Source organism: Neobacillus niacini (assembly GCF_046591715.1).
GTDB classification, from domain to species: domain Bacteria; phylum Bacillota; class Bacilli; order Bacillales; family Cytobacillaceae; genus Neobacillus; species Neobacillus niacini_L.
Genome location: NZ_JAWVNQ010000008.1, coordinates 57,672 through 115,342 on the forward strand (window position 1 = coordinate 57,672; position 57,671 = coordinate 115,342).

At 39.1% G+C, this 57,671-nt stretch carries 58 protein-coding genes and 1 riboswitch (2 of these 59 cut by a window edge); of the genes, 14 read left to right on the forward strand and 44 right to left on the reverse strand.

The genetic code is table 11. The annotated features are described in order from the left end of the window. The 3 genes from SFC47_RS18150 to SFC47_RS18160 all read right to left on the reverse strand — a co-directional run. On the reverse strand, window positions 1-1,025 hold the 5' portion of the coding sequence (locus tag SFC47_RS18150) for a DEAD/DEAH box helicase (protein WP_411255732.1). It extends 112 nt beyond the left edge of the window; only the first 1,025 of its 1,137 coding nucleotides appear in the window; the start codon lies at window positions 1,023-1,025; the stop codon falls past the left edge of the window. 167 nt (window positions 1,026-1,192) lie between these two features. Beyond that, on the reverse strand, window positions 1,193-1,987 hold the full coding sequence (locus SFC47_RS18155) for an MBL fold metallo-hydrolase (RefSeq protein WP_411255859.1): 795 nt from the start codon (window positions 1,985-1,987) through the stop codon (window positions 1,193-1,195). Window positions 1,988-2,080: 93 nt separating this feature from the next. After that, window positions 2,081-2,290, reverse strand: a complete 210-nt coding sequence (locus tag SFC47_RS18160) for a cation transporter (protein WP_411255733.1) — start codon at window positions 2,288-2,290, stop codon at window positions 2,081-2,083. Between the two features lie 157 nt (window positions 2,291-2,447). On the opposite strand from SFC47_RS18160, the gene SFC47_RS18165 reads away from it, so the two are divergent. Continuing rightward, window positions 2,448-3,146 carry a Crp/Fnr family transcriptional regulator gene (locus SFC47_RS18165; protein WP_411255734.1) on the forward strand — a complete coding sequence of 233 codons (699 nt, stop codon included), beginning with the start codon at window positions 2,448-2,450 and terminating at the stop codon, window positions 3,144-3,146. On the opposite strand, the gene SFC47_RS18170 is transcribed toward SFC47_RS18165, so the two are convergent. After that, window positions 3,143-3,397 carry an amino acid decarboxylase gene (locus tag SFC47_RS18170; RefSeq protein ID WP_411255735.1) on the reverse strand — a complete coding sequence of 85 codons (255 nt, stop codon included), beginning with the start codon at window positions 3,395-3,397 and terminating at the stop codon, window positions 3,143-3,145. The genes SFC47_RS18165 and SFC47_RS18170 overlap by 4 nt on opposite strands. Window positions 3,398-3,744: 347 nt before the next feature. Here SFC47_RS18170 and SFC47_RS18175 point away from each other — a divergent pair, with 347 nt between their 5' ends. Both SFC47_RS18175 and SFC47_RS18180 read left to right on the forward strand, forming a co-directional pair. Further along, a complete protein-coding gene (locus SFC47_RS18175) occupies window positions 3,745-3,930 on the forward strand; it encodes a hypothetical protein (RefSeq protein ID WP_411255736.1) in 186 nt (61 codons plus the stop codon). Further along, window positions 3,931-5,022 carry a copper resistance D family protein gene (locus SFC47_RS18180; RefSeq protein ID WP_411255737.1) on the forward strand — a complete coding sequence of 364 codons (1,092 nt, stop codon included), beginning with the start codon at window positions 3,931-3,933 and terminating at the stop codon, window positions 5,020-5,022. It abuts the gene before it with no gap. A gap of 36 nt (window positions 5,023-5,058) precedes the next feature. On the opposite strand, the gene kynB is transcribed toward SFC47_RS18180, so the two are convergent. From kynB to SFC47_RS18225, 9 genes are all read right to left on the reverse strand, one after another. Beyond that, window positions 5,059-5,679: an arylformamidase gene (gene kynB / locus SFC47_RS18185; RefSeq protein ID WP_411255738.1), complete on the reverse strand. Its 621-nt coding sequence runs from the start codon at window positions 5,677-5,679 to the stop codon at window positions 5,059-5,061. A 68-nt stretch (window positions 5,680-5,747) separates the two neighbouring features. Continuing rightward, complete coding sequence (locus SFC47_RS18190) at window positions 5,748-7,493, reverse strand: WG repeat-containing protein (RefSeq protein ID WP_411255739.1); 1,746 nt, start codon at window positions 7,491-7,493, stop codon at window positions 5,748-5,750. 124 nt (window positions 7,494-7,617) lie between these two features. After that, entirely contained in the window at window positions 7,618-8,400 is a 783-nt protein-coding gene (locus SFC47_RS18195; RefSeq protein WP_411255740.1) for an IclR family transcriptional regulator, read from the reverse strand. 90 nt (window positions 8,401-8,490) lie between these two features. After that, window positions 8,491-9,273, reverse strand: coding sequence for a 2-dehydro-3-deoxy-D-gluconate 5-dehydrogenase KduD (gene kduD, locus SFC47_RS18200; RefSeq protein WP_411255741.1), 783 nt, complete (start codon window positions 9,271-9,273; stop codon window positions 8,491-8,493). 25 nt (window positions 9,274-9,298) lie between these two features. Beyond that, window positions 9,299-10,129: a 5-dehydro-4-deoxy-D-glucuronate isomerase gene (kduI, locus tag SFC47_RS18205; RefSeq protein ID WP_411255742.1), complete on the reverse strand. Its 831-nt coding sequence runs from the start codon at window positions 10,127-10,129 to the stop codon at window positions 9,299-9,301. Between the two features lie 14 nt (window positions 10,130-10,143). Next, window positions 10,144-11,148 carry a sugar kinase gene (locus SFC47_RS18210; RefSeq protein WP_411255743.1) on the reverse strand — a complete coding sequence of 335 codons (1,005 nt, stop codon included), beginning with the start codon at window positions 11,146-11,148 and terminating at the stop codon, window positions 10,144-10,146. Next, entirely contained in the window at window positions 11,145-11,798 is a 654-nt protein-coding gene (locus tag SFC47_RS18215) for a bifunctional 4-hydroxy-2-oxoglutarate aldolase/2-dehydro-3-deoxy-phosphogluconate aldolase (protein ID WP_411255744.1), read from the reverse strand. Before SFC47_RS18215 ends, SFC47_RS18210 begins: the two co-directional genes overlap by 4 nt. Before the next feature lie 173 nt (window positions 11,799-11,971). Beyond that, window positions 11,972-12,985, reverse strand: a complete 1,014-nt coding sequence (locus SFC47_RS18220) for a 4Fe-4S binding protein (RefSeq protein WP_411255745.1) — start codon at window positions 12,983-12,985, stop codon at window positions 11,972-11,974. A 133-nt stretch (window positions 12,986-13,118) separates the two neighbouring features. Then, complete coding sequence (locus tag SFC47_RS18225; protein WP_411255860.1) at window positions 13,119-14,102, reverse strand: Gfo/Idh/MocA family protein; 984 nt, start codon at window positions 14,100-14,102, stop codon at window positions 13,119-13,121. A gap of 118 nt (window positions 14,103-14,220) precedes the next feature. On the opposite strand from SFC47_RS18225, the gene SFC47_RS18230 reads away from it, so the two are divergent. Further along, on the forward strand, window positions 14,221-15,927 hold the full coding sequence (locus SFC47_RS18230; protein ID WP_411255746.1) for a glutamine--tRNA ligase/YqeY domain fusion protein: 1,707 nt from the start codon (window positions 14,221-14,223) through the stop codon (window positions 15,925-15,927). Between the two features lie 52 nt (window positions 15,928-15,979). Here the strand turns inward: SFC47_RS18230 and SFC47_RS18235 are convergent, their stop codons facing one another. The 15 genes from SFC47_RS18235 to SFC47_RS18305 all read right to left on the reverse strand — a co-directional run bounded on the left by SFC47_RS18235 (window position 15,980) and on the right by SFC47_RS18305 (window position 28,640). After that, window positions 15,980-17,020: a PAS domain-containing sensor histidine kinase gene (locus SFC47_RS18235; RefSeq protein ID WP_411255747.1), complete on the reverse strand. Its 1,041-nt coding sequence runs from the start codon at window positions 17,018-17,020 to the stop codon at window positions 15,980-15,982. A 12-nt stretch (window positions 17,021-17,032) separates the two neighbouring features. Next, the gene (locus tag SFC47_RS18240) at window positions 17,033-17,485 is read right to left on the reverse strand and encodes a GAF domain-containing protein (protein ID WP_411255748.1); all 453 of its coding nucleotides are present in this window, start codon (window positions 17,483-17,485) and stop codon (window positions 17,033-17,035) included. A 15-nt stretch (window positions 17,486-17,500) separates the two neighbouring features. Further along, window positions 17,501-18,154: a response regulator gene (locus SFC47_RS18245; RefSeq protein ID WP_411255749.1), complete on the reverse strand. Its 654-nt coding sequence runs from the start codon at window positions 18,152-18,154 to the stop codon at window positions 17,501-17,503. A 20-nt stretch (window positions 18,155-18,174) separates the two neighbouring features. Further along, entirely contained in the window at window positions 18,175-18,828 is a 654-nt protein-coding gene (locus tag SFC47_RS18250; RefSeq protein ID WP_411255750.1) for a sensor histidine kinase, read from the reverse strand. A 39-nt stretch (window positions 18,829-18,867) separates the two neighbouring features. Further along, window positions 18,868-19,140 carry a hypothetical protein gene (locus SFC47_RS18255; protein ID WP_411255751.1) on the reverse strand — a complete coding sequence of 91 codons (273 nt, stop codon included), beginning with the start codon at window positions 19,138-19,140 and terminating at the stop codon, window positions 18,868-18,870. Then, a complete protein-coding gene (locus SFC47_RS18260) occupies window positions 19,127-19,438 on the reverse strand; it encodes a hypothetical protein (protein WP_411255752.1) in 312 nt (103 codons plus the stop codon). Before SFC47_RS18260 ends, SFC47_RS18255 begins: the two co-directional genes overlap by 14 nt. Next, a complete protein-coding gene (locus tag SFC47_RS18265; protein ID WP_411255753.1) occupies window positions 19,431-19,622 on the reverse strand; it encodes a hypothetical protein in 192 nt (63 codons plus the stop codon). The genes SFC47_RS18260 and SFC47_RS18265 overlap by 8 nt, the downstream gene beginning before the upstream one ends. Further along, window positions 19,612-20,133, reverse strand: a complete 522-nt coding sequence (locus SFC47_RS18270) for a QcrA and Rieske domain-containing protein (RefSeq protein ID WP_411255754.1) — start codon at window positions 20,131-20,133, stop codon at window positions 19,612-19,614. The genes SFC47_RS18265 and SFC47_RS18270 overlap by 11 nt, the downstream gene beginning before the upstream one ends. A 12-nt stretch (window positions 20,134-20,145) precedes the next feature. Continuing rightward, complete coding sequence (locus SFC47_RS18275) at window positions 20,146-20,706, reverse strand: 4Fe-4S dicluster domain-containing protein (RefSeq protein WP_063253156.1); 561 nt, start codon at window positions 20,704-20,706, stop codon at window positions 20,146-20,148. Continuing rightward, complete coding sequence (locus SFC47_RS18280) at window positions 20,707-22,875, reverse strand: molybdopterin oxidoreductase family protein (RefSeq protein ID WP_411255755.1); 2,169 nt, start codon at window positions 22,873-22,875, stop codon at window positions 20,707-20,709. It abuts the gene before it with no gap. Beyond that, window positions 22,862-23,944, reverse strand: a complete 1,083-nt coding sequence (locus SFC47_RS18285; protein ID WP_411255756.1) for a hypothetical protein — start codon at window positions 23,942-23,944, stop codon at window positions 22,862-22,864. Before SFC47_RS18285 ends, SFC47_RS18280 begins: the two co-directional genes overlap by 14 nt. Before the next feature lie 148 nt (window positions 23,945-24,092). Beyond that, a complete protein-coding gene (locus SFC47_RS18290; protein ID WP_411255757.1) occupies window positions 24,093-25,274 on the reverse strand; it encodes a zinc metalloprotease in 1,182 nt (393 codons plus the stop codon). Window positions 25,275-25,422: 148 nt separating this feature from the next. Then, window positions 25,423-26,580, reverse strand: a complete 1,158-nt coding sequence (locus tag SFC47_RS18295) for an HD-GYP domain-containing protein (RefSeq protein WP_411255758.1) — start codon at window positions 26,578-26,580, stop codon at window positions 25,423-25,425. A 126-nt stretch (window positions 26,581-26,706) separates the two neighbouring features. Next, window positions 26,707-27,951, reverse strand: a complete 1,245-nt coding sequence (locus SFC47_RS18300) for an ATP-binding protein (RefSeq protein WP_411255759.1) — start codon at window positions 27,949-27,951, stop codon at window positions 26,707-26,709. Window positions 27,952-28,181: 230 nt separating this feature from the next. After that, window positions 28,182-28,640: a hypothetical protein gene (locus SFC47_RS18305; RefSeq protein WP_411255760.1), complete on the reverse strand. Its 459-nt coding sequence runs from the start codon at window positions 28,638-28,640 to the stop codon at window positions 28,182-28,184. A 141-nt stretch (window positions 28,641-28,781) separates the two neighbouring features. Here SFC47_RS18305 and SFC47_RS18310 point away from each other — a divergent pair, with 141 nt between their 5' ends. From SFC47_RS18310 to SFC47_RS18320, 3 genes are read left to right on the forward strand one after another with little or no spacing between them, the layout of a single operon-like run. Further along, window positions 28,782-29,057 carry a hypothetical protein gene (locus tag SFC47_RS18310; RefSeq protein ID WP_411255862.1) on the forward strand — a complete coding sequence of 92 codons (276 nt, stop codon included), beginning with the start codon at window positions 28,782-28,784 and terminating at the stop codon, window positions 29,055-29,057. Between the two features lie 3 nt (window positions 29,058-29,060). Next, a complete protein-coding gene (locus tag SFC47_RS18315; RefSeq protein ID WP_411255761.1) occupies window positions 29,061-30,296 on the forward strand; it encodes a glutathionylspermidine synthase family protein in 1,236 nt (411 codons plus the stop codon). Continuing rightward, window positions 30,290-30,679: a DUF350 domain-containing protein gene (locus SFC47_RS18320; RefSeq protein ID WP_411255762.1), complete on the forward strand. Its 390-nt coding sequence runs from the start codon at window positions 30,290-30,292 to the stop codon at window positions 30,677-30,679. Before SFC47_RS18315 ends, SFC47_RS18320 begins: the two co-directional genes overlap by 7 nt. Before the next feature lie 30 nt (window positions 30,680-30,709). Here the strand turns inward: SFC47_RS18320 and SFC47_RS18325 are convergent, their stop codons facing one another. From SFC47_RS18325 to SFC47_RS18345, 5 genes are all read right to left on the reverse strand, one after another. Beyond that, the gene (locus SFC47_RS18325) at window positions 30,710-31,738 is read right to left on the reverse strand and encodes a potassium channel family protein (protein ID WP_411255763.1); all 1,029 of its coding nucleotides are present in this window, start codon (window positions 31,736-31,738) and stop codon (window positions 30,710-30,712) included. Window positions 31,739-31,758: 20 nt separating this feature from the next. After that, on the reverse strand, window positions 31,759-33,258 hold the full coding sequence (locus SFC47_RS18330) for an amidase family protein (protein ID WP_411255863.1): 1,500 nt from the start codon (window positions 33,256-33,258) through the stop codon (window positions 31,759-31,761). 489 nt (window positions 33,259-33,747) lie between these two features. Further along, window positions 33,748-34,191, reverse strand: a complete 444-nt coding sequence (locus SFC47_RS18335) for a threonine/serine exporter family protein (protein WP_411255764.1) — start codon at window positions 34,189-34,191, stop codon at window positions 33,748-33,750. Window positions 34,192-34,204: 13 nt separating this feature from the next. After that, entirely contained in the window at window positions 34,205-34,966 is a 762-nt protein-coding gene (locus SFC47_RS18340) for a threonine/serine exporter family protein (RefSeq protein ID WP_411255765.1), read from the reverse strand. Window positions 34,967-35,081: 115 nt separating this feature from the next. Further along, window positions 35,082-36,191, reverse strand: coding sequence for a sugar ABC transporter substrate-binding protein (locus SFC47_RS18345; RefSeq protein WP_411255766.1), 1,110 nt, complete (start codon window positions 36,189-36,191; stop codon window positions 35,082-35,084). A 132-nt stretch (window positions 36,192-36,323) separates the two neighbouring features. Continuing rightward, window positions 36,324-36,431, reverse strand: a riboswitch (SAM riboswitch). 231 nt (window positions 36,432-36,662) lie between these two features. Between SFC47_RS18345 and SFC47_RS18350 the strand changes: the two genes are divergently transcribed. Further along, window positions 36,663-37,877: an MFS transporter gene (locus SFC47_RS18350; RefSeq protein WP_411255767.1), complete on the forward strand. Its 1,215-nt coding sequence runs from the start codon at window positions 36,663-36,665 to the stop codon at window positions 37,875-37,877. A 30-nt stretch (window positions 37,878-37,907) separates the two neighbouring features. On the opposite strand, the gene yfkAB is transcribed toward SFC47_RS18350, so the two are convergent. Beyond that, window positions 37,908-39,026, reverse strand: a complete 1,119-nt coding sequence (yfkAB, locus tag SFC47_RS18355) for a radical SAM/CxCxxxxC motif protein YfkAB (protein ID WP_411255768.1) — start codon at window positions 39,024-39,026, stop codon at window positions 37,908-37,910. A 184-nt stretch (window positions 39,027-39,210) separates the two neighbouring features. Between yfkAB and SFC47_RS18360 the strand changes: the two genes are divergently transcribed. Beyond that, window positions 39,211-39,999, forward strand: coding sequence for a formate/nitrite transporter family protein (locus SFC47_RS18360; RefSeq protein ID WP_411255865.1), 789 nt, complete (start codon window positions 39,211-39,213; stop codon window positions 39,997-39,999). Window positions 40,000-40,102: 103 nt separating this feature from the next. Here the strand turns inward: SFC47_RS18360 and recQ are convergent, their stop codons facing one another. The 5 genes from recQ to SFC47_RS18385 form a co-directional block, all read right to left on the reverse strand. After that, a complete protein-coding gene (recQ, locus tag SFC47_RS18365; RefSeq protein ID WP_411255769.1) occupies window positions 40,103-42,241 on the reverse strand; it encodes a DNA helicase RecQ in 2,139 nt (712 codons plus the stop codon). Window positions 42,242-42,500: 259 nt separating this feature from the next. After that, entirely contained in the window at window positions 42,501-42,809 is a 309-nt protein-coding gene (locus tag SFC47_RS18370) for a hypothetical protein (protein ID WP_411255770.1), read from the reverse strand. Continuing rightward, complete coding sequence (locus SFC47_RS18375; RefSeq protein WP_411255771.1) at window positions 42,809-44,371, reverse strand: fatty acid--CoA ligase; 1,563 nt, start codon at window positions 44,369-44,371, stop codon at window positions 42,809-42,811. Before SFC47_RS18375 ends, SFC47_RS18370 begins: the two co-directional genes overlap by 1 nt. Window positions 44,372-44,384: 13 nt before the next feature. After that, window positions 44,385-45,530, reverse strand: a complete 1,146-nt coding sequence (locus tag SFC47_RS18380; RefSeq protein ID WP_411255772.1) for an acyl-CoA dehydrogenase family protein — start codon at window positions 45,528-45,530, stop codon at window positions 44,385-44,387. A gap of 37 nt (window positions 45,531-45,567) precedes the next feature. Continuing rightward, window positions 45,568-47,091 carry a class I adenylate-forming enzyme family protein gene (locus SFC47_RS18385; RefSeq protein WP_411255774.1) on the reverse strand — a complete coding sequence of 508 codons (1,524 nt, stop codon included), beginning with the start codon at window positions 47,089-47,091 and terminating at the stop codon, window positions 45,568-45,570. A gap of 226 nt (window positions 47,092-47,317) precedes the next feature. Here SFC47_RS18385 and SFC47_RS18390 point away from each other — a divergent pair, with 226 nt between their 5' ends. Continuing rightward, entirely contained in the window at window positions 47,318-48,583 is a 1,266-nt protein-coding gene (locus SFC47_RS18390; protein WP_411255775.1) for a GDSL-type esterase/lipase family protein, read from the forward strand. A 52-nt stretch (window positions 48,584-48,635) separates the two neighbouring features. Here SFC47_RS18390 and SFC47_RS18395 read toward each other — a convergent pair whose 3' ends face one another. After that, entirely contained in the window at window positions 48,636-49,820 is a 1,185-nt protein-coding gene (locus SFC47_RS18395; protein ID WP_411255776.1) for an MFS transporter, read from the reverse strand. A gap of 200 nt (window positions 49,821-50,020) precedes the next feature. Here SFC47_RS18395 and SFC47_RS18400 point away from each other — a divergent pair, with 200 nt between their 5' ends. From SFC47_RS18400 to SFC47_RS18410, 3 genes are all read left to right on the forward strand, one after another. Next, the gene (locus SFC47_RS18400; RefSeq protein WP_411255778.1) at window positions 50,021-50,983 is read left to right on the forward strand and encodes a D-2-hydroxyacid dehydrogenase; all 963 of its coding nucleotides are present in this window, start codon (window positions 50,021-50,023) and stop codon (window positions 50,981-50,983) included. Window positions 50,984-50,999: 16 nt separating this feature from the next. Next, window positions 51,000-51,938 carry a glycerophosphodiester phosphodiesterase family protein gene (locus tag SFC47_RS18405; RefSeq protein ID WP_411255779.1) on the forward strand — a complete coding sequence of 313 codons (939 nt, stop codon included), beginning with the start codon at window positions 51,000-51,002 and terminating at the stop codon, window positions 51,936-51,938. Between the two features lie 73 nt (window positions 51,939-52,011). Next, a complete protein-coding gene (locus tag SFC47_RS18410; RefSeq protein ID WP_411255780.1) occupies window positions 52,012-52,419 on the forward strand; it encodes a DUF1761 domain-containing protein in 408 nt (135 codons plus the stop codon). Window positions 52,420-52,464: 45 nt separating this feature from the next. On the opposite strand, the gene SFC47_RS18415 is transcribed toward SFC47_RS18410, so the two are convergent. Further along, window positions 52,465-55,257 carry a dynamin family protein gene (locus tag SFC47_RS18415; protein WP_411255781.1) on the reverse strand — a complete coding sequence of 931 codons (2,793 nt, stop codon included), beginning with the start codon at window positions 55,255-55,257 and terminating at the stop codon, window positions 52,465-52,467. 209 nt (window positions 55,258-55,466) lie between these two features. Between SFC47_RS18415 and SFC47_RS18420 the strand changes: the two genes are divergently transcribed. Beyond that, window positions 55,467-55,976 carry a hypothetical protein gene (locus tag SFC47_RS18420; protein WP_411255782.1) on the forward strand — a complete coding sequence of 170 codons (510 nt, stop codon included), beginning with the start codon at window positions 55,467-55,469 and terminating at the stop codon, window positions 55,974-55,976. 39 nt (window positions 55,977-56,015) lie between these two features. Here the strand turns inward: SFC47_RS18420 and SFC47_RS18425 are convergent, their stop codons facing one another. The 3 genes from SFC47_RS18425 to SFC47_RS18435 form a co-directional block, all read right to left on the reverse strand. Beyond that, the gene (locus SFC47_RS18425) at window positions 56,016-56,738 is read right to left on the reverse strand and encodes an amino acid ABC transporter ATP-binding protein (RefSeq protein WP_411255783.1); all 723 of its coding nucleotides are present in this window, start codon (window positions 56,736-56,738) and stop codon (window positions 56,016-56,018) included. Next, window positions 56,735-57,391 carry an amino acid ABC transporter permease gene (locus tag SFC47_RS18430; protein ID WP_411255784.1) on the reverse strand — a complete coding sequence of 219 codons (657 nt, stop codon included), beginning with the start codon at window positions 57,389-57,391 and terminating at the stop codon, window positions 56,735-56,737. Before SFC47_RS18430 ends, SFC47_RS18425 begins: the two co-directional genes overlap by 4 nt. Before the next feature lie 109 nt (window positions 57,392-57,500). Then, window positions 57,501-57,671: the 3' end of a basic amino acid ABC transporter substrate-binding protein gene (locus tag SFC47_RS18435; protein ID WP_411255785.1), read on the reverse strand. Its footprint extends 651 nt past the window's final position; only the last 171 of its 822 coding nucleotides appear in the window; its start codon lies beyond the right edge, outside the window; it ends in the stop codon at window positions 57,501-57,503.

Sequence of the window (57,671 nt, forward strand, 5' to 3'; positions counted from 1 at the left end):
TCCGTCACTAAGGAAATGACGGTACCATCACTACCCATTCTTCCTGTCCTGCCAGCTCGATGTACATATTGAGCAATATCCCTAGGAAAGTCCACATGAACTACATGCGTGACACCTTGAATGTCCAATCCTCTCGCTGCCACGTCAGTCGCGATTAGCATCTTTGTTTTACCATCACGGAAAGCTTTTAACTCTGCCTGCCGTTCCAATTTCTTCATGTCACTATGTAGAATCCCAGTTGATAAATCTTTAAAATTGAATTTTTCTTTGAAGACTTGAATTTCACCAATATCATTAATAAAGGCAAGGGCTTTGATGTTTTCTAAGCGGGCGATTTTTTCCAGCAGCTTAATTTTGTCTCTAGGTTCAGCTAGAAAATAGATATGTTCTACATCTCCTGAAGAAGCCAGCTCATCTTTTTCTATCCGAAGAATTTCAGGATCATTTGTTATTTCCTTTGCTAATTTCTCCGTGCCAGCCTTCATGGTAGCGGAGAATAAAACAACTTGGCGATCGCCCATTGTTGATTTAACAATGTTTTGGACGGTGTTAATATGTTCTGGAATCAGAAGTTGATCGCCTTCATCCAACACGACTAACTTCACTTCGTGCATTTTTACTTTCTTCTGTTTAATTAGTTCCAATAATCGGCCAGGTGTAGCAAAGATAATATGGGGACGCTTTTTCAATTTTTCAAGCTGGCGTTTGACGTTTGCCCCGCCAATTATCGATGTTCCTCTTATACCACTGCCTTCTGACCATTTTTGAAATTCTCCATATACCTGCATAACCAATTCCTGCGAGGAAGCCAAAACAACACCTTGGAGTGATTGAGTACTTGATTCGATTCGGTTTAATAATGGCAGTAAATAAGCAAGCGTCTTGCCTGTACCAGTTGGTGATTCTGCGATTAAATCTTTTCCTTCAAGTATTAGAGGAATGGCCGTTTCCTGAATTGAAGTAGGCTGTTGAAATCCGGACTTTTCCCAGTTTTCTTGTAAAAAAGGGCTGAAGTTATTTATCATGTTTTACTCCTTTTTTTATCTCATTTCTACATATTATATCCATACATGCCTCTGATACTAACCTATTTACTAAATTGTGTCTATTAAAAACCCAATTCCGCCGGGTCTTGGGCGGGTCTTAAAATTGAAAAAGCACATGACAATGTCATGTACTTATTGATCTACGGTTAATTCGTATACCGGCTATTCTTCGGCATAGCAATTTCTCTGAAATTAGCCGCTAAATAGCTTAGGTTATCTCTTAATTCTTCTCCAGTCATTGGAATTCCATGACCGGTTACCGCTATTTCTGGCTTCAGAGCCTCAAGTTTTTTCACGGACTCGTTGGCAGCCTCCCAATCCGTTGTGTAATATCTTGGCGGTCCGCTTATTTCCTGCATTTGCGTTAATACCTTGTAAAGGGATTCTTGTTTTACTGTAACAAAGGCATCCCCAGCAATTAAGGCTCGATCTGCTTCCCGGAATAATGAGACGTGGCCTGGCGTATGCCCTGGGGTATGAATCCATTTCCATCCCTGCATATGAGGAATGGAACCATCTTGTGGGAAGGCCATTACTTGTTCCCCAATATTAATTCCATGATTCGGAAACATTGGGGACATTTTTGCCACCATTCCTGAGTCAACACCAGGATCCCCCGGCGGGTAATCTTTTTTGCCTGTTAAATAAGGAATTTCCAGCTCATGTGCATACACAGGGACCCGCCATTTTTCTATAAGTTCAACAAGTGATCCAACATGATCAAAGTGACCATGAGTCAAAATAATAGCACTTGGCCGGGCTTGTTCTCCGAAGTGCTCTGCAATCATTTCAATTATTTCATCTGCACTCTTTGGCATACCGGCATCGACAAGGACAAATTCATTCTCATTACCTACTAGAGCTAAATTAACAATTTGATTTGTGTAACAAAATACATCAGACAAAACAGCTACACCCATTCCGCTGCCAATAGATGTCATAGGAAGAAATGAACCTTCAAATTTGCTATCTTGATTTTGCTCCAAAAAGATCCCTCCTGTTCTTATTTATTATTAACAGAGAGGTAGAATATATTAATCAAATGTTCTGACCGCCAATTTATGAATGGCAGTGTTTATTTCTTCAGATTCAATAATTGCTTCATTATAGTTAATTTCAATTTTCCCACTGCCTGCTAAAATCTTTACCATCTCTATCCCGTCATACCTTTTGATTTTCTTTTTGATTTTCCCTATACACCCTGAACAGGCAACATCATTCAGAGACAACTGGATCATACTCATTTTGGATATCCCCTTTCAATCATGGATTTGACATTAGTATATAAGAAATAGCGCAAGTATTACCTTGACTTACATCAAGATTGATTTGAATCACTACAAACGCATTAAAAGAAAGATAAACTATTAGTAACGAATACTATTAGGGAGTGGTTGAATCATGTGTTGCGAACATTGCTCTCATGAATCTTCCTGCCTCGTTACTGTTCCTGTTTTTAAAGGGCTGAATGAGGAAGATATCCGGCATTTACGGAAGGTAACAAAGAGCCGGATGACACATAAGGGAGAATATATTTTTAGAGAAGGCGAAAGTTCTAGTACGCTATTTGTTGTTAAAGAAGGGCTGATTAAATTAACGAAAACATCTGCAGATGGAAAAGAACAAATTGTTCGGCTTCTGTTTCCTGGAGATTTTTTTGGTCTATATTCTCTTTTAAGAGATGAGAAGCATTATATTAATGCGGAAACCGTCCAACAAACAACGATTTGTTCAATAGAAAAAAAGGATTTTTTAAAAACCATGGAGGGTAATTCTGATATGGCATTCCGTTTTTTAGTGGCGATGAATGACCGTCTTTATGAAGCAGATGAATCCATGGGGAATCTAAGTTTAATGGAAGTAGAACAAAGACTGGCAAAGGCACTTCTACTCTTCCATGAAAAAATGAAGGTTAAGAATGAAGCATTTACACTGCCGATTACAAAGAAGGATTTAGCAAGTTTTATCGGTACAACCCCAGAATCTGTAAGCAGAAAACTTTTGGCTTTTATGTCTAAGAATATTATTCACATGGAAGGACAAAGGCAGTTACAGATTCTAGAGCTGGATCAACTAAAAAGGATCTCTGAATTTGGTTAAACTTCATTCAATTTTATTGCCATGAGACGAAAGTGTGAGGGTTCAATTTCATTTACAATTGCATTCATTCCTAAAGATTGAAAGGTTGCAACTAATGGCTCTCCACGATGCGGCAGATGAATTTCAAATAATGTCCCCACAGGTGCTGACTTTACAAAATTAATAATTTCCCGTCGTGGATGTTCGCCCTTTAAGACTCTTTCACGAATATCTATAATTGCTCTTTGATTTTCAATTTTGAAGCTGCTCATCTTATTTCATGTCCCCCCAAGTAAGATATCAGATATCGAAAGTGTAACACCCCTCTTAATATAAAAAATTGATTTACATCAAGTTCAATATTTCTTATCCTATTTAACCGCGGCAGAATAGGTATATTTAAATTTGAACGTATTGTGACAAATGTCCTTAAATTGATATTACAACCTATGATTGGTGGTAGAATGAAGAACATCACGATAACAATATATCGGAGTTGAAAATGATGTTAAATAAAACTACACTACTCTTAGGTTTATTGTTTTTTTTATTTAGTTCGCATATCTTTGCACATTCTCACATGGAAACAAATACAAATCCACCAGCACAAGTTGAACCGGTGAAAAAAATTGAAATTGCTGCTACAGATAGTGAAACGGTAATGAAAACAGAATCCACAGAAATAAATCAAATCACCTCTAGTAGACCCGCTGTAATAAATTATGTACTCCCCGTCATAATTGGATTGGTTATCGTTTTGGGCTTCGGAAGCTATTGGTTAATTTTTAGGAGGAAACAGTTCTAGATGTTTATTGCAGGTATTATAAGCGAGGCATTACTTTATAGTTGTTTTTCTTTTGTTTTAGGAAGCTTTATTCTTAATCTTGTACCCAAAACGGTACGTCCGGAAATAAGGATTCCCAAAGGTATCCTTTTAGGTGCAGCATTAGGAATTGCTATCTTTTCATTTTTACCGGTATTGAAAATTGTTCTATATTTATACGAGGACCTAGGATTAGGATATACTCTTAAGTCGGTGTTAACGAATTTCGAGGTCGGGAAAACATGGATTAGTACTGGAATGATTTCGTTGATTTTATTCATTTACCTGCTTCCCATTAAACTTGAACAAAAGCCCTTATTCTCATTAACAGGTCTCATTTTTACTTTGATCTTAATTGCTTCTCTTGGCTGGTCAAGCCATGCAGCATCTTTATCCAAATTAGCAGGTTTCGTCACCCACTCCTCCCACTTTTTGGCTGTTACAACATGGGTTGGAATTCTGATGGTGGTGAGCTGGTTTTCACAAAACCATGATCATTGGCTGAAATTCTTGAAGTGGTTTTCACCTGTTGCTTGTTTTTGTTTAGTGATTACGACCTTAACAGGTATATCCTTAATGACTTTCCACATGGAATTGACGGATTATGTTAGCGTTACAGCTATTACTTATGGGCAGACATTATTAATTAAACATATTGCAATTCTGCCATTGCTGGCATACGCCTTTATTAATAGTTTTTTAATTCGAAAAAGACTCCAAAAAGAACCATCTTTTAATCCGATTCCATGGGCGAGAATTGAAAGCGTAATAGTATTAATCATTTTTTCTGTAACTGGTGCACTTGGACAAGCTTCACCACCGCACGAGCTAAATTCGATGGTTAGAGCAGATGGTGCTGCAAAGCTATTTTCCTTTTTTCATCCGGGAGAAATAAGTTTCCCTATCCACTTTTCACCTGGAGCACCTTCAATCGCACTATTTCTTATCGCACTGCTTTTTCTAGTGTTAGTGATTGTAATGTTTATGAAAAAAGCGCCAAAAGCTTTGTCCTTTGTTTTGAGTTTACTATTTATTGTTACTGGTTATATCGGTTTTATGTTAAGTATTTCATGAAAAAAGCAGCGGAAACGGATTCCGCTGCTTCTTATTTTAAAGTGACCGCAGCACCGCTCTTACCGGACTGCCATCTCCTTCGACCAATGGCAGCGGCAGGGCAATTAACTCGTAATCACCAGGTTCTACGTGATCCAATACAACGGATTCAAGGATATGAATTCCGTTTGTATTTAAGCTATGGTGTGCATGCAGGTCTTTACTGTCAATGGGATCCACAGATGGAACATCAACCCCGATGAGCCTAATTCCCTTCTCCGCTAAGTATGGACCGAGGTCACTTTCTAGGAATGGAATCTTTTCGGGAAACAGAGCAGAATTCCCCCAAGATAAAGTCCGAAACAACACTCTTTTAAACGCGCCTAAATCGACATTTTCTAGATCCTTAGCTCCTATACTTTCTTTCCCAATCATATCAAGAACTCTTACAGGACCAATATATAACTCAAGGTCCAACTCAATAATTCTTTTTCCATTATCATCAAAATGAAATGGTGCGTCGACATGCGTCCCTGTATGTGTGCTCATTGTAACACTTCCTACATTTACAGATCCACTTTCTGCTTTGGACCACGAGACCTCATATTGAAAGGCTGTATCACCCGGCCAAACCGGCATGCCATTTTCAAGCCTTCTGGATATATCAATCAATTTCATTCATCCCACTCCCCTGACAGCATTTATTAGTCTATTTTAAAAATATATGGCAGCCAAGGTAATGTCAATTAATGAAACGACAGCCAGAATTCTCCACGATGATTAATGATACTACTTAACTCCTTAAACGGAATTGTAAAGGTTGGAAAGCCAGCTGCATAGGGGGCAATTTCGTAAGGCTCAAAATAAATATTCAGCGCTCCTTCACTTATAAAAAATGGCTGATCTGCTTTAATTCCTTTATAAGAATCCGGGAAGACATAGGAATATTGCTCATCATTTTTGATTTGTTCTTCAACAATTTGACTAATAACTTTCACATAATCACTTTTCGGCCTAAATAAGTCTTTTAATTGGTAGATCTTCCCCAGCTTTAGATCTATATGTGCATACTTTTTTACGGGCATACCATGCGCTGCACCAAAAGGGTAATCATAACCGTTTATTTCAATGACTACCAGATGATTCTTATAATAGCTTACATCGAAATCACCGGTGTAGCTGGATTCTAATTGTGTATGCTGAGGAATGGGCTTCACTCCAGCCAGGTCTTTCAATGTCTGATTGATCTTCTCCTGATCTTTGACACCCTTTATCTGAGGATAGTAGACTAAATAATCTTTATTAGGTTTAAATTTATTTTCGATAACAGAATAATCGTCGTTTAAGGGGATTTTGGTGTTTTGCTTCCAAACCAATTTGCCACCTTTATCAAAATAGAGAATGCGGAGATCAATATCACCCTTAATAAATGATTTATCAAAAGATAATGAACCACTGCCATTAACCTTTGGCAGATAATCTACTCTTCTGCCCCGCTTGTCAATAAAGAAGGTAGTTTCATCATTATAGGCTGAGGCAATTCCATCTTTATAAGAGGAAACACCATTTAAGGTAAAGCCCGTATAAATACGACCATCTGAATCTGCAATGGCGTATTTTGAGCCGATATAAGGCCTTTCTCTATCAATCGCTTTTCCTAAGGCATAACGTCCTTCTCCAAGGTTTAATAGTGTATTAAAATTCGGTTTGATGGTAAATTTTCCTTCCCGGTTAATAAGTCCATAAGTGTCAGAGGTCTGAACAACGGCCCTTCCATCCACAAATGGCTGTGTTCCTGTAAACTGCGGGTCAATGCGAACCTTCCCTGATTCGTCAATATATCCCCACTTTCCATCATTACTTTCCCGAAATGCCAGGGTTCCTTCACCATAATCGTCCACAAAAGGGTAAGGATAGGATTTCACAACTTTTCCTGTAAGGTCGATGAGAGCGTAATTTCCGCCTTTTATTTTGACCAATGCTTTTCCATCTTGAAAGTCACTGGCAGATTCATAGGATAATGGAATGACTTCCTTACCCCTTCTATTTAAATAACCATATAAATACCCGCCGTCGCTTGTCGTATCTGCTGCAACCGCCCTGCCTCCATGATATTCACCAATAAAGGAATAACTCTTAGAAGTAATTACCTTCCCGCTTTCATCGATTACTTTAAATCCCTCTTCATCTATGACAGCAGCCCTCCCTTCTTTAAAAGGACTGATTGAATCGTATTTGGGTTCCACAATAAAATAACCATCACTGTTGATGATTCCTGCAAGATTATTTACGCGAACTACAGCCAAACCATTTTCCTGAAAGTCACCTGCTCTTTCGTATTTTGGCGGCAGAACAAATTTCGCCTGTTCATTGATGTATCCCCACTTACTGCCGCCAATCCCTTTCACTGCTGCAGGAAAAAGATAGACCATTCTCGATAAGGAAAGCAGATAGGTAATCCAATTTTCCTGTTCTATATTTCTTTTAGACATCCGTACTACCCCATTTATTTTTTATTATATATATGAAAATATGGGCGGGATGAAGCTTATCTTCCATACAAACAAAAAAGAATCAATTTTGAACTAGGGACTTCAAAATTGACTCTTCTTTATTTTATATAAAAACATAATTCTGCTGTAACTCTCGCAGGATATTTTCTTTTGTCTTCAAAATAGCTTGGATGATTTCGTCCTTCACCTGAGGTGATATACGATAGACAGGTACACTCACACTAAAAGCACCGTATGTTTGGTTATTCATAACCAACGATACACCTAGACAATACACATCGTTTTCACCTTCGCTGTCATCCACAGCATAGCCATTTCTTTTTGCATCCTCTAACTGTTTTAAAAGAGACTCTGAATCTGTGATTGTAGTTTCAGTTATAGCCTTAAGTTCTACCCGGCTTAAATATGCTAATACTTCACTTTCTGACATTTCGGCCAATACGGCTTTTCCCATGGCAGAGCAGTATAGCGGTTTCGTTATGCCAATCCTTGAATTTAAACACACGATTGGTTTTTTCGTTTCCAATTTGTTAACGGTCAGGATCTCATCGCCTTCTAAGATTCCAAGGTGTATGGTTTCGTCTAACCTGCTTTGCAGTTCTTTTAAATACGGATAAGAAATTTTTGAAATGTCCAAATCGGCTAGATATTTGTTTGCGTATTTAATTAAGGCACTGCCTAGTTCGAATTTCTTTGTTTCTGGATGTTTTTTCACATATCCAATTAGAAGAAGGGTATCTAAAATCTTTAAGGCCGTAGAGCTTGTTAAACCCGTTTCCTGTGCAATCACAGCTAACGACTGCGGTTCTTTCTTTGCTGAAAGAACATCAAGGATGCTCGCAGCCTTTATTAAGACAGTACCATAAGGTTGTTTGGTAGTTTCCATAATATCTCTCCTCCTTCCGTAGATAAAAAGAATATAGCTATTTTATATAGCTATATTCTTACTAATTTTAATCTATAAATACTTTTTAATCTAGCGGACTAACCAGCCGCCATCCACTGGAATAATGGCTCCGTTCATATAATCAGAAGCTTTGCTTGCAAGGAAGACCACAACACTTTGCAAATCAGCTGGAGTTGCCCAGCGCCCTGCTGGAATACGTGAGGTAATTTCTGCATGACGCACTTCATCTGCACGAATTGGAGCTGTGTTTTTCGTTTCAACATAACCAGGAGCAATCGCATTAATTTGAATGCCTTTTATTGCTAATTCATTAGCAAATGCTTTTGTTAAACCAGCGACACCATGTTTGCTGGCTGTATAGGATGGCACAAATTTACCGCCTTGGAAAGAAAGCATCGAAGCAACATTAATGATCTTTCCGCTGCCTTGTTCTACCATTACTTTTGCAGCTTCTTGGCTTAGTAAGTATACAGCATTCAGATTAATGTCCATAACGGCATCCCAATCTTCTTCCTTATACTCAAGTATTGGCGAACGGCGGATAGTTCCTGCATTATTCACCAAAATATCCACTCTTCCAAATGTTTCTAAGCATTTAGAAACGATATCCTTTGAAACTTGTTTATCCGTTAAATCTCCCTGGAAAAACTCTACTCGGCGTCCTTCATTTTCAATGAGTTCCTTTGTTTCTCCCCAGTTATTGCCGTGCGTGACAACGAAAAGGTCCGCACCTGCTTTGGCAAGAGCAACCGCAAAGCCTTGTCCAAGGCCTGTATTACCGCCAGTGACGATGGCCACTTTACCGTCTAATTTAAAATAATCTAATGAAAACTGTTGTAAGTCATTCGTCATTTCTTAAACCTCCTCATAGGTTGGATTATTTTAAATCCTTCATTGGAACCATGTCCATATCGTTATATGTGATATTTTCGCCGCACATTGCCCAAATGAATGTATAATCACTTGAACCTACACCAGTATGAATAGACCAGCTTGGTGAGATCGCAGCTTGCTCATTAGCAATTACTAAATGTTTGGTTTCATCCGGTTTGCCCATGAAGTGGAAAACGCGGGTATCTTCTTTCATATCAAAATAAAGGTATGTTTCCATACGGCGCTCATGTGTATGACAAGGCATTGTGTTCCAAGCACTTCCTGGAGTCAGGATGGTATATCCCATTTGAAGCTGACAGCTTTCGCATACGTTTGGATGAATATATTGATAAATAGAACGATGATTTAACGTCGCTGAATCACCTGTTACCATTGGCTCGATTTTATCAATGCTAATTTTTACATTTGGATATTTGTGATGTGCCGGAACAGACACGGTATAGAATTTTGCTGGATTAGACGGATCATCTGATTTAAATTGCAGATCCTTTGTTTCTTTTCCAATGTAGAATCCGTCCTGCTTTTTCATAGGCTCTTCAGTACCTTCGATGACGATTGATCCTGGTCCGCCGATATTAATTACACCAAGTTCACGGCGTTCTAAGAAATAAGTAACACCTAATTCTTTAGAAAGTTCAATGGTCAAAGGCTGGTCAGTTGGGGTAACCCCGCCAAAGATCATACGGTCGTTATGAGTGTACGTTAATCTAACTTCTCCCGGAACAAAAATACTTTCTACTAAAAATTCCTTACGCAATTGTTCTGTTGAATAATGACGAATATCTTCTGGACTATGTGTATAACGAGTTTCCATTTTATTCACTCCTATTATCGATTAATTTTTGCGCTGCCATTTTCCATTAAATTTTCTACATCTCTTATTGCAAATGGATTACAATCACCATAAATGGTGTGTTTTAAGCCAGAGTATGCACTTGCAAAGGAGACCGTATAATTAAGGTCTGCACCTGTTACGAGGCCATGCAAAATCCCTGCTGAGAATGCGTCTCCGCCGCCTACCCGGTCAATGATTGGTTCTAACTTATGAACTTTAGATACATACGTTTTTCCATCCTTCCAAAGCGTACCTTGTAAGGAATTAGAAGTAGCCGAATGCACCTCGCGCTTGGTAGAATAAAAGACTTCAATATTGTTATATTTCTCATGCATTTTTTGATAGTAATAGTCGGTATCATCTTGCTCTGTCTGATTTTCAGGGATGCCTAACAAATAGATCGCATCCATTTTTCCTGCAGAACAATAATCCACATATGGCAGGATTTTTGCTAGTGTCCTTGATGCTTGGTCATGATTCCAAAGCTTTGACCTGAAATTAATGTCGAAGCTGACTTTTATATCACGCTTTTTTGCCTCTTTTACTAGTCTCAAAGAAATCTCAGCTAATTTTTCTGAAAGGGCTGGAGTAATACCTGATAGATGAAGAATGTCAACGTTTTCAAAAAGCTGTTCAAAATCCCATTCCATTTCTTGAACAGAAGCAAAGCTAGAATTAGCTCTGTCATAAATAACAGCTGAAGAACGCTCGCCAACACCGCTATCTAGATAATAGGTTCCTAGGCGATTACCCCCTAGCAGCAATGGTTTCGTATTAACACCATATTTTTGAAGATGCCTTTTTACGGAAAGGCCAAGAGCATTGTCTGGTACTTTACTTGCAAAAGCAACATCATAACCAAAATTAGCAAGATTTACAGCAACATTAGCTTCTGCTCCTCCATAATGAGCCTGGAAGCTTACTATATTGCTAAAATGAGTTCCCGGTGATGTTGAAAGCCTTAACATGATTTCACCAAAAGTTAAAACTTTGCTCATACGGTCACCATCTTAATTTCATGGTACTTGTCCATATATTGTTTTGCCAGCTTGGTAATCTGATCATAATCCCCTGTTTTTGCAGGAGCTAATAAATTCCCGCCTACACCGACTGCTACACAGCCTTTATTGATCCACTGCTCCATGTTTTCTATGTTCACTCCGCCAGTTGGCATGATATTTACTTGTGGAAGAGGTGCTTTCACAGCATCCACAAAACTTGGTTCATATGTACTTGCAGGGAATAGTTTAATAATATCTACACCTGATCGAAGGGCCGTTTTGATTTCGGTTATGGTCATACATCCAGGCAGATATGGTACTTGATAAAGATTGCAAATCTCTGCGATGTCAGCATCGAACATTGGACTAACAACAAATTCGGCTCCAGCCATAATCGCAATTCTAGCCGTCATTGCGTCAAGAACTGTTCCTGCGCCAACGACAATAGCAGAATCGTTTTTGTATTTGGATATGGTTTCTCGAATGACTTCGTCTGCTTGTGGAGTAGTGAAGGTTACTTCTAAGCCAGTAAGCCCGCCATTTACAAGTGCATCAATGGTTTTAAGTGCTTCTTCTTTTGTTTCTGATCTCAGTACTGCAATTACACCACTTTTTTCAAGCTTTAAGAGAATATTAGCCTTTTTCATGATGTTTTCCTCCTTTGATTTCCAAATAGGAAATGTGATTGTTTATTTGGAAATTTATATTTTTATTATATTGGATGACTTTAGGTTTATCAACCTTATATTTAAAATAGTTAAAAAATTTTAGAATAATAAAAAGAGTAACCTGTTTTGCAGCCTGGTTACTCTTTATTATACTAATCTATATATTTTGCTTCAGGAATCAATATTTTCCATTCTTCATAACTGATGATTGTTTCCCAGTGACCGGTAAGCTTTGCAAAGCCAATAATTAAGAAAAAGGCTGCAAAGAAAGCAGCGGGTATAAACCATTTACTTACCTTTTTATTAGCAACTGTCATGTTCAAGGTATCCTTTACAGGACAAGCCTCAACACATGCCATACATGCCGTACAATTTAAGTTGTTAACACTCTCGGCCTTATGTACCTTTACTCTTTGTGGACAAACCTTTGTACACATTTCACAATTGGTACATGTCTCTTCATTTCTTATGACCTTAGAAATTCTGAATATCGAACCAAGTCCAATGAACGCTCCATAGGGACATAGAAAGCGGCACCAGAAATTTCTATAGAATAATGATAGTAAAAACATCACAGTAAGAAAACCAATCCCAAAAGCACTGATGTCTAAGAAAAATGTCAGCATTTTAACATCAGATATTTTGTTATAGGGTTGATTTAAGAACGAAATCGCACCGTACGTCGGCATAACGACAACCATTCCCAAAAAGAAAAGCAATAATAAATACTTTATTGGTGTCAGGAGCCAAACGAGCCAAGTGGGTACTTCAAAATTTCTCTTAAACAGCTTCCTTCCCAATCCTGCTATCCATTCACTAATTGTTCCAATCGGACAGATCCAGCTGCAAAATGACCTTCGGAAAAGAATGGCACCAAAGACAAAAAAGCTAAGCAATACTAGTCCAGCAGGATGGATTAAATCAAAATCTCCAGTGGCCAGCCAAACTTTTAATGCCATTAAAGCACTAATGGGAAGGAATCCTTCAACAGAAGACGGCCTTTCTACAAAAGGTGTTTCTCCCATCGTTTCAAAATGCATATAGAATTGATAAAAACGGATACCAACATATAGTAAAAATAACAGGAATACAGCCTGAATGACGTACCTTGTTATTTGAACCGGCTTTCTCTTCAACTGTTTCTTGTACCAGTTCATTGACTTCATTACGATTCCCCCAATCTTCTTCACCTTAAATATAAGGAACGGATTGAAAGCGGGGATGTGATAAAAGTCAACAAGAAAGCCGTTTTCATAAAGAGTTCACAACACTATACGCAAAAAAGACATACTTATTTCCTTAGCGTTCGACTCCAAACACTATGCTGTTTTGTCTCCTTGCTTCTTCTGTTATCCGCAGAACTTTTTCACTCCAATCCTTGTGCTTCTCATATTCTTCTTGATTGTTTGTTTCAATAATTCCAGCAAGATTGATGCATTCATAGACCATGTCTTTGTCTTCTTGGGACACACTGAAAATTTCACTCTCTTTTGTATGAGAGTCAATAAATTTTATCTGGGAAATTGGAGCGGCATCTTCTAGGACAAAGGTTCCTTGTTCACCTTGGATTTCACATGGAAGCTCCGAGTCAGAAATCTTTGAACAAAGAATCGTACAAACGAAGTCTTGATACTCTAGGATAAGCGTACCGCTCCCATCGACACCGGTCCTAAGGATAACTGGATAATAAGTGACTTTATTCGGCTCCCCAAAAAGTCCGACCGCCAAGAATAGCGGATACACCCCTAAATCTACTAAAGCTCCACCGGAAAAGGAACTGGAGAAAATATTCGGTTCCTCGCCTTGTAAAAACAGATCGTAGCGTGAAGAATACTTCATATATGGAAGAATAGCGCTTCTGAGATTACCTGCCATATGGAGCTTTTCTTTTAAAATCTGAAAGTTGGGAGTATGGATATTTCGAATCGCTTCAAATAAATATACTCCATTCTCTTCAGCAATTTGATAAGCTGCTGTTAGTTCAGCAGTATTAGAGAAGATTGGTTTTTCACATATAACATGCTTTTTATTCCTTAAAAAGATAAGTGCCTGCTCAAAGTGAACTGAATTGGGAGAAGCAATGTAGACAGCCTGAATCTCTGGGCTTTTTGCCATTTCCTCCAAATCGGTAAAATAATGTGCTGCGTTATATGTATTGGCCAGCTCCTTTGCCTTATCTGCTGTTCTTGAATAAACAGCTTTCAAATTAAACTTCCCGCTTAACTTTGCTGCTTCAATAAAGGAAGCTGTAATCCATCCCGTTCCAACTGTACCTAAATTAATCATATTAGAACCCCTTCCATCCTTCTTAAGCATATATTGTAGCCTTTTTACTTTCTTTTTGCCAATTTGACTATTTTTCTTATTAATTGTTGGGTACAATGGAAAAATATCATAATTTATGTTATTTATATTTAGTATAGATGAGAGAAAGAGGTTGAATAGAGTGGACAATCTAAGTTCTAATTTTATAAAAGATGTTATGATTAAGGATTTGGAATCTGGCAAACACGATAAAATTATCACTCGTTTCCCTCCAGAGCCGAACGGATATTTACATATTGGCCATGCTAAATCCATCATCATTAACTTTGGGCTGGCGGATGAATTTAACGGAAAAACCAATTTGCGCTTTGACGATACTAATCCGTTAAAAGAAGATGTAGAATATGTAAATTCCATTAAAGAAGATGTAAAATGGCTTGGATTTGAATGGGATAACTTATTTTTTGCTTCAGATTACTTTGAAGAAATGTACAATCGGGCTGTGCTGTTAATTAAAAAAGGACTTGCTTACGTAGATGACCTGTCAGCTGACGAAATTCGTGAGTACCGCGGCACCCTGACCTCTCCTGGTAAAGAGAGCCCTTACCGTGATCGTTCAGTTGAAGAAAATCTAGATTTATTTGAACGGATGAAGAACGGGGAATTCGAAAATGGACAAAAGGTTCTTCGTGCAAAAATTGACATGAAATCTCCTAATATCAATTTACGTGATCCTGTCATTTATCGTATTGCCCATGCTTCACACCATAACACAGGTGATAAGTGGTGTATCTATCCGATGTACGCCTTCGCTCACCCTTTAGAGGATGCGATTGAGGACGTAACCCATTCCATTTGTACCGTTGAGTTTGAAGATCAGCGTCCACTGTATAACTGGGTAGTGGAACAATGCGAAATGGACTCGAAGCCGCAGCAAATTGAATTTGGCCGGTTGAATGTAACGAACACAGTAATGAGCAAGCGTAAACTAAAGCAGCTTGTGGATGAAGGGTTTGTGGATGGCTGGGATGACCCGCGGATGCCAACGATTTCAGGGATGAGACGTAAAGGCTTTACTCCTGAATCCATTCGGAACTTTGTCCGTGAAACAGGTGTCTCAAAAGGTTCCGGTGCAGTTGATTCCCAAATGCTAGAACACTTTGTTAGAGAAGACTTAAAGTTAAAAGCTCCTCGGACAATGGGAATTATAAATCCATTAAAAGTCGTCATCACGAATTATCCTGAAGGTCAAATCGAATTACTCGATGCCGAGATTAATCCAGAGGTTCCAGAAATGGGAATACGGAAGATCCCATTTTCACGTGAAATTTACATCGAAAAGGATGATTTCATGGAAAATCCTCCTGCGAAATATTTCCGCCTATTCCCTGGTAATGAAGTTCGATTAAAACATGCATATTTCATTAAGTGTGAAGAAGTTATCAAGGATGCTAACGGAGAGGTTATCGAGCTGCGTTGTACGTATGACCCGTTAACCAAAAGCGGCACCGGCTTTACTGGCCGAAAGGTAAAAGGAACGATTCACTGGGTGGAAGCAACCAATTCCGTTCCAGCGGAGTTTCGATTATACGAACCACTTATCCTAGATAAAGCAGAAGAGGAAACTGACGAAAATGAAGGAAAGACCTTCCTCGATAATGTAAATCCAGAATCACTTGTTGTTTTACAAGGTTTTGTTGAGCCTAATATGAGAGAGAGCAGACCGCATGATAAATTCCAGTTCTTCAGACATGGATATTTTAATGTGGATCCAAAGCATACAACTGTAGACAAGCTCGTCTTTAACCGGATTGTTTCATTAAAAAGTTCATTTAAGATATAAAAAAGTAGAACCTGGCATGAACGCCGCCAGGTTCTACTTTTTTAGTTTCAGATCATTTTGGGATTTCTAGGATAACTCTTGTCCCCTTACCTGGGGAAGTGTTAATGGCCAGTTCTCCCCCGACTGCCCTCGCTCTTTCGTCCATGCTAAAAAGCCCCACACCACGAGTTTGGGTCTCGATTTCAAAACCCTTACCCTTATCTTCGATCATGACCCGAACACTCTGGTCAAAATCCCTGATCGTAACAGCCGCCTGTGATACCTTCGCGTACTTTCGAATATTTGTTAAGGCTTCCTGAATAATCCGATAAATAGTTAATTCAATACTAATATCAAGACGCCGGTTTAACATACATTCAAAAAAAACATCGATATGATAGTTTTCTGAATAGCGGGCAAGGAATGAACGTATTGCAGGAACAAGACCAAGGTCATCTAATACAGATGGACGCAGTTCCCAAGATATATCGCGAATTTCCTCAATTAATTGGGTTGCTTCCTTTTGCATTTGATGCAGGAGAGGATGATCCATTTCAGAAAGCAAGCGATTGATAGTAATGAGATGACTATATAAATTTTGTCCGATTCCATCATGTAAATTTCGGGATAGCCGCTTTCGTTCTTCTTCCTGAACATCGATGATGGTGGTCATCATTTTCTGTAATTCTTGTTCAACCCGCTTTCTCTCCGTAATTTCATAACGGATGGCTAAATATTGATAAGGTTTCCCTATATCATTCATAAATGGAACAATGGTCGTATCAACCCAGTAAAAGGTGCCATCCTTTGCACGGTTACGAATTTCACCCTTCCATACCTTTCCCGAACCGATTGTTTTCCACATTTCCTTAAAAAAGCTGTCAGGGTGATACCCAGAATTCAATATTCGGTGGTCCTGACCGAGAAGTTCTTCCCTAGCATACTTGGATATTTGGCTAAATTGATCATTTATATATGTAATCGTCCCTCTTGAATCCGTTATTGCCACTATGGAAGATTCATCAAGGGCAAACTTAATATCTATTAATTCCTGCATTGATTTTTTTAATTCTAACTCAAGGTTTGCAAACTCACGCTGCTGGTCAATCTCCATCCATATCCCCCTTTAGCCTATTATCTGGTTTTGTAATAGCTGCTCTAATTCCAAGGCAGTATCCTGAACCAGTTCTTGGTCATCCTCGGAGTATGTATACAGAACCCTATTTCCAACAAGCAGCACACCTTTTGGCGAAGAATTAAAAAATAGAGGCACAGCATAGCAGGAAACAAGCTTCTCAGCAAGCATAATGGGATGATCTGTCACCTTCCCATAAATATCATTCGGGAAGTCAATTACCATCATAGGACTGCCGCTTGAAATAATTTTCCCAGCAATTCCTTTTCCAAACCGGACGGTGATTCTTTTATATTTTTCATTTAAATTACCTGTAGCATAATGCCACCTAACATCAGGTCCTACCTCATTTTGAAGGGCTAAAGCAACAAAATCACAGTGTAATCTCTGCTTTAATACTTTGCAAATATCATTTATCACTGGCATTTCTTTAAACTCAGTCATCCTCGAAAATACTCCTTATATACCATACCCTAATAACCCCTTTTTGACGGCAAATTCCACTAGTTCTGGCCTTGTTTTCATCTGAAGTTTTTCCATTAGGTTCCCTTTATGAGTTTCTACCGTTTTCACACTTATCACTAATTGTTCAGCAATTTCTTTATTGGAATATCCTTTTGCAATAAGTGTAAGGACTTCTTTTTCACGATCAGATAAAAGACTATAGGTATCATTACTGCCAGTTTTTAGGCTCCCGAGGTATTCTTCCATTAGCCGCTTTGTGGCAGCAGGATGGAGGTAGGCATTCCCATTGGCAACCGATTCAATTGCAGACATTAACTCATCATGTGGAGCACTTTTTAAAATACAGCCGGAAGCTCCAGCCTGTACAGCCCGGAATAAGTATTCCTCATCATCATGCATGGTTAGAATTAAAATATTCACTTCAGGCATTTGCTTTTTTAATTCTCCGGTCGCACTTAAACCATCTTTTCCATGCGGCATACTTAGATCCATTACCACAACATTTGGTTTTAGCTTTAATGCTTTTTTAATCCCTTCATTTCCTTCAGAAGCTTCTCCGATTACTTCCATTTCAGGATTCGTGTTTAACAGCATCTTTAAGCCGCTTCTTACCACTGCATGGTCATCAACTAATAAAATTTTGATCAATGGTAACTCCCCTTTACTTCCTAAATAGGAAGAGATAATTCAATAGACGTACCTTCTCCTATTTTAGAGGAAATTTCACACTGTCCGCCAGTTAGAAGCATTCTTTCTTTCATTGCAGCTATTCCGAGTGAATAAGAGTTCTTTTCTAGTTCCTCTTTACGAAAGCCTTTGCCAAAATCAAAGATAGATATTTTTAGTTCATTGCTGCTCCAAGTCAAATCCATCTTTACATTCGATGTATCCGCATATTTAGCAATGTTTGCGAGCGCCTCCTGACATACACGAAACACCGCAATACTATTTTGTTCTAGAATATGCTTTTCTTCTCCAGTGGAGGTCAAATCAACTAGTATTCCGAAAGTAGAAGTATAAACTTTAATATAACTCTTAATGGCCGGAAGTAATCCAAGAGTTGTAAGGGCAGGAGGGTACAGTTCTACGGAAAGTAACCGAATTTCCTGCATTGTTTTTTCGATTAGCTGCGTCATTTCATGTAAGTGATTTTTAAAATAAGCCTCATTTATACTGGATTCAACTAATTTTAGACCTGTTAAAATGCTGAATAAGTTTTGACCTACACCTTCATGAAGCTCTAAGGAGATTCTTTTAATCTCCTCCTCTTGGGCTTGAATGATATAGGAGCTAATTTGATTTTTTTGTGCAGAGTCTTCCATTACTTTCCCTCCTTTCCCTTCCCTATGTTTTCCAATAAACTATACTTTTCTAATTCTATAGGTTAATCCGCTTTCTGTGTCTGCGGCGGAGAATTGTGTTTCGGATTGTGCTAAATCGCTAGTTAGTGGAACCGCAATAAAGGTGAATGAATCGAAATAGAATCTGAGATGTGTCCGGTCGGGACAGTACTCGATTTTTTCAATTTTCTTCTTTATGGCTGGTGCTTGATCCCCGCCATGCTGGTCATTAACACTGACTTCGACCGACGTCCCCACAAATCTTCGCAGTTCTTCTGGATTAATGAGTTCCACAGCTATTACACCCTCTCTTAACGGGGTAAATGAACATTTTATAGCCTTGAAGATACTCCCAAAATTTTTCTCCTGCATGTTCTTCAATGAAAGAGATTGTTTCTTCTTCCGAGGTCCAATCACTCATCCCTTTAACCTCGGCAATCACCATCTCGGCACCCTCAAGGGACTTTTGCTCAAGATACCAGTTCAAACGTTTCTTCCCAAATGTTTCTTTTAATATTTCATCAATTTCATTGGAAAATCCACTTGATTGCCCTCTCATAAAACAAAAGTCTAGATACGTTTCACTAGTCATTAACATTCACACCTTTTTTATAGATGAGAAACGCGAGGGGAAATAATATGACATTCATGACCCCTGCTGCAATTGTATTTACATAATTTTGATAAAAATATTGGTGAACCATATATTGCGTAACAATGATATTCAGCATTAACACAGCTAGAAGGAGGGCAACAGGAAGGTAACTACGCTTCATATCGTTTCACCCCCACGGCATACACTGCACCGTTCTCAACCATTACATGGATTTCTGGCAATGGACGTCTTGGCGGCCCAGCTGTTGGTGCTCCTGTTTCAACATCAAATTTCCCGTGATGACAAGGGCAAAGCAGGTCGCCTGCTTCTTTTTGCCAGAATACAGGACAACGAAGATGTGTACAGGCATTTTGGTAAGCAACATATTTTTCTTCGGATAGCCTGATTAGAATGGCACTGTCATGCTCACCAGGAAAATGAAAATCCACTGCGTCCCCGACAGGAATTGATTTCACGTCAGTAATTTTTTGTTTCGGATATTTCTTATCACCTAATCCAATTAGTTCTTTTGCCGCTACTGCTCCCCACGGAAGCGAGGAAACTGCGAACACCCCGGCAGCACCGACAAGTGTTTTCATAAAACCGCGGCGGTCCAATTTTCTCTCATTATTGCGGTTTATATTATGTGTATAGTTATCTTCATTGAATGGGATTTTATTATTATCTCTCATGGTTAATCCCTCCTAAAACAATTTTGTGACACCCTGCAGGATACCAGGGAGATTCACTCGTACGTTTGTTTCGCCTTCTAAATAAGGCATGCTTGTAACCCATTTACCATTATCTAAATTAAATTGTTTTTGCTTTGCTTCAATTTCTTCATCTGTTAACCATTGCAGTGTATTAGATGGACATACACTTGCACACATGGGAGGAATTCCATCCTTTGTACGGTCGATACAAAGGTCGCACTTATACATTAGATTTTGCTCGGTATCAAACTTTGGAATACCGTATGGGCAGGCAATCGTACAGTTTTGGCAGCCAATACACTTTTCCACAAGAGCCGAAAGAACGGCTCCTGTTTCATGGATTTGGATAGCTTGTGCCGGACAGCTTCTCGCACATGCTGGATTCACACAGTGAAGGCACATTAGAGGCATAGTTTGACGGTTAACAAGCGGGTTAACATCGTATACATAGTTACGGTTCCGCTCCTCATGCCCGCCGCACTGTGTGCAGGCAGCCAAACAAGAGCGGCAGCCTATACAGTTTTCAAGTTCAAGATATAACCTCTTTTTCATTTACTGCACCTTCTTTAATTCAAGTTTTTCAATCTGTGCTGCACAAGCTTTAAATTCCGGCATTCTTGACATTGGGTCAAGAGCAGCAATCGTTAATAGATTAATAGATTTATCGTGACCAAAATGATAGGGTACAAAAACCGTATCTTTACGAATAGCTTCAGTGATTTTAACTTTGAATTCAGCTTCGCCTCTTCGTGTAAAAAGACGTACATATTCTTCATGTTCAATGTTATATTTTGCTGCCGTTTCTGGGTGTACCTCTACATAAGGTTCTGGACACATATCACGTAAGAATTGAATTCTCCGCGTTTGATTACCTGAAAGGTAATGATAAACAACACGTCCTGTTGTTAAACGGAGAGGAAACTCCTCACAGGGCTCTTCTGCAGGCGGGCGGTATGGAAGAGCACAAATCTTTGCCTTTCCATCAGGATGATAGAACTTTTTATCTAAAAACATATGCGGTGTTCCTTCATCCTTCTCATCTTTACATGGCCAGAATACCCCATCCTGTTTATCGATTTTATCCCAGGTTGCCCCGTAGTAGTCAGCGTAGCCGCCCTTTGTTGCCAGGCGGAATTCATCTGCCACATCTCTTGCTTTCTTTAAGTGGGAGAAATATTTTCCTCTGCCTAGGTATTCAGCAAGCTCTGCTTGAATCTGCCAATCTGGCTTTGATTCACCCAGCGGTTCTTGAGCCTTGTTGATTTTAATAATACGTCCTTCAAGATTGGTTACCGTGCCTTCATCCTCAGACCATGTCACGGTCGGAAGAATGACATCTGCAAATTCTGCTGATTCTGAAAGATAAAAGTCTGCACAAACCATGAAGTCCAAATCTTTCATAGCCTTACGAACAAAGTTTAAATTTGGTGCAGAAACAGCTGGATTTGAACACAGCAGGTACAACCCGCGGATTGTTTTTTGATCCATTAATTCAAACATTTCATAAGCAGATACACCCGGCTGCGGCATTTCTTCCGGTGTAATTCCCCAAACCTCACATACCTCTTCAACATGCTTTGGATTTGTAATTTTGCGATAACCTGGAAGCAGATCTGACTTTTGTCCATGTTCACGGCCGCCCTGACCATTCCCTTGACCAGTAAAAGTCGCAACACCCGCTTTAGGACGGCCAATTTTACCTGTTACTAATGCTATATTCGTATAGGCAGAAACATTGTCTACCCCTTTATGCTGCTGTTCAATGCCACGGGCAAACATGACTACTGCATTTGGTGCTTTTCCATAAATTTCTGCAGCCCGGATAATCTTTTCAGGAGCTACACCTGTCAGTATACTTGTATATTCTGGTGTGAATTCTTTTACTAATTCTTTTGTTTCTTCAAAACCATTTGTATGGTTATTAACAAATTCCTCATCTGCATAGCCGTTTTGAATTAATAGATTCAAGATTCCATTTGCAAGTGCAAGGTCTGTTCCTGGTCTTAAATCCAAATGTACATCCGCTCTTCTTGCAATAGGTGTTTCACGAGGGTCAGCAACAATCAGATAACCGCCTCTCTCTTGTACAGCCCACACACGGAACATAGATGTCGGGTGGCACTCTGCTGTATTACTTCCGGCAATGAACAAACAATCCGTTTCATGAAGATCTGTCCATGGAAGCGTTGATCCACGGTCTACACCGAAAGAGCGGAGGAATCCCCCAGCCGCACTGGACATACAGAAACGGCCATTATAGTCAATATAGCGTGTTTGCAGGGCAACCCTAGCAAACTTCCCTGTTAAATAACATTTTTCATTGGTCATGGAAACACCGCTGAAAACAGATAAGGTATCTTTCCCATATTCGTTTTGAAGCTCATTAAACTTTCTAGCAATTAAGCTGTACGCTTCCTCCCATGTTGCTTCACGGAATCCTTCTTTAGTTCCTTTTAGGGATGCATCATCACGAATTAAAGGTTTCAAAATACGATCGTCATGATTCGTTTGCTGATAGGCTGTAACCCCTTTAGGACACATTTTCCCGACCGTTACCGGCCAATCATAACGAGGTTCAACGCCTATTATTTTATTGGTCTTTGTGTTTACACGCAGGTTCATCCCGCATTGCATACCGCAATAGCTGCAGTGCGTTTTTATGAGAGTTTCATTTGGGTGGCGAACATTTTCTATTTCTTTAAAAAACTTATCCCTTTGCATTCTGATTTGCCTCCTTGACCTTAACTTGGTGCGTTGGAATTCCAGAGAATCTTGAAATACGATATTTCCTGCGGCATGGAAGGCATAATTCAGCAAGATTAAAACCATCTTCCATATTGAATTCGATCGCATTAACTCCCAATACTTGAATGACATCATTAGACTGTTCCACGGATACGAAACGGTCTCCGCATACTTTACACTTTTTCTCTTCCTTTTCAGCGTAATGTTCACGATAGTTCCTTGCGAAGACACTTACCGGACGGAAAGGTATATGTGCAAGTTTTCCAAACGGCAAATAGATGAGTGTGACAATAACGGAAAACTGATGAATCAGTGACATCTGCGGCTGCATCCAGCCATGAAGCCAAACGTTTTGAACAGTTAATAAAAGGCCTGTAACAGAAATGAAAATCAATAGGTAAAGCGGAAGAAAGTCATAGATAAATTTTTGCTCCGCTCTGGCCTGCATATTTTTCAAACGGCGGTAAAGTGCCATGCAAACACCTGAGATGACCATAACTGCTGAAATATTTAAAGCGTTATAAGAAAACCAGGCAATAATTCCATCCGCTTTGACAGTCATCAAATTTAGACCCATAAGTACAATCGTATACTGACCCATTTCGTCCATAGTGAAGTACATCCAGCCAAACACTAAAGGAAATGTAACTAAGCAGGCTAGAACACAGCCCCAGCCGATTAAAATATGCTGAATCCAGCGGTACAATCCGCGGTTTTTAATAAAATCATAAATAGCTAAATGATTCACGGCTGTTTTCGGTGTACTTTTTCTTTTTAACAGCTTTAAGCCCTTTTTGATAAAAATTTTGGTTGGCGGTCTTTCCCCCCATGCGATAAAGCGGTAGAAAAATCCTCCGATGAAAACAACCGTCCCTACCATATATCCGTACAGATTTAAATCAACATGGGTAAACATTCTCGTTGCAATAAATGAAAGAATAACAATTGCAGAAACGGTTAAGAACATAGATTTAGCAAACTTAGATGCAAAGGCATCATTGATTGAGCGTTCAGCTTTTTTATTTGTTGTCGTATGTACCTGCATTCCGGGCTCCTCCTCAAAAAAAATAACACTAATGATTTTCTTACTCTAATTGTAAGAAAATCATTAGTGTTACAAATATAGGGGAACTCCCCCATCTCATGGGGAAAAAACCCTTAGAATTATCGATTTAGACAAATTTCTGTCACTTTTAGGTCTTCAGGTACTTTTTTCGCCATGATCTCAAAAGCAGGATAAGAATAAGAAAAAATTGTGCAAAAAATAGTAATGCGTCCCAAAACAAGAAACTGGACGGAGATTCTAATAAATTCGGGAGAGCTAATTCGATACCGTAAAATAATACGGGTAAATAAAAGATTGTAATGAGCAAGAGAGAGACTGTTACCCCAATTAGATAAAAGATGGAGTAGCCGAAAACAATATATTTTTCACCTTTGAAAACTTCATCCTTAGTGGTTTTTGATTTTAAAAAGGGAAGTTTATTTCGAATCTTCCACTTCGCATTTTCCATTAAATTGTAGTACCCGGTCACATTTTCAAAGACATAATATAAATCTGTCTTCATATAAACACAGCATTGGTAAACCACTCGAATAAATACATCATATACAGCTAAAGAAATTAATGCTAAGAATATCCCTGATAGATTTGGAAAAATCATCTTGCCTAAAAGTGCAGCAAAGAGGACAACATTATCGAAGCAAAGACCTGCCATATATAATACATTGCGATCCTTTGAAGGGAGGCTCCAAACCGAAGCCATATCTGTTTCCAAGACAACCAAAAATAATCGATGGCCGACTTCAAGTTTGGTTGGCAGATTATATGCCCGCATCGCTAAGATATGACCAAACTCGTGAATTAACACCAAAGTAAACGTTACTCCTAAATAAGCGATGATATTGACTGCCATTATATTAGAGATAAATACATCCTGATAACGCGGGAATAAGTAGGGATTTGTCAATAAAAGAAACAAATTAGCTATAAACAAACTAATATAGAGAGGAATTGTCATTTTATTAAAAAAGATTTTCCCTGTCTTCTGAGAAATCCATAAGAAACCTAATCTCTCTTTTCCTTGTTCCTTTCTCATGACTTTCTCACCATCAATTGCCTCAATTAAATCCAAATCAAGAAGCTGTTGAGAAAAATCGAGGAGATTCACTTCTTCCAGAGGAAATCTTTTCTTTAAAGTCTCTTCTATTTCTCCTAGCGTAATACCCTTGTCCATTAATTGAATGGCCTCTATACAAATCTCCGGCATTTCATAAAAATCACCCGAAGCCAAATCTTCAACGATATAATTTTTTTTATCTTTGCGAATTTGAATTTGAACAACAGATAGACTTGATTGGAGTGAAATATTCATTAGAAACACCGTTCCTACATCGAATTTATTATAAAAGAAGGATGCATAGCATTCGCTAGCATCCTCTCTTATTATGGTCTAAGGCCAGGTATAAATTGACACCACCAGCAAGTAGTTTTTACTTTCTTAAGCTTTCGAATCTTCATGATTATACCCTCCTCTCTAATTTATATTCTTGAATCCCTGGAAAATTTGCATGAAATTCGACCCATTTAGGAAATACTTTTTTAAAATCCTCTACTAAAGTCGGATCAAATTGTGTCCCTTTCCCCTCAATAATCCGGCGATAGGCTTCTTCTACCGGCATGGCAGCACGGTAAGATCTAGAAGAAGTCATAGCATCGAACGCATCCGCAATGGCAGAGACGCGGGCAAGAAGAGGAATCTCTTCTCCTGTTAATTGGTCAGGATACCCTTTCCCATCCCACCGTTCATGGTGGGAACGGATAACACAGATACTATCTTTAATTCCTTCTACATTCCTTACTGCTTGTTCGCCAACAACAGGATGAGACTTAATAATTTCAAATTCTTCCTTGGTAAGCATCCCTGGTTTCATTAATATTTGATCAGGAATATTGACCTTACCTATATCATGGAGTAAACAGGCATAATAAAAGGATTTTTGCTCATCTTTAGTAAACTTACCGAGCTCCTGTGCAAGTAATAATGCATAGCTTGCAACACGCTCACTATGTCCCCTAGTATATGGATCTTTCAGTTCCAGTGTAGCAATAACACCTTTTACAATCCCTTCAAGTTGGTCATCGTAGGACTTGCTAATAGCACGGACGTAACCTTGGAACCGTACTAATAAGAAGAAAGCCATAATCGATAAAATAGCTATTAATAGCATTGGAATAATAACATAAGTGGTTTTTAAAATAATCCCAATGATGATATATTTAGCCGTCACACCCAAACTTACAATCCAAAAATATCTTGTATTGATAAATAGAGGTAACGTTAATATCAGAAATACCTCAACCACATTCCCGCTTGTATACGATTCAACTCTTCCATAATAAGTAAATATGTCTACCAATAGTGTGGAGAAAATATAACTGATTGTGAATACATATTTCAGCATATAATGCTTTTTAATCTTGTTTAAATAAATAAAAATTGGAATGATAATGGTTAATACCGTATAAGTAATATACACAAACGTACCGTGAGAACCAGCATTTGTGCGGTCTATAAATGTCGGAAAAAGATAATAATAGAATACATCATAGCCAATCACAATAATATATGAAAATAATAGAAACCATTTTACTGTTCGTTGCTCTTCATGTGGAATCATATAATCCTCCAGTAACACATGTACATTTACCTATTTTTAGATTCAGTGCTTTTCTACATTATATATCATTTGATTTACCCTTGTAACAACAATTAGTATTGATTTTTTGTATAAATAAAGAATAATTTAATGTGAATCCTGAATGATAGGTAGAATGACTGTGACAATTGTCCCCTTATCTTGACTTTTTTCGATTTTAAATTCGCCTTTGTGATCATTAATAATTTGGTTAGTGACCATTAAACCTAAGCCTGTTCCATCGTTTTTCGTTGTATTAAATGGTTCCCCCAAGTTAAGAATCGTCTCATCATCAATTCCACTGCCTTCGTCCTTTATGGAGATATACAACTTATTACTTTCTGTAACTTTTACCTTTACCTTAACTTTTCCCCCATCAGGCATCGATTCAATTGCATTTTTTATTAGGTTAATAAATACCTGTTTCAACTGTTTTCCATCACATTCAAGCGGCGGCAGCGGACCTTCCATAATGGTCTCAACCGTAACACCTTGTCTTTCGGCCTGGTGCTGTGTAATGGATAAAGTATAGGCAATGACCTCCTCAATATTGGCCATCGCAAATTTCATATTCTTTGGTTTTCCCAGGGTCATTAAATCATTAACAATGGAATTTATCCGATCAATTTCTTGTATCATGATTGGATAAAAGTCATTTGTATTGGGATATCTCTCCTGTTGAAGCTGGGTAAATCCTTTAAGAGATGAAAGCGGGTTACGAATTTCATGTCCAATAGCAGCAGCCATTTGTCCAATAACAGCCAGCTTTTCTTTCCTGCGGAGTTCATCATTCATCTTCGTTACTGACCTGATATAAGATTCAAATCTCACTAAAATAACAAAAGCAATAGCGGAAAGAATAATATAAATAACCATAGGAACTAAAACCTGAATATCCTTTAGTAACACGCCAATAAATACATACTTTAGCACCATACCGGCTGATACAGTCCAAAAGTACCTTTTATTAACAAAGATAGGCGAAAAAAGGACAAAGACAACTTCAACAATATGGCCAGAAGAAAATGATTGATCACTTCCCCAGTAAACCAACACATTATGCACAGTATCGATAAGGAGAAAGCTGTAAATATAAAGATATTTAATAATATAAGGATTCCGTTTCCTCAAAAAATACAAAGCTGGAGGTAATAGACCGAAAATGAACAAGTAAATCCATAAACCCAGTCCCTCATGAGGCTTGCTAATAACCCCTTTTCCTGAGAGCTTTGGAAAAATATAAAAGAAGATTAATTCAAATGATATATAAAAAATATAAAATAGCCATAGAAAGAGTTTAGTAGCTTTCTTTTCTTCATAAATAAGTTTATGGCTGGTATTACTCTTGCTCATAAAGTACTCCTTAATATCCTTTTATTGCAGCTTACTGAATGCCTCCTACTATTTTACCACCTTTCAAGAAAAAATCTTGATGTTTTTTTTGGAAATTCGATTGTTTTCGACAAAAAACTCCCTTTCCATAAAAAACTAACCACCTATAATAGTGGTTAGCTAAGTAACTGCCTGTTAAAAATATTTATTACAATTAACATTTTAAGTACATTTTGTTACTTTTGTACCAACTATAGATTACTTCGTTTTTTATTTGTAAATTTTCCATAATAAACATAGCATCTGCGATCTTCATCTATTTCCCTTGAATCAAGTTCAAATTCCAGAAATTCACCAGCCTTTTGGATATATATATAATCCGAATGAAGAGTGGCCAAGATCTCTTCATGCGCCCAGATGTCTTTTCCTTCTACTAATGTAGAAAAGTATCCCTTCAGTTCCCTGATTTCAAAACCAATGTGTGAATAAATCATATCGGAGAAATCATTACTGTAGCTTTCTTTCGTTACATACAAAACTGCACTTCCATCCGTATCCATCGCAGTAGCAGTAACGGCATATGTTTCTCCCTCTTTAACGAAGAATTCACAGGTCATCCTTGCGACCGCTTCAATAGGAGAAATATCTTGATAACTCCACAAGGCAGGAAATTGTTTTTTCTCATCATCAAGCCTATACTCCAACCTCATTTTCCATCCCTCTTTCTTTTTCTATTCATTTTACCATTGTTTTCCTGAGATTTACTTTTATAATGTATATAATAACTTAAAAAGGAGTGTGAGAGGGTGAAGAAAACCCAATGGTTAATCACTGGTGTTCTTACTTCTCTTATGGCTGGAACCACCCTGGCCGGTTGTTCCCAGGCACAGGATTTGCCGCCAGAGCCAGATGACACAAACTGTACAGATTGGGAATGGGATGACGAGGATGGAGTATGGCAATGTGATGATACCCGCTCAAGTTATTATGGCCATTTTTTTTATGGAGGTTTGTTTTATCGTAATAAATCATCTTTGCTAAACTCGTCTGCTTACAAATCTTATAAATCCTCCTCAAGCTTTAAAGGCGGTTTCGGAAGCGGATCTAAAGGTGGATTTGGAGGGTAACACATGTCCACATATGCAAACCACCGCAAACAATTTTACTCCAGGTTTCCTGACTTTTGGTCGAACTTATATGACAGCGAATACAGTCTTTTTCATTGCTTTAGCATTACCGGCCAAACACATACCCTTTTGAGAGAAGCAACGGAGAGGATGGGCAGGGTATTTTTTAAAATGGCAGGTCTTCTGCGCAGTCTCGACGACCAACATCTTATGGAACTTGGTTTCCCTGCTGCTAGTCTTCCATTTCTAAGAATGAAAACTCTATTTCCTGAATCAGTTATTTCTCGATTTGATTTTGCTGTAACAAGTAATGGTGTAAAAATGCTTGAGTTTAATGCAGATACCCCTACCTTTATCGTTGAATGCTTCAAAATCAACGGCGAAGCCTGTTCTGAATTCGGATATCGTAATCCGAATGAAAACCAAGAAAAGCTTCTTGCTTCTGGTATCACGAAAGCAGTTCTTGAATCAATAAAGGGCTGTGATGCACCTAATGTTGTGTTTACAGCTCACCCTGACCATATGGAGGATTGGAATACCACACAGTATTTAAGTCGGTTATGTGATGTTCCTAATCAAATCCTTCCGATTTCAGATTTGCGGCTTAGTGACAGTGCACTTTTAGATGCTAATGGTGTACCCATCGATGTTTTGTATCGGCAGACTTATCCTTTAGAGCATTTGCTAGAGGATCGTGATCCACATACAGGTGACCTTGTAGGGGTTGAATTGTTACAACTGGTTAAGGACCGAAAATTATCACTTGTAAACCCTGTTTCAGCATTTCTGCTTCAACCCAAATCCATCCAATGTCTCATTTGGGGCTTACGAGAACAAGATGAGGTTTTTACAAGGGAAGAACAGGAATGGATTAAAACATATATGCTGCCTACCTTTTTAGAAGCTGATTCTTTTGTTGACAAACAGGCATATGTACAAAAACCATCTTTCGGCAGAGAAGGAGATACGATTACCATTTGGGAGCACCAGACTAAGGTAGATGTCCAAAATTCCTTCCAAACTTACAAAAATGAACTGCCTGTCTATCAATCGTATGTACCTCTCCCTGTTGTATCACTGCAAACAGAAAAGGGTCTGGAAGAGCTCTCTATCGTTTTCGGTTCTTTTCTTATTGCCGGAAAACCTGGCAGCATCGGCATACGAGCAGGCGGAAAAATCACAGGTAATGAATCTTATTTTTTGCCGGTCGGAATAAAAAAGGAGGAGTTTAATTGTTAGATTTCTTGCTATATTTAGCTGTTTCATTAGCTTTATTGATGGTTGGGCTCTTTTTAATGGAGATCACCACAAAGGTAAAGGAATTCGCATTAATGGCGAAAGGGAACAAAGCAGCAAGCTATGTTCTCGGCGGAAGACTCTTGGGACTGGCGATTGTTTTATATTCGGCACTCGCTCATTCTATTTCACTAGTTGATATGATTGTTTGGGGAGCCGTTGGAATTGCAGCCCAGATTATTGTTTTTTACCTAACCGAATGGGTTACGCCGCGCCGGTTTAATGTTTCAAAGAGCATTGAAGAAGATAACACAGCTGTTGGTCTCTTCCTGCTTTTACTTTCCGTATCTATCGGAATCGTGATTGCAGGGTGTTTAACCTATTGAGAAACGCATCGTGATGACGATGCGTTTTTTTTACAGCCTCTGGTATGTTTCCTTATCACAAATGATAAATAATCTTGCTTCTTTTGGGATGGGTTTGTTCCATTTTTTTAGGATGTTTAAGTCATTACGGTCAGCAATGAGCTGTGCTCCTTTTTCCTTTAGTTGTTCGTAGGCAGCACCATATGTTTTCCAATTAGGGTGGACACTTACTTCCCAAAGATCACTGCCGGAATCACCATCCTGCCTGCTAAGCAATTGAGTAAAAAGGTGGCTGGCTCCCTTCATCTGTGCCGATTTCGCCATAAGGTTTGAGACAGAACCATAGGATAAAATAAATTCATCAATCTTAACATGCTTAAAATTATCCACATGTTTTTCATTTAAGATTTCTGCTATTGTATAAATACTTTTTTCCGTACCATCATCATAGCGTTCGATTGAAGAAGCCGTTAAAAGCGTCTTGCCATCTGCTAAATCAGGGTTCTCTATCCCTTCCGCCGCAAACAACAAAACCGCTTGCGAATACTCTATTTTTGCTTTCCTCAACGTCTCAACATCTGTCGGGCTTCCCTGAATATAATGAAACCGTTCGTGTTCATAAGGGGTTCTCACAAATTCATCAATCAACACAATATCACTTTTCTCATTGGCTAATAATAGCTCCTTAACCGTACTTTTACTTTTAGCTGTCCAGCCGATAATAACAAAATGATTTTCACCCTTATAAGACAACTTTCCCTCCTCCTTTCGCCTTTTATATTGGGATACACCATCGACAATTACCCCGATAACCGTTCCAAAAAGACCAATTCCTAATGTATACACGACAATCATCGCCCAGGTTCTGCCAGCCTCTGTAGTTGGATATACATCGCCATAGCCTACCGTTGTCATTGTAGTCAGGATCCACCACACTGCGTGTAAGCTGCTTTCAAACGTCTTTGGTTCTATAAGTCTTATTATTTCTGCATTTACAATAATATAAAGCAGCGTGATTACTATTACAGTTCGATAACGATACCGAGAGGCAGTAAGGAAAAGCTTCCGAAAGAATATCATATTTTCCCCTCATTCTTAACTTAATGAAAAAACGGATTCTTTTGTACAGGCACCGAGAGATCTGACTTCTCCAGCTGACCTGCTAATGAATACAATAGGTCTTCCCTTCCTTTTGCTGCCATGAATTGCACACCAACTGGCAGTCCTTCCTTGGAAAGATGAAGGGGCATTGTCATTGCAGGCTGTCCGGTCAGGTTCGCCAACTGTGTAAATGGAGTTCTTTTCAAATTATTTTCTGCTACTTGTTCTACAATACCAGCTCTTTTTAACATTCCTCCCATTCCCAAACTCCCGCTAAGATTCATCGCAAGTTTTTCATAGGACTTTGGGTCAAGCTCGCCAATTTTCGCCGGGAGCATGGCCGTTGTGGGCGTCATATAGAAGTCATAGGTCTCATGGAAAGTTTCCATCGCTAACGCAGCTATATCCCATTCCCTTAAAGATAAAACAAACTCCTCCGCTGATGTTGCCTTTCCAATTAGACCTATTATCCAAGTGGTTGTTTCAACATCATTCATCTTCACTTTGCGCCCAATGGCCTCCTCCAAAGAAGTTAGATGTGCGGCAACTTCACCAAAATACATCGTTAAAAAGCTATTAATAATTTTCCGTCCATCTACTGGGGCTTCTTTTTCAACGACATGATGCCCTAGCGATTCCAAATATTTTGCTGTTTTAATGACAGCTTCCTTACAATCTGCATTTACTTCATTTCCTAATGGTGACTGAATAGAATAGGCAATCTTTAGCTTTCTATCAAAATCGCTTTGTAATTGTGAAAGATAGCTTCCTTCAAAAGGGAGGGTATGGAATGCCGCTCCTTTCTCATACATACTTAAAGCATCTAACATCACGGCACTGTCACGAACAGACCTGGATAAGATTAAATCAATCGCTGCCCCTTGCCAGCTTCTTCCGGATAGAGGTCCAACAGGCGTTCTTCCTCTAGTTGGTTTCAAACCAAAAAGTCCGCAATACGCTGCTGGAATTCTAATAGACCCTCCGCCATCATTCGCTCCTGCTATCGGAACCATTCCACTTGCCACTGCTGCTGCAGACCCGCCGCTTGAGCCGCCTGGGGTATGCTCGGTATTCCAAGGATTTCTAGCAGGCCCATAAATGGCAGGTTCTGTGATTCCCATTAATCCAAACTCAGGTATATTCGTTTGTCCCATAAAAATAGCCCCAGTTTTTCTTACTTGCTTTACATAATTGGAATCTACCTTTGCATAATGGTGTTGATAAACTTTTGAACCAAATGTAATCTTTTCGCCCTCCATTTCCTGTGCCAAATCTTTTAAAAGCATAGGCACCCCTGCGAAACTGCCGTTAAAATCTACATTTTCAGTCATTGATTCAGCTTTTTCATATAATTTATTTATCACTGCATTAAGTTTTGGGTTATGCAGTTCGATTGTTTTAATTGCTTCCGCTACAAGCTCCTTCGGATGTACTTCCTTTCTTTTCACCAATTCCGCTAAACCAAGTCCATCATAATTTTTATAATTAAATCCCTCCACTCTTCTCACCCGCTCCTTTATTTTTTTATAATAACTTCTACTTACGTTTCCTTTTTTCCTTTTTTTAGAAGAAAGACCGTTAGTAAGAATACTATTGACTTATATCTCTTAAAGGTGTAATATTATTAATTGTGCTTTAGATTTCACGTAACTTGTATAAGATAGATAACGCAATGTAAGAATTTTTTCTGGCATTCTGCTTATGTTTTAAAAGTAAAACTTATTCACACTGGATCGGCTTCGGAGCCGTAAGGATGTAAGAGAGGTAGGGCTTACATCGTTTAGGTATAAAACCATCAGGTGGAAGAGTAACCGCGGCAAATTGGTCTTTTAATACCATTTATTATATATAAATACTTACCTTGCGATGGCTGATAATAAGAAACAACCATTCACAAGTTACAATAGTGATCCCTTTTGGATCAAAGCAAAAGAAGGCAGAGGAAATTATTCCTCTGCCTTCGTCCAATTTCAAGAGTCTTATTAGATTTAAAATGTTTTATTGCCTTTAATTTTTCGCACTACTTGATTGATGACTTCTGAAAAAACTAACCCAAAAGCAATGGAGCCAGAAAGCATGGTCACTTTTGCACCTAAGGTCAGCGCCTGAAAATAGTCGTCCTCAACAAATTTCCTCATGGTATCATATGCTAACCCGCCAGGAACTAACGGAATAATTCCAGCAACACTAAAAATGATCACTGGTGTTTTATAAAACTTGGCTAACTCCTGACTGACGATTCCTACAAAAAGGGTAGCCAGAAGTGTAGCTAAAACAGAATCTCCCGAATACTTTTCCGCAATATAATAGATAATCCATCCACCCATTCCAACAAATCCGCATTTTACTAACGTTTCCTTTGGTGCGTTAAAAATCACTCCAAATGCAGCGGTCGCAATAAAGCTTGTAATTAATTGTCCAAGGATATCCACCTAAATCCTCCATTTACAAAAATGATAAAACTACAGCAATACCAGATCCAATAGCAAATGCTGTCAAGAGGGCTTCAGCACCCTTTGATAATCCCGAAACCAAGTGCCCCGCCATGAGGTCCCTTACAGCATTTGTAACTAAGAGTCCAGGTACCAATGTCATAACTGAGCCAATAATAATTTTGTCTAATTGGGTGCCCACTCCTGCCTTTACAAGGATTAAGGCAATAAAACCAATGATGAATGACGCCAAAAATTCCGAGAAAAACCTAACTGTTATGTAGCGGTGAAAGTACAAAAATCCGAAATAACCTAATCCTCCGGTTACCATTGAGGGAATAAAGTCATTCCATTCACCTTTAAACATAATCATAAAGCAGCCACTGGCAATGGAAGCAGCAACAACCTGAATACTAAAGGGAAAGGTCACATTTAATTCCTCTAGCTCTTTTAACTGGGTAAGAGCAGCAGCCAGATTGAGTTCTCCATTTGTTATTTTTCGAGAAATACTATTTACCATGGCAACCTTTTTCAAATCGGTAGACCGAGATGATATTCGAATGAGCTTGGTTTTAGTAGGCTCAGCACCTTCAGCAGAGAAAATAATTCCTGTTGGGGTAACATAACTATGAGAATTTTCTATTCCAAAAGCTGCCGCCATTCTCATCATGGTATCCTCAACCCGATAGGTTTCTCCTCCGCTTTGGAGCATTATTTTTCCAGCGAGCAAACAAACTTCCATTATTTCATATGTAAGTGTTTTTTCGTTTTCCATCTAACCTTCACCACAATTATTCTTTCTTTTTATGATTTCCTAAGTTTAATCAAAACACAGTCTTTTATCAACAAAAAAACGCCTTTCTATTAGAAAAGGCGTCTAGTCATTATTACTATTTCTTATAATGTTCTTTTAGTTTCTTCATCCAGTCCTCTTCAAATGCATCAGACTGACCCCATCCTGGAATAATATCAGCAAGGTTTACCATGTTAACAGGATCCTTCGCTTTTTGAAGATCTTCTTGGGAAATCAACGATGCTTCTAGATTATAGGTTTCTGGAGTTTCTTCGCCAGCTAGTTTCTTTGCTAGTAATCTCATATTAACTGCACCAATTAACTTTGGATCAACAGCGGCAGTATACTTCCATGCACTGCCTTCTCTTTGGATTTCTTGTAAGTCAGCATTTGATACATCAATTCCATAAAGCTTAACTTCTTCTCTTCCTGCTTCCTTTAATGCACGAGCAGCACCAATTGCAAAAGCATCCCATGTCGCGAAAATGGCATCTAATTCGCCTTTAGGGTATTTATTCAGCATCGCAGCAACTGCATTCTGTGTTTGAACACTGGTATCCGCTGATGCAATACCGAAACGCTCTACCTCTTTAATTCCAGGGTTTTTTTCTAAAACATCCTGGTAAACTTTGTTTCGTCGAACCATTGGCGGAAATCCATCTACCCAAAGATAAGCGATTTTCGCCTCTCCATTGGTTTCTTGAACTAATTTGTCCAATGCCAATGTTGCCAGCGCTTCATCATCCTGTGATGTTAACGTTACCCCTTCTACACTTGTTAGATTAGGGTTGGAGTCAAAGGCAACAATGCTTTTACCACCATCTACAATTTTCTTCACATCATTCACAGTGGCATCATCGTCACCATGAGAAATAATATATCCATCATAATTTTGGCTTAGTGCCTGATTAATTGCGTCATGAAATTTAGCTGTATCGCCATTTGCGGTAAACACGTCGACTGTGAATCCTAACGCTTCTCCTTCTTGCTTGGCACCAGCTAAGAATTGGGCAGTATGATCATCCCCGCCAATTTTTCGAATTACCTTAATCTTTGGTTGTTCTCCCTTTGCAAAACGTTCAGGAACTCCCTCAATCGTTGTATTTCCACTCGTTTTCTTTGATTCTCCACCAGCACCGCATCCGGTTAGCAAAAGTGTTGCTGCAATCGCTGATACAAATGTGCTCTTTAAGAAACTCTTTTTCATGTTGTATTCTCCCCTTTTTTTGTATGTACGTGCATTCCTACCAACGTTACTCCTAGGAGAGAGATTTGCATAAATAACAAAAAACCTCTCCGAGAAAAGAGAGGTTTCATCACAAAAAGAAGGATTACTCCTCTCTTATCTTTCAAAACAATTACTTGTTTTGCAGGATTTAGCACCAATTCCATACGGAACGGTTGCTGGGCGTCATCGGGCCAGTCCCTCTGCCACTCTTGATAAGAGAACGTATTAGTTTACTTAATTAAAGTATTAAACTAAATTTAATCTTCTATTAACATTTTGTCAATAGTATTTTCTAAATATTTTAAATTAAACCACTACTAGAATATCTTTACATAATAACATTTTACATGCTGGAAACTATACTCAGTTGTTTTGGCTTTCATTTTTTAGAATTTTCGGTATTATAATATTTAGGAAAACGAAGTAATTTTTCAAAAGAGGTGAACTAGCATGACAAAGTCAGAAATGGCGAAACGAAATATTATTATCATGTGGTTTGCCAATTTCTTTGTGGCTGGCAGCATGACGATGGTTCTGCCATTTATATCATTATACATTGAGACTTTTGGAAACTTTTCGGAGAAATACGTGCAGCATTGGTCGGGAATAACCTTTGCTGTAACATTTGTTTCGGCCTTTATCTTCTCACCAGTATGGGGGAGATTTGGCGATCGCTATGGCAGGAAAAAAATCTTGATTATTTGTGGAATCGGAATGGGCTTATCAATATTTCTTATGGGCTACGTCCAATCTGTTTGGCAGCTTTTTCTCTTGCGGTTTTTGATGGGATTTTTCACAGGATTTATCCCCACGTCACAAGCTTTTATTTCTACCCAAACACCAAAAGAAATAGCTGGTACTGTACTCGGAACATTGCAAACAGGCAGTATCACAGGCTCACTGCTTGGTCCGATGCTTGGCGGAGTTTTGGCCGATTCACTTGGTTACTCCTTGACCTTTCAATGGACATCGATTGCGATCATTGTGTCCGGCCTGCTTGTTTTTGCAACGAAGGAATATATCATTGAACCAAAAAAAGGAACGAAATCCCATTATTCCAGCCGGGAAGTTTTCGCACATATTGTTAAGAATCCTATATTATTAACAGTTTTACTCATTTCAGCACTCGTCCAAATTGCGCACTTTAGCATACAGCCGATTTTGTCTTTATTTGTCAGTGAGATACATGGTCATGCCAACATCGCTTTTTATTCCGGAATTGCCTTTTCCGCAGCCGGATTAGGGAATCTGCTGATGTCGAGAAAATGGGGAAAGTTTGCAGATAAGCACGGATATATCAAAGTTCTAATCATCCTGCTGTTTGTATCAGGTATCATCTACCTCCCTGGGGCTGCAGTTACGGAGTTCTGGCAGTTGGTTATTGTCCGCTTTGCCCTGGGAGCAGCAATTGGAGGGATTATCCCCGTTCGAATTGCCTACATTCGCCAAGAGGCACCCATTACAATGCAAGGTGAAGTCCTAGGCTACAATACCAGCTTACGGTTCCTTGGAAATATTATTGGCCCGATGTTAGGAGGATTCATTTCTGGTTATTTAGGATTTTCCGCTGTGTTTATTAGTACAAGTGCTTTATTAATCGTAAGCGGGATCATCTTGCTTATCTCTATGTACCGCCATCCAAAGCTTGTGAAACATACAGTATAGGCAAAGAAAAAAGCAGGATACCCTGCTTTTTCATTTGCTAATATTATTTTTCAACGTGGAAAAGTCTATATCTTGATAATAACTGTTCTTCACTAAAATATTTGGACCCAGGCACGTTACAGCTGGACAATGACAGCTTAATTCCTTAGAAATAGAAGAGGACTGCCAATTATCATACGCCTCCGTTAACTTCGTATTGATGACATTTCCCAGTGGAGGGGTATCCCCAAAATCAGTAACGATAATATCTCCATTAAAAATGTTAACATTTAAACGAGACCGGCCATCGGGATCATTTCTTATGGTTACATTTTTACTTTGATAGAGCCTGTCTAGAAGCTTTAAATCCTCTGACTTTTGGCTGCATGCATAAAATGGCAGTGTTCCAAAAAGCATCCATACCTCCTCATCCCGTACATTCAGCAGATGGTGAATAGCTTCTCTAATTTCATCAAGCGATAATGTTTCAAGATTACTAGCGAAATCACTTGGGTACATAGGGTGAACTTCATGCCTTTGACAGTGCATTTCATCGACAATTTGCCGATGGATTTTTTCTAAGTGAGGCAGTGTCCGCTTATTTAGCATAGTTTCTGCAGAGACCATTACTCCCGCCTTCACCAGCTCCCTGCTATTTTCTATCATCCTCTGAAAATACTTTTCTCGTTGTTTATAGTCCGGTTTGCGCTCCATTCTTGCAAACCCGCCTTCGACGAAATCATCTACGGTTCCCCAGTTATGTGAAATATGTAAAACATCTAAATATGGAATAATCAACTCATAGCGTTCTAGTTCAAGTGTTAAATTTGAATTGATTTGCGTCCGAACGCCGCGCTCATGAGCATATTTTAATATGGGAATCACGTAATTTTTAATAGAGGACAGAGAAAGCATTGGTTCTCCCCCCGTTATACTAAGAGACTGAAGGGTTGATATTTCATCTAACCTAGAAATAAGCAAATCGAGTGGAAGTGCCTTAGGGTCTTTCGTTTGAAGAGTGTAGCCTACTGCACAATGTTCACAGCGCATATTACATAGTGTTGTCGTCGTGAATTCAATATTGGTTAGCTCAGGCTTCCCGAATTGCTTTATATCATTATAAGCTTCCCAAGGGTCATATTCTGGGGTTATCTTTTTCAAGTGTGACATAGAGTAAACTCCTTAAAATCAGTATTAGAAAAACCACTTCATTATAGCTGAAATAGTGTTTTTTTGCCTAATAAAACTACTCTTCCTTTTAACAAAACTTATGAAATCACCTCATTTATTATACATAAATCATCTCCGATTAATAGAAACTATAGGGATGAATCTATATGTGGATGGTGGAGTAATGGAAAGACAGCCCTTAGGAGAGGTAGAAAAATTAGCATTAAAAAAGGTTAAAATCTTTAGGCAAAGCCTTCTACGTTATATTTTACGATCCATGCTTGCCAGTATGTTTATTGGATTTGGTGTTATTGTTGCATTTAAAACAGGAAACTACTTTTATTTGGAACATTCCCCTTGGGCTTATCCGATGGCCGCTCTTACCTTTGGGGCAGCTATCATATTAATTGCTTATGCCGGCGGAGATTTATTTACTGGTAATACATTTTATTACACCTACGCTGCACTGCGGCGAAAGTTGGCCTGGCTGGAAGTTACCAAGTTGTGGATTAGCAGTTATATTGGAAATATTTTAGGGGCAGCGTTTTTTGCCTTTATCATATTTACTACGGGACTTTATGAAGAATCGTCGGTAAATGGTTTTTTATTAAGTGTAGTAGAAAAGAAGATGCAGGTTCCTACGTTAGAACTGCTGTTTAGAGCCATTCTTTGTAACTGGCTTGTTTGCTTAGCCTTCTTTATTCCTCTTGGATTAAAAGGTGACGGACCTAAAATGTTTTCGATGATCCTTTTTGTGTTCTGCTTTTTTATTTCCGGATATGAACACAGCATTGCCAATATGTGCACCTTCGCGATTGCTTTGGTCCTGAATCATCCAGGGACCATCTCTTGGGGGGGAGTCATTCATAATCTGGTTCCGGTGACCATAGGGAATTTATTTGGCGGCAGTATTTTAATGGCGTGGATGTATTATTTCGTAAATAAACCGTTTTTGGACGAATCTGAAGAATAAATACAGCCGTATAATGGTTATACGGCTGTTTTTATGACAAAATTCCCGGGAAATACTAACAAATTAACACGGCAATCGACAATTGTTACGAATATTCAAAATACTATTTATTTTTACTTAAAAAATACAGATAGCATTTAACCATAAAATAACTAACATCTTCAGGCAATAAATCCTTAATCGGTTTTAAACGGGAACGCCCAGCCTCCTCCACTGCTTTTTGCAGCAATGGAATATACTCCTCTGGAATGAGCCTAGAAAAATCAACTTCCAGCCCTTGCTGCGCACATTGGATTAAATGGGTTTCAACCGTGCTCAATGCCAGCTCACGTTGTTCTGCTATTTGTTGTATTGATAAGTTTTGCTGATGCAGCTGCAAAGTTTCTAAATGGGAATCACCCACAGCTTTTTTCGCTTGTTTTTTTGCTGTTTTTTTAGCAGCAGCTTCAACCAGCTCCGGCTGCCGGTCTGGAGGGGCTTCACAAAACTGACGAATGGTTTGAATAAATTCAAGTCCATATTTCTGTAATTTAAGCTCCCCGACCCCGCTGACTCCTAAAAAGTCTTCGCTTGTTCTTGGTAGTTTTGCACACATGTCCTTTAATGCCGCATCAGAAAATATAACAAACGGAGGGACATTTTCTCTTTCAGCAATACCCCTTCTTACTTCCCGTAAGTTTTCGAATAATGGGTCATCCTTGGAAATTTCTCTGACTTTTACGGTTTCTCTGCGATGGACTGTCTCCTTCCCAAGTAGGACATCTTTCCCCTTTGGCGATACATATATGGTTGGAAATTGCCCTTGTTCGATTGCAATTACTTCTTGTGAGATCAAGAACTCGATAAAATCACTCACTTCTTTCGAACTCTTCTCCTTCATAATTCCATAGGTGGTAAGCTTGTCAAACCCCATCTCTGTTACCTTTTTATTTCTTGACCCTGTTAAAACTTGAGCTGTCAGTGTTTTTCCAAATCTCTGTCCCATCCTGATAATACATGACATGACCATTTGGGATTCCTTTGTTACATCGTTACTTGTACGGGAATCTAGACAGTTACCGCACCTTCCACAGGATTCCGTTTCTGTTTCACCAAAATACTTTAATATGAATTCCTGCAGACAATTTTCGGTATGACAATAACCAACCATTTGCTGCAGCTTTTCCAGTTCCTGTGTCATCCGCGTCCGGTCGCTGGATTGATCAATTAAGAAACGCTGCACCTGCACATCCTGTGAGGAGTATAGCAGAATACACTCACTGTCAAGTCCATCTCGTCCAGCGCGACCGGCCTCTTGATAATAGCTCTCCATATTTTTCGGAAGCTGAAAATGGAGGACATAGCGAATATTGGACTTATCTATTCCCATTCCAAAAGCGGATGTTGCAACCATAACCGATGCTTCATCTTTTAAAAACCGTTCCTGCTCTTGTATGCGCTCAGTATCCCCCATTCCGGCATGATAACGAGCTGCATTGATGTTTGCTTTTTTTAGTCTTTCGTAAAGCTGATCAACGTTCTTTCGAGTAGCCGCATAAATAATACCTGCTTCTTTTTCATTCTTTTTTAAATAATCTCTAAGGAAATTCAGTCTATCTTGGCCTTTTATCACAGAAAAAGATAGATTCTCTCGTTCAAATCCCGTGATAATGGAATTCTCCTCATCGATATCGAGGATTTCACAAATATCTTCTCGAACCATAGGTGTGGCTGTTGCTGTTAGCGCCAAAACATTGGGTCTTTGCGGTAGACTGTTGACCATTTGCTGGATATGGCGGTAGCTTGGACGAAAATCATGTCCCCATTGTGAGATACAGTGTGCTTCATCCACTGCAACCAGCGGTATATCCATTTGTTTTAGGTCCTCGATAAATTCACGTGATTCTAGTCTCTCGGGGGCTATGTAGAGGAGCTTGTACTTCCCTTCTTTTGCTTCGTTGATTCGTTCATTGGCTTCATGATAACTAAGTGAGCTGTTGATGAAAGCTGCTGGAATTCCTACCTGTACGAGGGCATCGACTTGATCCTTCATAAGTGAGATTAACGGGGATATTACAATTGTGGTACCTGGCAGGACTAGTGCAGGAATCTGATAACAGATTGATTTCCCGCCTCCAGTTGGCATAACACAAATCGTATTTTCTCCAGCTAATACCGACTGGATTGCCAGCTCCTGCCCATTGCGGAAGGATGAATAACCAAAATGAGTTTCTAATAATCGTTGAGCTTTTTCAAATAACAAAACGTCTCCCCCTTCTGTTAGTCAATCTTCTTATATTATACCTTTTTTTAATTTTTTCTGAGAGTGTTTTCTGGGATGTTGGGGTGAAATTTGTGGGTGTGGGGTGTGGTTTTCGTGCTATGCGAGAGTAAATTTCGTTATGTGAGAGTATTTCTCCGCTATGCGAGAGTAAATTTTGTTATCCGAGAGTGTTTTCCGCTATGCGAGAGTAAATTTTGTTATGCGAGAGTGTTTCTCCGCTATGCGAGAGTGTTTTCCGCTATCCGCCAGTTTTCCCTGCCCATCTGCCAGTATTCCCCGCCCATCCGCCAGTATCCCCCTGCCATCCGCCAGTATTCCCTGCCATCCGCCAGTATTCCCTGCCATCCGCCAGTATTCCCTGCCATCCGCCAGTATTTTCCGCCATCCGCCAGTATCCCCCGCCTATCCGCCAGTACCCCCCGCCTATCCGCCAGTATCCCCCGCCTATCCGCCAGTATTCCCTGCCATCCGCCAGTATTCCCTGCCATCCACCAGTATCCACATAAAGAAGCTGCCGAACTCGCTCGCCGGCAGCTTCTCGTATCATTATCCCTGAGTAAACATCTCTTCCAACTGTTTTCGCAGCACAAACTTTTGGATTTTCCCGCTTGCATTCCTCGGCAAGGTTTCACAGAAAACATATTTACGCGGACGCTTGTAGTTTGCGAGACTATCACTATTTTTACAATAGTCTTCTAGGTCTTGTTCAGTCAGAGCTGGGTTCTTTTTTACTACAAATGCGGTTACGGTCTCACCCCAGCGGTCATCTGGCTGACCTACTACGGCTACATCCAGAACACCTTCATGGGCATGCAGAATATCCTCCACTTCACGTGGATAAATATTCTCACCGCCGCTGATGATCATATCATCCACCCGGTCATTCACGTATAGAAAGCCCTCTGCATCTAAGTAACCAATATCACCTGAATGATACCAGCCTTTATACATCGATTTTTCTGTTGCTTCTTCACGGTTAAAGTAGCCAATCATCATGCATGGACCTTTTACTATAATCTCACCGGTTTCACCAACAGGAACAACATCATCAGGATCTGACGGACCATCCTCTCTTGTACGAACCACGCGAATATCATGATTATAAGCTGCTTGCCCAGCTGATCCTGCCTTTCTAAGCTGCTCCTTCTCGGATAAAAAGGTGATGGCCGGCCCCATTTCTGTCATTCCATAGGCTTGCACTAAACCGATGCCAAATTTGTCATGGAGAGCACGAACCAACGACGGCGCCATTGGAGCAGCACCATATAAGCCGAGCTTGAGGCTTTCTGTATGATACTGACTTAAATCTTCTTGAAGCAGCATGTTCCACATCGTTGGCGCTGCGAAGAATTTCGTTATCTTTTCCTGCCCTACTAACTGAAGGATTACTTTCGGATTAAATTGGTGAAGGATAACGTTTCTGGCTCCAGCCTGAATTCTTGGCAAAAAGGCACAGTGAAGCTCGGCACAATGGAACATTGGAGCAGTAACAAGTCCAACATCCTCCGAATCCAGCTTCTGTGCAGCAATACAAAGCATACTTTGATCAACCATATTTCGATGACTGTGCATGACCCCTTTTGGTCTTCCTGTTGTCCCGCTTGTATAGATAAATGCATAGATATCATTTTCATTAACCTCTGCCTGAATATCATCAATGGAGGAGTCGGCAAGTTTATCATGATAACTTGTTGCATAGGCAGGGGCTTCTTCATCTATAAACCAAAAGGCCATCGATTCAAAACGATTTTCAATAGCAGAAATAACAGGCTCTAACGCTTTTTCGAATATGAGTACCTTAGGTTTTGCGTCCGATAATATAAAAGCAACTTCTTCTGGCATTAAGCGGAAGTTAATCGGATTAAAGATGGCTCCGATTTTTGCGCAGGCAAAGAATGCGGTTCCTAATTCCTCTGTATTAAACATAAATGTGGAAACCCGGTCGCCTTTTTTGACTCCTTCCTTTAATAAAGCATTGGCTAACCGGATAACCTGTTCACTCCACTCTTTATACGTGTAGCGGACATTTTTCCTAACATCATAAATTGCATCCTTATTCGGGTATCTTTTTACCGTTAAATCAAAAATTTGTCCAATAGTGGCAGTCATCAGATCTCCTCCATTACAATCCTAGATTTTTGGCAATAATCGTTTTCATGATTTCATTCGTACCCGCATAAATACTTGAAACTTGAATATCACGGAATCTTCTCGCAATCTCGTATTCTTCCATATATCCATAACCGCCATGTAGCTGCAGACATTCACCCGCTATTTTCTTTGCGGTGTCTGTCAGCCGCCATTTTGCCATTGAGACCTTGGTTACCACATTTTGGCCATCGATATGTTCCGCTATTAATTGATCTAAAAATGCCCGCCCCATCTCTACCTCGGTTGCCATTTCCGCAATTTTAAACTGAGTATTTTGGAATTGGCTGACGGGCTTGCCAAAGGCTTCACGACTCTTCACATAGTCAATCGTTCCGTCAAGCATAACTTCAGCAGCAGTTTGTGCTGCAATAGCCACAACCAGCCTTTCCTGCTGGAGTTTATCCATCATATAGAGAAAACCTTTGCCTTCTTCACCTAGGAGATTCTCCTTAGGAACCCGGCAATCCTCAAAAATTAACTCAGCCGTATCCTGACTATGAAGCCCCACTTTATTAAGTTTTCTTCCTCTTGAAAAACCAGGAGTATCCCTTTCAACCAAGAGCAGGCTTACTCCTTTATGCTTTGGTACGGCGTTGGGGTCAGTTTTACAAGCTACTAGAATTAAATCCGACTGAATTCCATTTGTAATAAAGGTCTTTTGGCCGTTTACTATATAGTGGTCTCCGTCTAGCTTGGCGGTAGTTTTGATATTAGCAAGGTCAGACCCAGTTCCAGGTTCAGTCATTGCAATGGCAGTAATAAGTTCCCCCGTTACACAGCGGGGAAGCCAGCGCTTTCTTTGCTCTCTAGTGCCAAATGAATTGATATATGGGACAACGATATCATTATGGAGGCCCATTCCCACAAGACCAGAGCCTACTCTCTCTAACTCTTCGTTAATAACTACAGAGAAGCCCCAGTCCACACCACTGCCGCCATAAATCTCATCTAAATCAGGGCAGAGAAAACCCTGTTCTCCCATCTTTCTCCACAAGGATCGGGGAATCATTCTCTCCTCTTCCCATTGCTCATAATAGGGAACAGCCTCCTTCTCTAGAAATTTCCTTAAAGACTTGCGAAAAATTTCATGGTCATCAGTTAAATATGGATGTTTCATAGGGATGCCTCACTTTCTACTAGTAACTGCATGCTTTTTAAGCATTCACTTGATTTAATTTTTGCCGAAGTTGATATTTTAGTATTTTTCCAGATGCATTTCTTGGTAACTGCTCTTCAATAAAGATTCTCCTTGGGACTTTATAGCCAGCCAGCTTTTGCCTGCAGAAGCTTTTTATCTCCTCTTCATCTAGGACAGTTCCTTCTTTTGGAACAATAATGGCGCAGACAGCCTCACCCCATGTGTCATCCGGCAGGCCGATAATGGCGGCGTCAAGGACCCCAGGATGTTCGAACAATACCCCTTCGACTTCAACTGAATAAACATTTTCACCACCCGTAATGATCATGTCCTTTTTACGGTCGACAAGGGTAATATAGCCCTCTTCATCAATGGTTGCGAGGTCGCCTGTATACAGCCAGCCTTTCTTTATCGTATTTTTCGTTTCTTCTGGCTTTTTATAGTACTCCTTCATCACCATAGGGCTTTTAATAATGAATTCACCTACTACGCCAGGTTTCACATCATGACCTTGTTCATCGACTACGCGAGTCTCTGTTAGAAAAATAGGTTTTCCTCCCTTCCCAAGATGAAGTTTATGCCCCTCTGGATCTAATAGAATTCCCCCAGGCCCGCCTTCTGTTAAACCGCAGAGGTTATAGAACTGATCGGTTTTAAATAATTGAATACTCTTTTTTACTAGTTCGGGCGCCATTGGAGCGGCTCCATATCCACACCTTCGGATGGAAGATAAATCGTAGTCTGCTGCATTGGGTACTTGTAGAATGAAATTAAACATGGCTGGAACACCAAAGAAGTGAGTAATTTTATGTTCTTGAATGGTCTGAAGCGTTTTGACTGGATGAAAATCACGGTGAATAATATGCGCTGCCCCTAGTGCAACACCTGAAATTAGGAAAAGATTTAACTGTGCAGAATGGAAGAGTGGTGCTGTATGAAGGATACGCTCATGCGGCCGTAATCCCATATTAATGGTGACAGATATTGCTACATTAAAAATTCTTTTATGGTCGAACAAGGCTCCTTTGGGACGGCCAGTTGTCCCTGATGTATATAGGATTTCTAAATCATCCTCTTCAGAGACCTCATTGTTGGGTTCTTCAACATCCTCCGATAAAGCGCTTACATAAGAGTGGTAACCAACAGTCTGTGGATCTCCGATTGTAATAACTCTCCTGACATCGGTATCCATTTTGCCCGTTGTGATGATTTCTTCAAATTCTAGGTCACATACAACTAGCATAGCTTCAGATTGCTGCAATATGTAGTGAACTTCTGAGGAGGTCAGTCGAAAGTTAATAGGTACAGCAACAGCACCTATTTTCGCGGCCGCAAAAAAAGTAAAAACAAAGTGGTCCGAATTTTTCATCATCAAAGCTAGTTTGTGTCCCTTTTGTACCCCCATTTTGATCAGACCGTGTGCTAGTTTGTTAACCTCCTCATTAAATTGGCGGTAGGTATAACTGCGGCCTTCACATTCAATAGCTAGTAAGTCAGGGAACTTTCTTGCATTTTGAGATAAAAGACTACCAATATTCATATTTGCTCCTCCTTGTAATAAAAAAATCACCCCAACCTATTGTAACAAAAGTATAGAATTTTTAGAATATTTAAGTAGAAATAATTTACCAAAGTATAAATTCTATATTAGTAAAGTCATAGGCCTTTTTGCACATTTTGTAGAATGATATATATTGAATATTCGAAAATTAGTGGATTATAATAGATTTTGGCAATAAAAAATATTGATGGGAGGAAATTTTTAAATGAAGTTTAAAAGACTTTCAGTTTTATTAACACTTATGTTAGCCTTTAGTACTTTCTTTACCTCATTTGCTTTTGCAGAAGAAAACATAGACAAGCCTAACCTTGTCGCTTTAGGTGATTCCATTACCTATGGCTGGAACCTTGATGATACAAATGGTAATACCCAGAAATCACTAAAGGCATTTCCAAATTTAATCATTGCCGAAGGATATTTCAATGTAACGAATATTAGCGGCGGCGGTTGGACTTCTTCACATATATTAACACAAGTTAATGACCCAGCTAATGAAGCAGCCATCCAAAATGCTGATGTTTTTACATTAGATATTGGCAGCAATGATATTATGGGAGCAGTCGGCCTTTCTGACATCATTAAAAATGGAACGCCTGTAGATCCTTCAACCCTTTTACCAAAGGTTACAGCAGCTTCACAGCAGCTAGGTCTTAATCTACAACAGATATTTGGTAAAATTAGAAGCCTTAATACGGACGCGCCTATTATTCTTTATAATATCTACAATCCTTTTGCACAAAGCGACGTTCTATTCAATGCTTTCCTACATAATATTGGCGAGCAAATTGTAACAAATGTTAATGCATCTGTTATTAACTCTTTTGCTGCTATTCCTGGCACTTATATTGTAGACGCTAAAGGCGCATTCGATAATAACCAATTAAATTATATTATTCCTTCTGACATCCATCCAAATGTTACAGGTCAAGCAGTATTAGCTAAATTGGCTACTGATGTTTTACTTTCATTATTACCGGAAGAACTTACAGTTGAAATTTCCGCACCAACTGAAGAAACAACTGACTCTGTTACAATTGAAGTCCTGACAAATGCCGAAGAGGTTCTTTCCATGATGTGGCTGGAAGGAGAAAAAAGTGCTGAAAGCTTCTATGATGAAGAAGGAAAAGAATTAGGTAAGAAGATCATTGATAACAAATTTGAGGTTTCAGAAAATGGCACCTATTCTATATATGTACTAGATGGTTATGGCCAGGAAATGGTGAAAGTGATTACGATTAGTAGTATCAAAGAAACCCCAGTTGAAAATCCAAAACCAACAACACCAACTCCTGCACCAACACCAACACCAACGCCAGTAAACAATACACCAGCACAGCCAGCAGCCGGTACTGGTCATGCTATACCAAATACGGCATCACCCGCTTACAATTTGGTTGCATTTGGTTCAGTTGTTCTTTTGGCAGGATATGTTACATTGAAGATACAAAGAAGACGTAAACAAGAGGTTTAATTAAATAGAAAAGGTCAGTTCCCTCATAGATTGAGAGGACTGACCTTTCTTTTTATACTGCCCTTTCCTTATGCGTGACTCGCTTTTTCCGTACATCTATCACTGTTAAAATAATAGCAATGATCAAAAACAAACTGCTCATTCGGAAAAGATTGGCAGTTTCGACGAATTGGGCCAGTGTACCGAAAATAATACCGCTTAAACCAATTCCTAAGTCTATGGATGAAAAGAACATTCCATTTGCCACACCTCTTCGATTCTCTGGCGTCATCGACAATGTCCACGATTGTAAGATTGGTAACGCACAGCCAAAGCCTAGTCCAAACAATCCGCCTGCGACAGCAAGCATGAAATTGGTCTGTGCATAGGATAAGACCCACAAACCAACAAACGTTGCACAAATACAGAAATAGACCATCGCGATTGGACCCTTTTCATCAAACCACTTTCCTGCAAACGGTCTAGCTACTGTGGCAATTATGGCATTAAGAATATAGAATAAAAAGATTTGATCGAGGCCTCTTTCTTCTCCATAAATAACGATAAAAGTTGAGACCGTACCATAGCCAAGACAGATAATCAGCGTGATTAGGGATGGAAACCAGCTCGACTTTTCCACTAATGAACCAAAGTAGGAAAAAGTAAGATTCTCTTTTTTGGTTTTTACAACTGCTTCAGGTGTTTGATAACGAACAAGTGCAAGCAGAACTACAGAAATAAAACCTAAAATGCTTGAAATTATAATTAAAGTCGTAAAAGTAGTGACATTATATACGAAGATTCCCAGACTAGGAGCAACGATATAACCAATTGTAGTTGAAAGCCCAAAGTATCCCATTCCTTCACCAAGACGAGAAAATGGTATAACATCGACCGCAGCTGTACCATTTACGGTTGTAGACCAACCCCACGCCAGACCATGCACAAACCGAATAAACAAAAATATCATCACAATCCTTGAAATCGGATATAGAATGGTAATAAGCAACAGGACGACGGCTCCAATTAATACAAGTGATTTCCTATGCTTATACTCAAGCATATGTCCGATAAAAGGTCTAATCACGACAGCACCTATTGAAAACAACGCCGTAACAAGACCAATTTCCAATCCACTGGCCCCAATCGACTTAATATAGGGCGGTAAGGTTGGAATAAGCATTTGAAAAGACATAAACACAAATAGATTTCCAACCATTAACATAATAAAAGATTTAGTCCACAAACGTTCTTTCAAGAAAACACCTCACTGACTATCTCTACAATTGAGATTTGGGCAATTATTACATATTTCGTATCACTAAATAATAGCATAGAACAAATAAAAGAAAAACCAGAAATCCTCACAAAATCACTATTAATCTTAAAGGATTATTACCATTTTTCAGTAAATTCCGTTATGATTAATAGTAAACAATGTCCATTTGGAGGAATTCTATGAATAGTCGGAAACTTGTTATAACGCAGAATTTAGAACGGAAACTAATGGAACAGATTACAGACATAATCCCAGATTGGAATATCATTATGGGAAAAGATAGAGAGATTTGGCAGGATCATTTACATGACGCGGAAATTATTGCAGGCTGGAAAAAAGGGATGGAGAAAGATTGCCTTGGTCCACACTCAAAGCTAAAATGGATACAAACTTGGAGTGCTGGTGTAAACAGTCTGCCGCTGGATTCACTAGAAGCTAGAAATATCTTCTTAACAAGTGCGAATGGCGTGCATGCATATCCAATTTCTGAAACCATCTTTGGGTTAATGCTAAGCTTAACGAGAAAGATTCATACATATGTTCGAAACCAACAAGAAAGAAAATGGCACCATTCTGGCATGAAGCTTGAAATGCACGAAAAAACGGTAGGAATTATAGGGGTTGGAACAATTGGCAAAGAAGCTGCTAAAATTGCAAAGGCATTTGGAATGAAGGTCCTTGGGGTCCGCCATTCAGGAGAACCTCAACCATTCGTTGATGAAATGTACACCACAAATCAATTGGATGACGTCCTTCCCCAATGTGATTATGTGGTTGTCACGCTCCCGTTAACTAAAGATACCACTAGATTATTCGGCGCCGAACAATTCGGCCTCATGAAGTCATCAGCTTTCTTTATCAATATCGGTCGCGGTGAAATCGTAATTGAAAAGGATTTGATTGCAGCTTTACAAAAAGGACAGATTGCCGGTGCCGGTTTGGATGTTTTCGAACAAGAACCATTACCAACGGATAGTCCTTTATGGGAAATGGATAACGTGATTATTACCCCTCACACCTCTGGTTCAACACAGCATTATGATCAAAGGGTTATTGAAGATATCCTGATCCCAAACTTAAAAAACTATTTATCCAGCAATCAGCCGGCTGTAAATCTAGTAGATTTTACTAAAGGTTATTAGCTAAAGGAGAAGCCATATGCAACAAGTCCCGGTTAAAAGAACACGGAAAAAGCATACCTTTTTCCTATCCATGAAATTAATACTATCTGCGATTCTCATTTTTCTGGTCGTGATTAATTTGTTCCCCGTTAAACAAATCAAACAGAAAAGCTTTTTTAATCATGAACGGCCATTGGTTATCGCTCACCAAGGCGGTGAGTTGTTAGCGCCTTCGAATACGATGACCGCCTTCATGAATGCTGCGGAGATGGGTGTGGATGTCCTTGAAACAGATATACATATCACCAAAGACGGACACTTGGTTACGATCCACGACCGGAGTGTCGACCGAACAACTAATGGTAAAGGAAATGTGGCAGATCTAACCTTAGCAGAAATTCAAGAGCTGGATGCAGGTTATTATTTTAAAGATTTAGATGGTAACCACAGTTTCCGCGGCAAGGGTGCCTATATTCCAACGGTTGAGGAAATGTTTCAAACCTTCCCTAACATAAAAATCGAGATAGAAATAAAAGATGACAATCCACCTGAAAGAATAGAGGAAATTGCTTCTAAATTGTGGGATCTAATTGAAGAATACCAAATGGAAGAAAGAATTCTAATCGGTTCCTTTGACCAAGACATTCTTAAGACATTTGATAAGTACGCAAAAGGCCGGGTCGCTGTTTCCGCTGGAAGACAAGAGGTTAAAAACTTTGTGATAACTCATAAATTCTTTCTGCGTAATCTTTACGTACCAAAAGTTGATGCTTTTCAAATCCCTATGGAAGACAGCGGCTTTGATTTAACAGACCAGAAATTAATCGATGGAGCACATCGGCTTGGAATGGAAATCCATTATTGGACCATCGATGACCCTGATGTGATGGAAAAACTTCTTGATGCAGGTGCTGATGGAATATTGACCAATCGACCTGATTTATTACTAAAACTGGTTGAAGAAAAGGGTTTGTAAACTGCTTTTGTTATAGCAGCAGTATCATAATATGATACACCAAATACACAGAAAATTATAAGGGGTAAACGAGATGGATTTCACAAATGTTAGTATTTTAGCGATCATTTTAGCAGTGGCTTCAAATATGGTAATTGGCGCACTATGGTATTCTCCACTTCTTTTTTCGAATATCTGGGTTAGAGCCTTAGGCAAAAAAATGGAAGATATTGATCCCAATGGAGCATACGTTGGTTATGGATTAACCACACTCGGGGGGATTTTTACTGCCGTTGTTCTGTCCTTATTTATTCAATTATTAGATACGGTAACCATATTAGATGGAGCATTATTCGGGTTTTTGATTGGATTAATTGCTGCCTTTAGGGAATTATCCCCTACCTTTTTTGAAAGCCGCAATTATACATTATTTTTCATTAGTGCAGGTTACCATATCGTTGCGTTAACCGTTATGGGAATTATCATTGCTGCTTTTGTATAATCGAACAAGAAAGGGTGCCTCACACTTCGAGGCACCCTTCTTTTATTAGTAAATCGTTTGTACACCCTTCCCCGCTACTGTTGTCCATTCAAATTGACGCAGTCTAACTTCAAATAAGGTTAATGGATCACGGAACATTTCTGGATTTGTATTCATTTTTTTCAATATTTCTTGATTTGTTGTTATTTGAGAAAGAGACTCTTCGATTGCATCCTGCAGCATGTTCATTGGCTGTTTAAAGAACATCGTAATGTCTCGTTCCAATGATTTTTCAAAAAGCTCAAACTGCTGGAAGAAACGTTCAATAACAACCTCAGTACTTTCTGTGTATTCCTCATTTTTCACAAATGCTTTGTATCTGTTATAAAGCAGCGCCTTATTTTGAGACAGTGCCCCGAAAAGTTTCCCTGCACTTTTTAATAAGAATTGTGACGGAGTGTTGCGAAGTAAAATATTTACCTTTTCTAATTGGAAGCGACTGGTCATTCTATCTGTATCCCTGCGCCAATCATCAAGTACTTTAAAATCGCATTGTATCTGAATTTTATCTTCTCCATACAGACTATTTAAGCCCTCAGCCATTTCAAGCAGAAATTCCTGTCCTTGTTCAAACTCCTCTTTACCGCCGGCGATCCATCCTTGAAGGGATGAATAATACTTCGGCATGACTTCCTTCTCCAGGTAATCCTGTATTTTGCTATTCATCACATCATTTAATTCGAGATGAATACTACTAAAATTACTGTCTTCTTTAATGAGCTCTGAACATTCCTGAAGCATTTTAGGCACAGCGGCCTCAATTTCATTTTGAATGTTTTCCTTTATGCTCTGATAGGACCTCTTGATTGCTTTAACCTTTTGTGACTCTGCATCCTTCAATTGATTAAGAGCACCATTTAACTTCATCACTACTTCTTCATTCCAGCGAACTGACTCAATTAATTGATTCTCAACATCAATTCTCTTTTGCAGCAGCCTTGAAATAGTTGTTCGAATGAAATATAAAAGCTTTGCCAAACGTTTATCAGCAATATTTCTTTTATCTTTAATCGATTTGATAAAACTCTTTAGTTCAACGAGCTGCTGTCCGCTTTCATACTGAGAAGAAAAGGCAAATACTTGTGCCTCAGGCAAATAAGCTTCAATTCTAGACCTTGTTTCATCGAAGATTCTTATTGCTTCCTGCTCATTCACAATTGTATCCATCTTATTCAGTAGAAAATGGACGGGAATATCCGGAGCAAGTTCATGTATTTGTGACAGGATTCCCTTCTCTTTATCGGTAAACGGAGCATTTGCATCTAAGACGAATAATAGACTGTCTGCCATATGAAGATACTGCAGCACTTCAAAGCGGTCTTGATGGCTTCCTTTTAGACCCGGCGTTTCTATTAGTGAAAGCTTCTGCTCATACAAAAATGGAAAAGGCTGCCGGAATTCGATAATCGATTCTAGCGCATTTCGGCGACGGTCCATCCGCTCTTGAAACTCTGTGAAATCTGTGAGTTCCATCGTCTCCTGATCGTTTATTTCATAGATATTTAAGCTTTCAAAGTCTTTAAACATAACGAGCGACGATGTAGGGCTATCCTGTATCTCTTCCCCCAGGATTGTATTAATGAAAGCAGATTTCCCGCTGCCGCTTAAACCGGTAATCAACAAATGATGGGTATCAAAATCATTCAATTGCTGAACCATCCATTTGAGTCTGTTATTCTCACCCATTTCTTGGCTATGTGCCCAGCTGATAATAGATTCAAACAGAGTTAAACATTCCTCTAATTCATTAATATGACTTTCTGTTTCGCCAATAAGATTTTCAGCCTCATTAACGATAGACATACTAATACTTGTTGGAAATAGCTCATTCCAGGATAAAACCGCCGCTGACGCTAGGACAGTATGCTTAGCTGATGATAAGCGCAGCCAATTCGTTAATAAATCAGGCACGAGATCTTCTAGAGTTTTAATACTGTGGCTCCCATTTATTAATCCAAAATACGTTTCATGATGGAGCCCAGAAAGCAATTGAAAATGATTGTTTCTACTGATTTCCAGATTAAAAAGTAAATGATTTAATTCTTTTAGCCACGTAAAATAGGACTCTTCACTTCTATAACTGTTCCAAAGAGACGCAGTAAGCTCTTCAAACATCCCAGAATCCAGGGCATATAATTCAAAGAGGCCCTGAAGGAAATAGTTTGGATGTAAGCCTTTTGTAACGCCTTTGTTTACATATGAATTCACAGTATCAAACCATTCAAGTGAACCCGTTCGTTTCGCTTCATTCAGCGCTAGCTCAATCGCATGATTCCAATCCTGCTGTTCCTCAAAATAGGTACGGGCAATGCTGGTTACATTTGGATAATCAGGATTTGAATCAATCGTTCTTTTGATAATCTCAACCGCTTCCTCACGCTTCCCCCGGTCAATATAGAGAGAAAATAGCTGCAAAGCCACTTCTGTCTTTAGTGTAAGATTATTGGTTTCAATCGAAAGATAAAGATCCTCTGCATTTGAGAGGAGACCAGTTTCATAGTAGGCATCAGCAATATTTTTCCTGGCCCAGAGTTCAAGCTCCCCGGCAATATTTTCCCATTTGAAAATAGCAGCTTCATAATCTCGATTATGAAAATAGATTTCTCCCTGTGCGAAGCGTATCGATGTTAAATCGGGCAGGTCCTTTTGGAGCTCTTCTTGATACGCATCACCTAATTCACGTATCGGCTGTACGTTATCATGTTCATTTATATACATTTGATAATAAGACTTTTTGATTAACTGACTTTCCAACGTCATTTCCGTCCCTCCAGTTACCACCACTTCTATCGTATTCATATGGGAAAGAGGCAGAATTATTCCTCTATACAATTCGAACGATATATGCATTTTTAGTCCCAATTATATCGATTCTACCAAATGATTTTTTTATTAAGGTTTCAGTTATATTTCAATTTGGATACATTGCTCTAAATATGCAGGGTGCTTCTACTTTTATCATATTTCAAAGTATAATGAATTCAATCTGCCAAAAGGAGTAATTTACCGTGGAAAAGGAAGCAGCAATTCACCTAGCAAATTTGATTGTAAATTCAAAAACTGGTGCATATGAAATTAAAAAGCTTGAAACCGTTAATGGTACATTACCACGGTTTCATCAATGGACAAATGGTAAACAAACCTTAGCAGGATTTGAGGTTACTCGTGTAGATAGCGACACCAGCTATTATTTTCTATTCATTGATTGGCACCGCAATGACAACTATTATTTAGTTATTTACTTACATAATAAATCAACCACAGCTGCAGAGCTGAGAGTAATCGAGGAAATAGATGGAATTCCCCATATCGTTTGGAAGTACAATCCTTTAAAACGGGATGGGAAAAACCTTCAAAGAAAATCCTATTTCAAGCAAGTGTTTGGCTCAACAACCATACAAATAAAAGTTCCTCCCTCTTCCCTCGAAGTAGAGGAATTTTTCCACCAGCTGTTTAAACTCTGTCAAAACCGCATAAAAGCAGACAAGATAGTGGACGTTTTTGACTTTGAAGTCTAAATGATTGAAAAAAAATAGGAGGCATTTCGCCTCCCTGTGTTACAATACCTTACTCAAAAAGGCTTTCGTTCGGTCTTCCTTAGGATGATCAAATAATTCATTTGGGGCATTTTCTTCAACAATAAGCCCGCCGTCCATAAAAATGACACGATCTCCTACTTCCTTCGCAAAACCCATTTCATGGGTGACAACTACCATGGTCATGCCTTCTTTGGCAAGCTGCTTCATAACCTCCAAAACCTCCCCGACCATTTCAGGGTCAAGCGCCGAAGTTGGTTCATCAAACAGCATGATTTTCGGCTCCATTGCCAGCGCTCTTGCAATGGCAACACGCTGCTTTTGACCGCCTGATAAAGAATCCGGATACGCTTCAGCCTTATCCTCTAATCCTACTTTTCTTAAAAGCTCTAACCCTTTTTTTCTAGCCTCCTCAGCGGAAGTATTCCTGACTTTCATCGGGGCTAGCATGATATTCTCAATAACCTTTTTGTGAGGAAAGAGATTAAATTGCTGGAAAACCATCCCCACATCAGTCCGTACTTTATTAATATCTGTTTTCTTATCAGTAATATCAATTCCCTCAATGAATACATGTCCGCCCGTTATGGATTCTAAGAGATTTATACAACGGAGGAAAGTGGACTTCCCTGAACCAGATGGTCCAATAACTACCACAACTTCTTTGTGCTTAACGGTCACATTTATATCCCTTAACACAACATTGGTTCCAAATGACTTTTTTAAATTTTTAACTTCAATCATTCTGTTGCCAGCCTCCTTTCAAGACGGCCTAGTAAGAAGCTTAAAGAAAGCGTTAATACTAGATAAATGAGTGCTGCTGTGATGTATGGCTCCCAAACACGGAAATATTGACCTTGCATGGCTTGTCCCCAATACATAAGTTCAGGTGCAGCGACGATTGATGCAAGGGATGATTCTTTTATCAATACAATAAATTCATTGCCAAGCGGCGGAATCATCCTTTTAAAAGCTTGTGGAAGTATTACATAACGCATAGCTTGTACATGATTCATCCCAAGAGAGCGGGCCGCTTCCATCTGACCCTTATCAATGGATTGAATTCCTGCTCGAAAGATTTCGGCTATGTAGGCTGCAGAATTTAATGATAGTGTCAATATCGTTGCAGCGATAGCATTAGTTTCTCCTGCAAACAGGGGTACTACCGCAAAATGGATTAACATAATCTGTACAAGCATTGGTGTACCACGGAAAATAGTGATATAAATGCTAAACGGCAAGGATAAAAATTTATTTCTCATCATTTTTCCTAAGCCGATAAACAATCCAAGTATTGTCCCTATCAAAATACCTGCTAGCGATAGTCCAATAGTCAGCAGCGTCCCTTTTAGAAAAAAGGGTGCGTATTCCGCCAAAATATCCCATTGAATATTCATATTAATCCCCCTACCGATACGCTTGATCCTATGTTAAATTATGTAAAACAAGGTGTTAAACCAAAAATTGCGTAACTTCTTGTTTTCAGGAGTTACGCAATTTATCTTCTTATTGTTGATCTTTTAGAATTTGTACATCAGGATCTACTTTAAACCACTCATTATAGATTTTCGCATAAGTCCCGTTGTCCAATATTTCATTTAACGCTTTATCAAAATCTGCCACTAACTTGCTGCCTTTTGGAAACATGATTCCATAAAACTCTTGAGCAAAGGCGCC

Excerpts from the sequence above, each read along its gene's own strand:
- SFC47_RS18370 (WP_411255770.1), bottom strand. The coding sequence starts at position 42,809 with ATGATACGAGAAGCTGCCGGCGAGCGAGTTCGGCAGCTTCTTTATGTG.
- SFC47_RS18210 (WP_411255743.1), bottom strand. The coding sequence starts at position 11,148 with ATGAGCAAAGTTTTAACTTTTGGTGAAATCATGTTAAGGCTTTCAACA.
- SFC47_RS18240 (WP_411255748.1), bottom strand. The coding sequence starts at position 17,485 with ATGACTGAGTTTAAAGAAATGCCAGTGATAAATGATATTTGCAAAGTA.
- SFC47_RS18195 (WP_411255740.1), bottom strand. The coding sequence starts at position 8,400 with ATGGAAACTACCAAACAACCTTATGGTACTGTCTTAATAAAGGCTGCG.
- SFC47_RS18375 (WP_411255771.1), bottom strand. The coding sequence starts at position 44,371 with ATGACTGCCACTATTGGACAAATTTTTGATTTAACGGTAAAAAGATAC.
- SFC47_RS18305 (WP_411255760.1), bottom strand. The coding sequence starts at position 28,640 with ATGAGGTTGGAGTATAGGCTTGATGATGAGAAAAAACAATTTCCTGCC.
- SFC47_RS18405 (WP_411255779.1), top strand. The coding sequence starts at position 51,000 with ATGCAACAAGTCCCGGTTAAAAGAACACGGAAAAAGCATACCTTTTTC.
- SFC47_RS18220 (WP_411255745.1), bottom strand. The coding sequence starts at position 12,985 with ATGAAGTCAATGAACTGGTACAAGAAACAGTTGAAGAGAAAGCCGGTT.
- SFC47_RS18230 (WP_411255746.1), top strand. The coding sequence starts at position 14,221 with ATGTTATTTATATTTAGTATAGATGAGAGAAAGAGGTTGAATAGAGTG.
- SFC47_RS18215 (WP_411255744.1), bottom strand. The coding sequence starts at position 11,798 with ATGAAAAAGGCTAATATTCTCTTAAAGCTTGAAAAAAGTGGTGTAATT.
- SFC47_RS18400 (WP_411255778.1), top strand. The coding sequence starts at position 50,021 with ATGAATAGTCGGAAACTTGTTATAACGCAGAATTTAGAACGGAAACTA.
- kduI (WP_411255742.1), bottom strand. The coding sequence starts at position 10,129 with ATGGAAACTCGTTATACACATAGTCCAGAAGATATTCGTCATTATTCA.
- SFC47_RS18260 (WP_411255752.1), bottom strand. The coding sequence starts at position 19,438 with ATGACTAGTGAAACGTATCTAGACTTTTGTTTTATGAGAGGGCAATCA.
- SFC47_RS18360 (WP_411255865.1), top strand. The coding sequence starts at position 39,211 with ATGGAAAGACAGCCCTTAGGAGAGGTAGAAAAATTAGCATTAAAAAAG.
- SFC47_RS18385 (WP_411255774.1), bottom strand. The coding sequence starts at position 47,091 with ATGAATATTGGTAGTCTTTTATCTCAAAATGCAAGAAAGTTCCCTGAC.
- kduD (WP_411255741.1), bottom strand. The coding sequence starts at position 9,273 with ATGACGAATGACTTACAACAGTTTTCATTAGATTATTTTAAATTAGAC.
- SFC47_RS18295 (WP_411255758.1), bottom strand. The coding sequence starts at position 26,580 with ATGATTCCACATGAAGAGCAACGAACAGTAAAATGGTTTCTATTATTT.
- SFC47_RS18310 (WP_411255862.1), top strand. The coding sequence starts at position 28,782 with ATGGCTGGAACCACCCTGGCCGGTTGTTCCCAGGCACAGGATTTGCCG.
- SFC47_RS18285 (WP_411255756.1), bottom strand. The coding sequence starts at position 23,944 with ATGCAGGTACATACGACAACAAATAAAAAAGCTGAACGCTCAATCAAT.
- SFC47_RS18155 (WP_411255859.1), bottom strand. The coding sequence starts at position 1,987 with ATGACATCTATTGGCAGCGGAATGGGTGTAGCTGTTTTGTCTGATGTA.
- SFC47_RS18275 (WP_063253156.1), bottom strand. The coding sequence starts at position 20,706 with ATGAAAAAGAGGTTATATCTTGAACTTGAAAACTGTATAGGCTGCCGC.
- yfkAB (WP_411255768.1), bottom strand. The coding sequence starts at position 39,026 with ATGTCACACTTGAAAAAGATAACCCCAGAATATGACCCTTGGGAAGCT.
- SFC47_RS18190 (WP_411255739.1), bottom strand. The coding sequence starts at position 7,493 with ATGTCTAAAAGAAATATAGAACAGGAAAATTGGATTACCTATCTGCTT.
- SFC47_RS18425 (WP_411255783.1), bottom strand. The coding sequence starts at position 56,738 with ATGATTGAAGTTAAAAATTTAAAAAAGTCATTTGGAACCAATGTTGTG.
- SFC47_RS18265 (WP_411255753.1), bottom strand. The coding sequence starts at position 19,622 with ATGAAGCGTAGTTACCTTCCTGTTGCCCTCCTTCTAGCTGTGTTAATG.
- SFC47_RS18170 (WP_411255735.1), bottom strand. The coding sequence starts at position 3,397 with ATGAGCAGCTTCAAAATTGAAAATCAAAGAGCAATTATAGATATTCGT.
- SFC47_RS18345 (WP_411255766.1), bottom strand. The coding sequence starts at position 36,191 with ATGAAAAAGAGTTTCTTAAAGAGCACATTTGTATCAGCGATTGCAGCA.
- SFC47_RS18290 (WP_411255757.1), bottom strand. The coding sequence starts at position 25,274 with ATGAATATTTCACTCCAATCAAGTCTATCTGTTGTTCAAATTCAAATT.
- SFC47_RS18160 (WP_411255733.1), bottom strand. The coding sequence starts at position 2,290 with ATGAGTATGATCCAGTTGTCTCTGAATGATGTTGCCTGTTCAGGGTGT.
- SFC47_RS18280 (WP_411255755.1), bottom strand. The coding sequence starts at position 22,875 with ATGCAAAGGGATAAGTTTTTTAAAGAAATAGAAAATGTTCGCCACCCA.
- SFC47_RS18340 (WP_411255765.1), bottom strand. The coding sequence starts at position 34,966 with ATGGAAAACGAAAAAACACTTACATATGAAATAATGGAAGTTTGTTTG.
- SFC47_RS18325 (WP_411255763.1), bottom strand. The coding sequence starts at position 31,738 with ATGATATTCTTTCGGAAGCTTTTCCTTACTGCCTCTCGGTATCGTTAT.
- SFC47_RS18300 (WP_411255759.1), bottom strand. The coding sequence starts at position 27,951 with ATGAGCAAGAGTAATACCAGCCATAAACTTATTTATGAAGAAAAGAAA.
- kynB (WP_411255738.1), bottom strand. The coding sequence starts at position 5,679 with ATGAAATTGATTGATATATCCAGAAGGCTTGAAAATGGCATGCCGGTT.
- SFC47_RS18430 (WP_411255784.1), bottom strand. The coding sequence starts at position 57,391 with ATGAATATTCAATGGGATATTTTGGCGGAATACGCACCCTTTTTTCTA.
- SFC47_RS18250 (WP_411255750.1), bottom strand. The coding sequence starts at position 18,828 with ATGGAAGACTCTGCACAAAAAAATCAAATTAGCTCCTATATCATTCAA.
- SFC47_RS18270 (WP_411255754.1), bottom strand. The coding sequence starts at position 20,133 with ATGAGAGATAATAATAAAATCCCATTCAATGAAGATAACTATACACAT.
- SFC47_RS18410 (WP_411255780.1), top strand. The coding sequence starts at position 52,012 with ATGGATTTCACAAATGTTAGTATTTTAGCGATCATTTTAGCAGTGGCT.
- SFC47_RS18165 (WP_411255734.1), top strand. The coding sequence starts at position 2,448 with ATGTGTTGCGAACATTGCTCTCATGAATCTTCCTGCCTCGTTACTGTT.
- SFC47_RS18390 (WP_411255775.1), top strand. The coding sequence starts at position 47,318 with ATGAAGTTTAAAAGACTTTCAGTTTTATTAACACTTATGTTAGCCTTT.
- SFC47_RS18180 (WP_411255737.1), top strand. The coding sequence starts at position 3,931 with ATGTTTATTGCAGGTATTATAAGCGAGGCATTACTTTATAGTTGTTTT.
- SFC47_RS18350 (WP_411255767.1), top strand. The coding sequence starts at position 36,663 with ATGACAAAGTCAGAAATGGCGAAACGAAATATTATTATCATGTGGTTT.
- SFC47_RS18235 (WP_411255747.1), bottom strand. The coding sequence starts at position 17,020 with ATGGAGATTGACCAGCAGCGTGAGTTTGCAAACCTTGAGTTAGAATTA.
- SFC47_RS18380 (WP_411255772.1), bottom strand. The coding sequence starts at position 45,530 with ATGAAACATCCATATTTAACTGATGACCATGAAATTTTTCGCAAGTCT.
- SFC47_RS18415 (WP_411255781.1), bottom strand. The coding sequence starts at position 55,257 with ATGAATACGATAGAAGTGGTGGTAACTGGAGGGACGGAAATGACGTTG.
- SFC47_RS18315 (WP_411255761.1), top strand. The coding sequence starts at position 29,061 with ATGTCCACATATGCAAACCACCGCAAACAATTTTACTCCAGGTTTCCT.